The sequence below is a fragment of the Afipia sp. 1NLS2 genome (assembly GCF_000178995.1).
Lineage (GTDB): Bacteria > Pseudomonadota > Alphaproteobacteria > Rhizobiales > Xanthobacteraceae > Afipia.
Map to the genome: position 1 here is coordinate 1,475,690 of NZ_ADVZ01000001.1, position 55,460 is coordinate 1,531,149.

The 55,460-nt window shown below is 63.4% G+C and carries 53 protein-coding genes and 3 tRNA genes (2 of these 56 running past the window's edge); 37 read left to right on the forward strand and 19 right to left on the reverse strand.

Translation table 11 applies throughout. From position 1 onward, the window contains the following. Positions 1-133, reverse strand: partial view of a YggT family protein gene (locus AFIDRAFT_RS07290; protein WP_009338491.1) — the start only. It extends 158 nt beyond the left edge of the window; only the first 133 of its 291 coding nucleotides appear in the window; its start codon is at positions 131-133; the stop codon falls past the left edge of the window. 199 nt (positions 134-332) lie between these two features. On the opposite strand from AFIDRAFT_RS07290, the gene AFIDRAFT_RS07295 reads away from it, so the two are divergent. Both AFIDRAFT_RS07295 and AFIDRAFT_RS07300 read left to right on the forward strand, forming a co-directional pair. After that, positions 333-408 (forward strand) — tRNA-Ala (locus AFIDRAFT_RS07295). A 106-nt stretch (positions 409-514) separates the two neighbouring features. Next, on the forward strand, positions 515-1,732 hold the full coding sequence (locus AFIDRAFT_RS07300) for a bifunctional alpha/beta hydrolase/OsmC family protein (protein ID WP_040298128.1): 1,218 nt from the start codon (positions 515-517) through the stop codon (positions 1,730-1,732). 3 nt (positions 1,733-1,735) lie between these two features. On the opposite strand, the gene AFIDRAFT_RS07305 is transcribed toward AFIDRAFT_RS07300, so the two are convergent. Both AFIDRAFT_RS07305 and AFIDRAFT_RS07310 read right to left on the reverse strand, forming a co-directional pair. Further along, a complete protein-coding gene (locus tag AFIDRAFT_RS07305) occupies positions 1,736-2,515 on the reverse strand; it encodes an SDR family NAD(P)-dependent oxidoreductase (protein WP_009338493.1) in 780 nt (259 codons plus the stop codon). A 31-nt stretch (positions 2,516-2,546) separates the two neighbouring features. Beyond that, on the reverse strand, positions 2,547-3,026 hold the full coding sequence (locus tag AFIDRAFT_RS07310; RefSeq protein WP_009338494.1) for a tellurite resistance TerB family protein: 480 nt from the start codon (positions 3,024-3,026) through the stop codon (positions 2,547-2,549). Positions 3,027-3,218: 192 nt separating this feature from the next. Here AFIDRAFT_RS07310 and AFIDRAFT_RS07315 point away from each other — a divergent pair, with 192 nt between their 5' ends. The 5 genes from AFIDRAFT_RS07315 (at position 3,219) to AFIDRAFT_RS07335 (ending at position 7,980) form a co-directional block, all read left to right on the forward strand. Next, positions 3,219-5,300: an FUSC family protein gene (locus tag AFIDRAFT_RS07315; RefSeq protein ID WP_009338495.1), complete on the forward strand. Its 2,082-nt coding sequence runs from the start codon at positions 3,219-3,221 to the stop codon at positions 5,298-5,300. Further along, positions 5,297-5,494 (forward strand): DUF1656 domain-containing protein, encoded by a 198-nt coding sequence (locus tag AFIDRAFT_RS07320; RefSeq protein ID WP_009338496.1) that lies wholly within the window; start codon positions 5,297-5,299, stop codon positions 5,492-5,494. The genes AFIDRAFT_RS07315 and AFIDRAFT_RS07320 overlap by 4 nt, the downstream gene beginning before the upstream one ends. Before the next feature lie 30 nt (positions 5,495-5,524). Next, positions 5,525-6,415 carry an efflux RND transporter periplasmic adaptor subunit gene (locus AFIDRAFT_RS07325; RefSeq protein WP_009338497.1) on the forward strand — a complete coding sequence of 297 codons (891 nt, stop codon included), beginning with the start codon at positions 5,525-5,527 and terminating at the stop codon, positions 6,413-6,415. Between the two features lie 150 nt (positions 6,416-6,565). Further along, a complete protein-coding gene (locus AFIDRAFT_RS07330; protein WP_009338498.1) occupies positions 6,566-7,099 on the forward strand; it encodes a hypothetical protein in 534 nt (177 codons plus the stop codon). 74 nt (positions 7,100-7,173) lie between these two features. Further along, positions 7,174-7,980: a hypothetical protein gene (locus AFIDRAFT_RS07335; RefSeq protein ID WP_009338499.1), complete on the forward strand. Its 807-nt coding sequence runs from the start codon at positions 7,174-7,176 to the stop codon at positions 7,978-7,980. Positions 7,981-8,056: 76 nt separating this feature from the next. Here AFIDRAFT_RS07335 and AFIDRAFT_RS07340 read toward each other — a convergent pair. From AFIDRAFT_RS07340 to AFIDRAFT_RS07355, 4 genes are all read right to left on the reverse strand, one after another. Beyond that, positions 8,057-8,132: transfer RNA gene (locus tag AFIDRAFT_RS07340), tRNA-Thr, on the reverse strand. 85 nt (positions 8,133-8,217) lie between these two features. Continuing rightward, the gene (locus tag AFIDRAFT_RS07345; protein WP_009338500.1) at positions 8,218-9,855 is read right to left on the reverse strand and encodes a heme biosynthesis HemY N-terminal domain-containing protein; all 1,638 of its coding nucleotides are present in this window, start codon (positions 9,853-9,855) and stop codon (positions 8,218-8,220) included. A 24-nt stretch (positions 9,856-9,879) separates the two neighbouring features. After that, positions 9,880-11,091: a COG4223 family protein gene (locus AFIDRAFT_RS07350; RefSeq protein WP_009338501.1), complete on the reverse strand. Its 1,212-nt coding sequence runs from the start codon at positions 11,089-11,091 to the stop codon at positions 9,880-9,882. Between the two features lie 16 nt (positions 11,092-11,107). Beyond that, a complete protein-coding gene (locus AFIDRAFT_RS07355; protein ID WP_009338502.1) occupies positions 11,108-11,860 on the reverse strand; it encodes a uroporphyrinogen-III synthase in 753 nt (250 codons plus the stop codon). Between the two features lie 164 nt (positions 11,861-12,024). Here AFIDRAFT_RS07355 and tsaD point away from each other — a divergent pair, with 164 nt between their 5' ends. The 5 genes from tsaD (at position 12,025) to AFIDRAFT_RS07380 (ending at position 17,594) form a co-directional block, all read left to right on the forward strand. Further along, entirely contained in the window at positions 12,025-13,098 is a 1,074-nt protein-coding gene (gene tsaD, locus AFIDRAFT_RS07360) for a tRNA (adenosine(37)-N6)-threonylcarbamoyltransferase complex transferase subunit TsaD (RefSeq protein WP_009338503.1), read from the forward strand. Positions 13,099-13,154: 56 nt separating this feature from the next. Beyond that, positions 13,155-14,135: an NAD(P)H-dependent glycerol-3-phosphate dehydrogenase gene (locus tag AFIDRAFT_RS07365; RefSeq protein ID WP_009338504.1), complete on the forward strand. Its 981-nt coding sequence runs from the start codon at positions 13,155-13,157 to the stop codon at positions 14,133-14,135. Positions 14,136-14,190: 55 nt separating this feature from the next. Next, positions 14,191-14,604 carry an EVE domain-containing protein gene (locus AFIDRAFT_RS07370; protein ID WP_009338505.1) on the forward strand — a complete coding sequence of 138 codons (414 nt, stop codon included), beginning with the start codon at positions 14,191-14,193 and terminating at the stop codon, positions 14,602-14,604. Between the two features lie 203 nt (positions 14,605-14,807). Beyond that, positions 14,808-16,763, forward strand: coding sequence for an acetate--CoA ligase (gene acs / locus AFIDRAFT_RS07375; RefSeq protein ID WP_009338506.1), 1,956 nt, complete (start codon positions 14,808-14,810; stop codon positions 16,761-16,763). A 306-nt stretch (positions 16,764-17,069) separates the two neighbouring features. Further along, entirely contained in the window at positions 17,070-17,594 is a 525-nt protein-coding gene (locus AFIDRAFT_RS07380) for a L,D-transpeptidase (protein ID WP_009338507.1), read from the forward strand. Between the two features lie 43 nt (positions 17,595-17,637). On the opposite strand, the gene AFIDRAFT_RS07385 is transcribed toward AFIDRAFT_RS07380, so the two are convergent. Then, positions 17,638-18,204 carry a thermonuclease family protein gene (locus tag AFIDRAFT_RS07385; RefSeq protein ID WP_009338508.1) on the reverse strand — a complete coding sequence of 189 codons (567 nt, stop codon included), beginning with the start codon at positions 18,202-18,204 and terminating at the stop codon, positions 17,638-17,640. A gap of 78 nt (positions 18,205-18,282) precedes the next feature. Continuing rightward, positions 18,283-18,531 carry a DUF1674 domain-containing protein gene (locus tag AFIDRAFT_RS07390; protein WP_009338509.1) on the reverse strand — a complete coding sequence of 83 codons (249 nt, stop codon included), beginning with the start codon at positions 18,529-18,531 and terminating at the stop codon, positions 18,283-18,285. 172 nt (positions 18,532-18,703) lie between these two features. On the opposite strand from AFIDRAFT_RS07390, the gene AFIDRAFT_RS07395 reads away from it, so the two are divergent. From AFIDRAFT_RS07395 to purH, 3 genes are all read left to right on the forward strand, one after another. Then, entirely contained in the window at positions 18,704-20,044 is a 1,341-nt protein-coding gene (locus AFIDRAFT_RS07395) for an RsmB/NOP family class I SAM-dependent RNA methyltransferase (RefSeq protein ID WP_009338510.1), read from the forward strand. Positions 20,045-20,159: 115 nt separating this feature from the next. Continuing rightward, complete coding sequence (locus AFIDRAFT_RS07400; RefSeq protein ID WP_050789577.1) at positions 20,160-21,908, forward strand: heparinase II/III family protein; 1,749 nt, start codon at positions 20,160-20,162, stop codon at positions 21,906-21,908. A 175-nt stretch (positions 21,909-22,083) separates the two neighbouring features. Continuing rightward, positions 22,084-23,676: a bifunctional phosphoribosylaminoimidazolecarboxamide formyltransferase/IMP cyclohydrolase gene (gene purH / locus AFIDRAFT_RS07405; protein WP_009338512.1), complete on the forward strand. Its 1,593-nt coding sequence runs from the start codon at positions 22,084-22,086 to the stop codon at positions 23,674-23,676. On the opposite strand, the gene AFIDRAFT_RS07410 is transcribed toward purH, so the two are convergent. Next, positions 23,673-25,070 carry an MFS transporter gene (locus AFIDRAFT_RS07410; protein ID WP_040297893.1) on the reverse strand — a complete coding sequence of 466 codons (1,398 nt, stop codon included), beginning with the start codon at positions 25,068-25,070 and terminating at the stop codon, positions 23,673-23,675. The two genes, purH and AFIDRAFT_RS07410, sit on opposite strands and share 4 nt — an antisense overlap. Before the next feature lie 137 nt (positions 25,071-25,207). Here AFIDRAFT_RS07410 and ggt point away from each other — a divergent pair, with 137 nt between their 5' ends. From ggt to AFIDRAFT_RS07425, 3 genes are all read left to right on the forward strand, one after another. Further along, entirely contained in the window at positions 25,208-26,890 is a 1,683-nt protein-coding gene (ggt, locus tag AFIDRAFT_RS07415) for a gamma-glutamyltransferase (RefSeq protein ID WP_050789591.1), read from the forward strand. A 19-nt stretch (positions 26,891-26,909) separates the two neighbouring features. Continuing rightward, on the forward strand, positions 26,910-27,791 hold the full coding sequence (locus AFIDRAFT_RS07420) for an SDR family oxidoreductase (RefSeq protein WP_009338516.1): 882 nt from the start codon (positions 26,910-26,912) through the stop codon (positions 27,789-27,791). A gap of 72 nt (positions 27,792-27,863) precedes the next feature. After that, a complete protein-coding gene (locus AFIDRAFT_RS07425) occupies positions 27,864-28,448 on the forward strand; it encodes a DUF2239 family protein (protein WP_009338518.1) in 585 nt (194 codons plus the stop codon). Here the strand turns inward: AFIDRAFT_RS07425 and AFIDRAFT_RS07430 are convergent. The 4 genes from AFIDRAFT_RS07430 to AFIDRAFT_RS19745 all read right to left on the reverse strand — a co-directional run bounded on the left by AFIDRAFT_RS07430 (position 28,445) and on the right by AFIDRAFT_RS19745 (position 29,721). Continuing rightward, positions 28,445-28,915 (reverse strand): secondary thiamine-phosphate synthase enzyme YjbQ, encoded by a 471-nt coding sequence (locus tag AFIDRAFT_RS07430; protein WP_009338520.1) that lies wholly within the window; start codon positions 28,913-28,915, stop codon positions 28,445-28,447. The two genes, AFIDRAFT_RS07425 and AFIDRAFT_RS07430, sit on opposite strands and share 4 nt — an antisense overlap. Continuing rightward, positions 28,912-29,346: a DUF1810 domain-containing protein gene (locus tag AFIDRAFT_RS07435; RefSeq protein ID WP_009338522.1), complete on the reverse strand. Its 435-nt coding sequence runs from the start codon at positions 29,344-29,346 to the stop codon at positions 28,912-28,914. The genes AFIDRAFT_RS07430 and AFIDRAFT_RS07435 overlap by 4 nt, the downstream gene beginning before the upstream one ends. A gap of 121 nt (positions 29,347-29,467) precedes the next feature. Then, positions 29,468-29,542, reverse strand: a tRNA-Gly gene (locus AFIDRAFT_RS07440). 35 nt (positions 29,543-29,577) lie between these two features. Continuing rightward, positions 29,578-29,721, reverse strand: a complete 144-nt coding sequence (locus tag AFIDRAFT_RS19745) for a hypothetical protein (RefSeq protein WP_009338524.1) — start codon at positions 29,719-29,721, stop codon at positions 29,578-29,580. Positions 29,722-29,764: 43 nt separating this feature from the next. Here AFIDRAFT_RS19745 and trxA point away from each other — a divergent pair, with 43 nt between their 5' ends. The 3 genes from trxA to AFIDRAFT_RS07455 are packed head-to-tail and all read left to right on the forward strand — an operon-like array spanning position 29,765 to position 31,616. Further along, positions 29,765-30,673, forward strand: coding sequence for a thioredoxin (gene trxA, locus AFIDRAFT_RS07445; RefSeq protein ID WP_009338526.1), 909 nt, complete (start codon positions 29,765-29,767; stop codon positions 30,671-30,673). A 29-nt stretch (positions 30,674-30,702) separates the two neighbouring features. Beyond that, positions 30,703-31,377: an LON peptidase substrate-binding domain-containing protein gene (locus tag AFIDRAFT_RS07450; RefSeq protein WP_009338528.1), complete on the forward strand. Its 675-nt coding sequence runs from the start codon at positions 30,703-30,705 to the stop codon at positions 31,375-31,377. A 35-nt stretch (positions 31,378-31,412) separates the two neighbouring features. Continuing rightward, complete coding sequence (locus tag AFIDRAFT_RS07455; protein WP_009338530.1) at positions 31,413-31,616, forward strand: Trm112 family protein; 204 nt, start codon at positions 31,413-31,415, stop codon at positions 31,614-31,616. A 1-nt stretch (position 31,617) separates the two neighbouring features. On the opposite strand, the gene AFIDRAFT_RS07460 is transcribed toward AFIDRAFT_RS07455, so the two are convergent. Then, the gene (locus tag AFIDRAFT_RS07460; protein WP_009338533.1) at positions 31,618-32,850 is read right to left on the reverse strand and encodes a ubiquinone biosynthesis hydroxylase; all 1,233 of its coding nucleotides are present in this window, start codon (positions 32,848-32,850) and stop codon (positions 31,618-31,620) included. Between the two features lie 142 nt (positions 32,851-32,992). On the opposite strand from AFIDRAFT_RS07460, the gene tesB reads away from it, so the two are divergent. From tesB to AFIDRAFT_RS07500, 8 genes are all read left to right on the forward strand, one after another. Beyond that, complete coding sequence (gene tesB / locus AFIDRAFT_RS07465; protein WP_009338535.1) at positions 32,993-33,877, forward strand: acyl-CoA thioesterase II; 885 nt, start codon at positions 32,993-32,995, stop codon at positions 33,875-33,877. Between the two features lie 119 nt (positions 33,878-33,996). Then, positions 33,997-34,335 (forward strand): P-II family nitrogen regulator, encoded by a 339-nt coding sequence (locus AFIDRAFT_RS07470; RefSeq protein WP_009338536.1) that lies wholly within the window; start codon positions 33,997-33,999, stop codon positions 34,333-34,335. A gap of 44 nt (positions 34,336-34,379) precedes the next feature. Continuing rightward, positions 34,380-35,690 carry an ammonium transporter gene (locus tag AFIDRAFT_RS07475; RefSeq protein ID WP_009338539.1) on the forward strand — a complete coding sequence of 437 codons (1,311 nt, stop codon included), beginning with the start codon at positions 34,380-34,382 and terminating at the stop codon, positions 35,688-35,690. 342 nt (positions 35,691-36,032) lie between these two features. Next, positions 36,033-36,371 (forward strand): P-II family nitrogen regulator, encoded by a 339-nt coding sequence (locus tag AFIDRAFT_RS07480; RefSeq protein ID WP_009338541.1) that lies wholly within the window; start codon positions 36,033-36,035, stop codon positions 36,369-36,371. Positions 36,372-36,411: 40 nt separating this feature from the next. Further along, complete coding sequence (locus tag AFIDRAFT_RS07485) at positions 36,412-37,887, forward strand: ammonium transporter (protein WP_009338542.1); 1,476 nt, start codon at positions 36,412-36,414, stop codon at positions 37,885-37,887. Positions 37,888-38,140: 253 nt separating this feature from the next. Further along, positions 38,141-39,373: an aminotransferase class I/II-fold pyridoxal phosphate-dependent enzyme gene (locus AFIDRAFT_RS07490; RefSeq protein WP_009338544.1), complete on the forward strand. Its 1,233-nt coding sequence runs from the start codon at positions 38,141-38,143 to the stop codon at positions 39,371-39,373. A gap of 9 nt (positions 39,374-39,382) precedes the next feature. Beyond that, the gene (locus tag AFIDRAFT_RS07495) at positions 39,383-41,824 is read left to right on the forward strand and encodes a DNA translocase FtsK 4TM domain-containing protein (RefSeq protein WP_009338546.1); all 2,442 of its coding nucleotides are present in this window, start codon (positions 39,383-39,385) and stop codon (positions 41,822-41,824) included. Between the two features lie 112 nt (positions 41,825-41,936). Then, positions 41,937-42,767, forward strand: coding sequence for an outer membrane lipoprotein carrier protein LolA (locus tag AFIDRAFT_RS07500; protein WP_050789578.1), 831 nt, complete (start codon positions 41,937-41,939; stop codon positions 42,765-42,767). Here the strand turns inward: AFIDRAFT_RS07500 and AFIDRAFT_RS07505 are convergent. Further along, positions 42,764-43,675: an alpha/beta hydrolase family protein gene (locus tag AFIDRAFT_RS07505; RefSeq protein ID WP_009338550.1), complete on the reverse strand. Its 912-nt coding sequence runs from the start codon at positions 43,673-43,675 to the stop codon at positions 42,764-42,766. The genes AFIDRAFT_RS07500 and AFIDRAFT_RS07505 overlap by 4 nt on opposite strands. Before the next feature lie 80 nt (positions 43,676-43,755). Here AFIDRAFT_RS07505 and AFIDRAFT_RS07510 point away from each other — a divergent pair, with 80 nt between their 5' ends. Together AFIDRAFT_RS07510 and AFIDRAFT_RS07515 are read left to right on the forward strand one after the other, a co-directional pair. Beyond that, complete coding sequence (locus AFIDRAFT_RS07510; protein WP_009338552.1) at positions 43,756-44,382, forward strand: TetR/AcrR family transcriptional regulator; 627 nt, start codon at positions 43,756-43,758, stop codon at positions 44,380-44,382. 13 nt (positions 44,383-44,395) lie between these two features. After that, positions 44,396-45,211, forward strand: a complete 816-nt coding sequence (locus AFIDRAFT_RS07515) for an exodeoxyribonuclease III (protein WP_009338554.1) — start codon at positions 44,396-44,398, stop codon at positions 45,209-45,211. A gap of 108 nt (positions 45,212-45,319) precedes the next feature. On the opposite strand, the gene AFIDRAFT_RS07520 is transcribed toward AFIDRAFT_RS07515, so the two are convergent. Both AFIDRAFT_RS07520 and AFIDRAFT_RS07525 read right to left on the reverse strand, forming a co-directional pair. Then, the gene (locus AFIDRAFT_RS07520) at positions 45,320-45,760 is read right to left on the reverse strand and encodes a cyclic nucleotide-binding domain-containing protein (protein WP_009338556.1); all 441 of its coding nucleotides are present in this window, start codon (positions 45,758-45,760) and stop codon (positions 45,320-45,322) included. A gap of 65 nt (positions 45,761-45,825) precedes the next feature. Next, on the reverse strand, positions 45,826-46,512 hold the full coding sequence (locus AFIDRAFT_RS07525) for a response regulator transcription factor (RefSeq protein ID WP_002717819.1): 687 nt from the start codon (positions 46,510-46,512) through the stop codon (positions 45,826-45,828). A gap of 121 nt (positions 46,513-46,633) precedes the next feature. Here AFIDRAFT_RS07525 and AFIDRAFT_RS07530 point away from each other — a divergent pair, with 121 nt between their 5' ends. After that, positions 46,634-47,203 carry a L,D-transpeptidase family protein gene (locus tag AFIDRAFT_RS07530; protein ID WP_009338560.1) on the forward strand — a complete coding sequence of 190 codons (570 nt, stop codon included), beginning with the start codon at positions 46,634-46,636 and terminating at the stop codon, positions 47,201-47,203. 71 nt (positions 47,204-47,274) lie between these two features. Here AFIDRAFT_RS07530 and AFIDRAFT_RS07535 read toward each other — a convergent pair whose 3' ends face one another. After that, entirely contained in the window at positions 47,275-47,964 is a 690-nt protein-coding gene (locus tag AFIDRAFT_RS07535) for a YggS family pyridoxal phosphate-dependent enzyme (protein WP_009338562.1), read from the reverse strand. A gap of 111 nt (positions 47,965-48,075) precedes the next feature. Between AFIDRAFT_RS07535 and AFIDRAFT_RS07540 the strand changes: the two genes are divergently transcribed. The 5 genes from AFIDRAFT_RS07540 to AFIDRAFT_RS07560 form a co-directional block, all read left to right on the forward strand. Further along, entirely contained in the window at positions 48,076-49,767 is a 1,692-nt protein-coding gene (locus AFIDRAFT_RS07540) for a diguanylate cyclase domain-containing protein (RefSeq protein ID WP_009338564.1), read from the forward strand. Positions 49,768-49,872: 105 nt separating this feature from the next. Next, a complete protein-coding gene (gene leuS / locus AFIDRAFT_RS07545; RefSeq protein ID WP_009338566.1) occupies positions 49,873-52,494 on the forward strand; it encodes a leucine--tRNA ligase in 2,622 nt (873 codons plus the stop codon). After that, positions 52,481-53,035, forward strand: a complete 555-nt coding sequence (gene lptE, locus AFIDRAFT_RS07550) for an LPS assembly lipoprotein LptE (protein ID WP_009338569.1) — start codon at positions 52,481-52,483, stop codon at positions 53,033-53,035. Before leuS ends, lptE begins: the two co-directional genes overlap by 14 nt. 9 nt (positions 53,036-53,044) lie before the next feature. After that, on the forward strand, positions 53,045-54,073 hold the full coding sequence (gene holA, locus AFIDRAFT_RS07555; protein ID WP_009338571.1) for a DNA polymerase III subunit delta: 1,029 nt from the start codon (positions 53,045-53,047) through the stop codon (positions 54,071-54,073). A 123-nt stretch (positions 54,074-54,196) separates the two neighbouring features. After that, positions 54,197-55,460: the 5' portion of a glycosyltransferase family 39 protein gene (locus AFIDRAFT_RS07560; protein WP_009338573.1), read on the forward strand. The gene runs 440 nt beyond the window's last position; only the first 1,264 of its 1,704 coding nucleotides appear in the window; its start codon is at positions 54,197-54,199; its stop codon lies beyond the right edge, outside the window.

Here is a 55,460-nt window from a genome sequence, read left to right on the forward strand (position 1 = left end):
CGACCGAGGCGACGAACTGGTTTCGCGTATTCACGACGTTGAATGCGATCAGCCAGGAGAGGACGGCGGAGGCGATCAGCAGCCAGACGTAAAGGTCGAGAACGATAAGGACGATATCGAGAACGGCGCGCATGGCGAGTTTTCCAGTTGAAGGCTCCTCATATCGCCTCAGGGGGAACCAAACAAGAGAGCTGGAAGGCCCTGCGCCGGTCCGTGCCACGGCCTTAAATGTGGTCTTTTCAGCCAGATCGGAAGCCCGACCGGAGTTCTTGACTTGGGGTTGGCCCGGACTGTAAATGGCGCCCGTTGCCGGGTTCGACCCACCGGCCGACGGGGCCATAGCTCAGCTGGGAGAGCGCGTCGTTCGCAATGACGAGGTCGGCGGTTCGATCCCGCCTGGCTCCACCAATTCCCTTCCTCCTTCCAGATTGATCCGCGCCGGTATCGCCCTGCCTCGCGCCGATGCCGTTTGTCTGGCATCCTGCGCCGGACTTGCCGCACAATGGAGGTTGCCTTGCCGATCGAGCGTTTCCAGTTTCCGGGCGCGGAGGGGCAGCTTCTGTCCGCCGCGCTCGACAGGCCCGAAGGCACGCCCCGCGCCACCGCGCTGTTCGCTCACTGTTTTACCTGCAGCAAGGACAATCTTGCGGCGAGCCGCATTGCCGGCGAGCTGGTGCGGCGCGGCTTCGCGGTGCTGCGGTTCGACTTCACCGGCCTCGGCAACAGCGAGGGCGAATTCGCCAACACGCATTTCTCATCCAACGTCGCGGACCTGATCCGGGCGGCCGACCATCTGCGCGCGGAGCATCACGCGCCCGCTTTGCTGATCGGCCACAGTCTCGGCGGCGCGGCCGTACTGGCGGCGGCGGAACGGATCCCGGAAGCGAAGGCCGTCGTCACCATCGCAGCACCCTCCGATCCCGCTCATGTCGCCGGGCTGTTCAAGGACCACATCGAGGCCATCCGTGCCGAAGGCGAAGCGGAGGTGTCTCTCGCCGGACGTCCTTTCAAAATCCGGCGCAGCTTCCTTGACGATGTCGCAAGCCAAAACCTCGCCAATCACATCGCCAACCTCAAGCGCGCGCTGCTGATCTTCCATGCGCCGACCGACGACACGGTCGGCATCGAGAACGCCACGCAGATTTTCGTCGCGGCCAAGCATCCCAAGAGCTTCATCTCGCTCGCCGGGGCGGACCATCTGCTGACCAAGCGGGAAGATGCGCTCTACGTCGCCGACATGGTGGCGGCGTGGGCGGAACGCTACCTCGACGCCGCGCCGGTGATCACGGAATCGCTTGCGGACAAGGAAGGCGTCACCGTGCAGGAAACCGGCGAAGGCCGCTTCCAGCAGCTTGTCACGGCCGGCCGTCATACGCTCATCGCCGATGAACCGGTGGGCGTGGGCGGCCTCGACAGCGGCCCCGGCCCTTACGACCTGCTGCTTGCAGGGTTAGGCGCCTGCACCTCGATGACGATGCGGATGTATGCCGAGCGTAAGGCGCTGCCGCTCGATCGCGTCACCGTGAAACTCAAACATTCGCGCATCTACGCCAAGGACTGCGCGGACTGCGAAACCAGGGACGGCATGATCAGCCGGATCGAGCGTGTCATCACCATCGAGGGCGCGCTCGATGGCGAACAGCGCGGCAAACTGATGGAGATCGCCGATAAATGTCCGGTGCATCGCACGCTGACATCGGAGATCGATATCGTCACAACCGCAGCCGATTGAATCTTAGCGGTGGCGTTGCTGCACTTTCGCGACCGCCGCCAGCACCCATGCGCGCGGAACAAACCGCAGCAACAGCGGGATACTGCGAACAGCGAAGCCTGGCAGCACCACCCGCCGGTTCGCCATCAAACCCTCATATCCGGCACGGGCAACATCAACGGCCGACACCTTCAGCAGTTTCGAATCCATTCCCGGAACGAATCCGGCGCGCGACTGGAATTCGGTCGGCACCGGACCCGGACATAAAGCTGTGACGCGCACACCGCTCTTGTGCAGTTCGGCCCGCATCGCCTCGGTGAAAGAGAGTACGAACGCCTTGGTCGCGTAATACACCGCCATCCCCGGTCCCGGCAGGAAAGCCGCGATCGATGCGACATTCAGAATGCCGCCGCGATGACGGATGATGCTGTCGGCAAAGCGCAGCGTGAGATCGGTCAGCGCGCGGACGTTGAGGTCGATCATCTCAAGCTGCTGCGCGCGATCGAGCGTCAGCGCCGCTCCCGCCAGCCCGAAGCCCGCATTGTTGACGAGAATTTCCACTTCGAAACCGAGCGCCGCGACGTCTTCCACCAGCCGCGCGATGGCGCCTTCCGCCGCAAGATCGCAGGCGATGGCGATCGGCTTCTTGGCTCCGGTGGCCGCAACAATTTCCGCCAACTCCGAGAGCCGGTCTGCCCGGCGCGCGACCAGCACGCAGGTGTGCCCTTTCGCGGCAAAGATGCGCGTCAACTCAAGCCCAATGCCGGACGACGCCCCGGTAATCAATGTCACGCGCTCGGCCATCCGGACTTCCGCCTGTCAGGGGTAAACAGGGTCAGCTTACGGCGTCGGAATCCAGTGCGCCATCCTGCACCTGCTGGCGCAGATTGACCCGCTCGCGGGTGGACACGCCGAGGAGATCAGCGGCACGCCAGATCACGTTTTCCTCGAACTCGCTGACATGGCCGTCGGCATAGACCAGTTCCCACATCATCTCGACGATCCGCAGCCGCCCCTCTTCGCTCACCGAACGCATGATGACGCTGGTGAAATGATAGAGATCGACCGCCTCGCCCTCGACCCGCATGGCATCGCGAACCAGCACGTCAGCGGTTCCGGGATCGAGATTGAAGCGATATTCCAGCAGGGCATGCAGCTTGCGCTTCTCGGCGGCCGACGGCTCGCCATCGAGCGAAATGACATGAATCAGCAGCGCGGTCGCCGCCAGACGATAGTCATCGTCGGCAAAACCGGCTTGTCCCGCCCCCGTGGGAGACACGACATCGGTGATGAACTGGCGCAATCTATCTAGCATCCGGGGTGGTCCTCGAATGGGGAACGGCGTTCTTACCCTATTTCGCGCCGTCTTGTCATTTCATGGCGGGAACATGAAACTCCGGCAATGAAGCCATGTTCCAGGGCTTTCCCGCACCCGGACAGGCCTTCTGAATCTGCGATTCACCGATTAAGACGTATTCTGGCCTCTCCGGTTCGAGCCCCGCCCGCCATGCTGCAAGTCTTTCAAAACCTGACCTGGCGCGAAGTGGTGTTCTCGCTGAAGAGTTTCGCGGCGGCCGTCCTGGCACTCTATATTTCGCTGCGGCTCAATTTCTCCCAGCCGATATGGTCGGTCACGACCGTCTATATCGTCAGCCAGCCGCTCGCCGGCATGGTGCTGTCAAAATCAGTTTACCGGGTGCTCGGCACCGTGATCGGCGCCATCGCCTCTCTGGTGTTCGTGGCACTCTTCAACAACAGCCCTGAATTGTTCTGCCTTGCTCTGGCGCTCTGGATCGGGCTCGGCACCACGATCACGATCTATCTGCGCGATGCCCCGCAGGCCTATGTCGGCATGCTGTCGGGTTATTCGGCGGCGATCATCGGACTGCCCGCCGCGCTCGCGCCGGACACCGCCTTCGACTATGCGGTGTCGCGTTGTCTGGAAATCTCCATCGGCATCGGCTGCGCCACGTTGATGCATCATCTGATCTTTCCGCAGCGTGCCGGCGACGCGCTGCGCAGGGCGCTGAACGCGACCTTGCCGAGCATGGCGCGCTGGGCGCAGGACGCGCTGCAAGGCCAGCAGAACGAGATCACCGGTCTGCTCGACCGCCGCCGCATTCTCAACGCCGTGGTGTCGCTGGATTCGCTGCGGGTATTCGCGATCTTCGATACGCCCGAGATCAGGGTGGTCGACCCGGCGATCCGCCAGCTCGAAGGCAAGTTGCTGGCGCTGCTGGCGATGCTGATGTCGGTATACGATCGTTTCGCCGCGCTGGTGCAGGAGCGCCCCGCCACGGCCGACGCGCTGCGGCCGTTACTGGAGAAGGCGGCAGCACACATGGCGCAATCGGCGGGGGCGAAAACCACAGCCGACGCGCAGGCGGAACGCTTCGACGAGACAGAACTTCACCGCGAGATCGACGCCCATCTGCCGGATATCGCTACCCTGCGCGCCGACACCCGCTCTTTCCTCGTGCGCAGCATGCTGCTGCGGCTCGGCGACGTGCTCGATCTCTGGCGCGATGCGGTCTGGCTGCGCACCCATATCGTCAGCGGGCGCCGCCTTCCCGGCAATCAACCCGCGCCGTCCTTCCGTCCCTACCGCGACCTGTCCGCCGCGCTGCTCGGCGGCGCGATCGCAACATTCGCCGTCTTGTTCGCGAGCGCCTTCTGGATTTTCTCGGCCTGGCCGAACGGCCCGACCGCCGTCACCTTCGCCGCCATCATCTGTGCGATCATGGGTGGCCGCGACAACCCGGCCGCCGCCTCGGCGGTGTTTCTCTGGATGAGCTTCGCCGGCATCGCCATCGCCGCGTTCTATCTGTTCGCGGTGCTGCCGCCGCTGTCCGGATTCATCGCGCTGGCGGTTGCGCTGGCGCCGTTTTACCTTATCGCAGGCGCCTTTCTCGCGGTCCCCCAGGCGGTGCGCTTCACCCTGCCGCTGATCCTGACCGCAGGTGGCCTGATGCCGATCGTCAACACCATGACCTACGACTTCGCCACCTTTTTCAACAGCGCGCTCGGTTATGTCACTGGCATCGCCATCGGTGTCGCTTCGCTCGGGCTGCTCTGGCCGCTGCGGACCGACTGGGCGGTGCAGCGGCTCAAGCAGGGCATGTTTCGCGACCTCACCGCAATCAGCCGGAACGAGCATGCCGACCGCGCTGCGTTCGAGAGCCGGATGTTCGATCGCAACAATGCACTGTTCGCCCGGCTCAATCCGATGAAGGCGGACGAACGCGCAACGATCCAGGGCGGACTCGGCAGCCTTCGCCTCGGGCTGAACGTGATGGTTCTGCACTCGCTGCAGCATCATCTGCCGCCGTCCGCCGCGCGTGTCGTCACCGCGGCTTGCAGGGATATATCGGATTACTTCGCACGCGCAGCGCGCAACCGCGCGGGTAGAACGCCGTTACCTTCGCTCGGCGCGGCCAGCGCCGAGCTTCTGCATTGCGACGGCAGCGCGGTGACGCTGCGTGCCGCCGAGGCGCTCTACAACATCGACATGCTGATGAAACGGCATGCGGTGTTTTTCGGCCAGCCGCCCAGGGATGAATCTCCACGAATGGAGACGGTGACCGCATGATCAAGGAAATCAACTTCGCAGGCGTGTTGCTGCCGCCCCTGATGGGATATGGACTCGTGGCCGCATTGCTTTGGCTGGCCACGCGCTTTGCGCTGTCGCGCACCGGCCTTTATCGTTTCATCTGGCATCCACCTTTGTTCAATACCGCGCTCTACGTCATTTTGCTCAGCATCGTTGTCGTCGCAACGCTCTAACCGGAAACCGATTTAACTGGAAATGTTGGGATGTCCGAACGCCTGCCGATCCTGCGTCTTTCCGTGACCTTGCTTACCCTCGCCGCTGCGGCGGTCGCAGGCTGGTTCCTGTGGCGCACTTACGAAGACAGTCCATGGACGCGCGACGCACGGGTGCGCGCCAATGTGGTGCAGGTGACGCCGGATGTCTCCGGCGTCGTGATCGACGTCCGCGTCACGGACAACCAGAGCGTCAAGGTGGGCGACGTGTTGTTCGTCATCGATCAGGCACGTTTCCAGCTCGCGCTCTCGAACGCCGAAGCCGCCCTCGCCGGAGCCGAGAGCCTGCGTGACCAGCGGCAGCAGGAATACGAGCGGCGGCAAAGGCTTTCCTCCGCCTCGATCTCGGATGAAGCCCTTGCGCAGGCCCACAGCGCCGCCCTCTCCGCGCAGGCCGCTTACGATCAGGCGCAGGCTGCCCTCAACATCGCCAAGCTCAATCTTGCGCGCACCCAGGTGCGCGCGCCGGTCAACGGTCACGTCACCAACCTGTTGCTCGACAAGGGCGACTACGCCACGGCAGGAAAGGCGATGGTGGCCGTGGTCGACAGCGATTCCTATTACGTCGCCGGTTATTTCGAGGAGACGAAACTGCGCTCAATCCACATCGGCGACGACGTCTCGATCCGGCTTCTCGGGTTCAGCCCCGAATTGCGCGGCCATGTCGCAAGCGTTGCGCGCGCCATCACTGACCGTGACAATCTGCCGGGAAGCGAATTGATCGCCAACGTCAATCCGACATTCAACTGGGTGCGGCTGGCGCAGCGCATTCCGGTGCGCATCGCAATCGATTACGTGCCACCGGACATCACACTGAGCGCGGGTATGACGGCGACCGTGGTGGTGACGGGCCCGAGCAAGGTGAAGCATAAGGCTCTGTAAGCGATTTTAGACCGCACAGCCCCCCCTTGGCGCTGGCTTTACGGCGAAAAATTCATATACCCAGAGTGCCCCGACAGCTTGCCGAAGCTGAAAGAACTGGACAGACAATTTAGCTGCATCGGACGGAGATAGTTACGTAGGGGGAATATTATGCGTCTTTTCGTTGCAGGATTTTTATTGTTGGCGTTTTCGAGCTCTGCGCTCGCAGATGAAAGGATTTTAATTATCGACACATGGTGGACCGTCGACTACGCCCGCCAGGGATGTAACCAAGCAAAACAATTTGAGAAGAACTACAAAGAGACGCTGCGGACAATCTCTTGCGAAGAGCTAACCGCGTGCCCAGAAATGCAGCCACGCATTGCAGCATGCTTGACCGATAAAACAGGCGGCGCAAATTATTATCTTGATCGGTTGAAGGGGCGCCTTGCCGCTTCTCCTGAATGCGCTGGCATTACAGTTGCCAGCTTCGTTGGGCCGAGCAACGGCAGCCCGGCGGTTTCAAACCTTATGAAGAAGCCTCATAAGACGCTGATTATCGACTACGTGCCGGGCGAGTCTCGACAGTATTGGGGAGTAACTGATGAAACAAACACGATCCTTCAAGGGGAAGGCTCATTGTCCCAGCTTGTCGTGGACGTATGCAGGATCGTGAAAACGTCGGGAGCAAAAGTCGTTCATTAAGATAAGCCTCCGCTACCAAACCACCTCGCAGGACGATATAAAAGATGCACGTTTTCAATAGTATTTGAGAATTTATGCGGCGAATTGCAACGCTATTCAGCATTGTCGTTAGTGCCTTGTCGCTAACGACGCCTGGACGAAAACTACTCGACGCGATTTTTTGGGACTGGGTTCTTCAGTTTCTCGGGCCTGTGGCCGTATTTTTCGGCCCTTATGCACGAGAATACGGCCCAGCATTAGTATTCTTTTTCCTCGGGTTATTCTTTGCTGCAAGTGAGCAAGATCGCGCAAACCTCTATCGACGGATCAAAAACGTGAACATTTGGCTCGCAGGAATTTTGATTTCAGCGCTTGTATTGATCGGCCTTATCATTGGTTATTACGTAGATCAAAGTCGCGGAAAGATTTTATGGATCCAATCGCCCGGGGCGCCGATAGCTTTTGAAACGCGAGCCGACCATCCGTTGAGCGTTTCAGGATTTAACTTGATCGGCAGGAGCCGTGTCGATGAACCGTTGCGATTTAGAGAAGCTTGGATCAGATCACTTATCACAGACAGGCGCCTTGATCTCTTGGTGCAAGGCGTGCCGGGCATGCCCGTGCCCCCTGATCGAGTGACCTTGCAGCCGTTTGGCGAACTTCTGCTTCAACGAAACCTCGTAGACGCCATGACGCCAGATCAAGAACTGAGCCTTGATGCATTTCGTCGGCAATTTGGCTCATTCGAATTCACCTTGGTCTATGCCGACGGTACGACATTCAAGAAGACGTACTCGACGCATGATGTAAATTCGCTCATTGCCGACGCTGAAGCGTACAGGGCTAAGTGGATGGTCAATCAAGCCGCCCGGCCCGGAGTAATTCTTAATCCAGAAAAATGAACTGAGTGGGCCAAAACGCATGTCGCCATTGGCGGCGGACGTGGGATGCTAAAAATGCGAGAAATGCCTGAAAATATGGTGCCGCAAGAGGGACTCGAACCCCCGACCCCGTCATTACGAATGACGTGCTCTACCAACTGAGCTATTGCGGCGAACCCTGATCGCTGACCGGAATCCGGTGCGAACAGGCGCGTGTTTATCGGTCGCAGCCCGGTTTTGCAAGATTTCCGGGCCGGTTTAGCTGCCCAGCCGCGACACGAATCCGCGCCAGCCGCCGGGCTGACGGTCATGGGCGGCATCCGGATCTTCCGAAAAATCGTCCTCGGGAACACCCGGATCGTCGGGCGCGCGCACCAGCGGAATAATGGCGGACGGCGCGGGGCTGCGGGCCTCACCTGCCGGACGCGCCCGGAACACCGGCGGGGCCACATTGTCCGTCTTGACCGGCGCGGGGGCTGCTTCCACGGGTGCCTTTTCGACAGCGGGTTCTGGCTCGGCGGGGGCGACTTTCGATTCGATCGCGACGGAGGCCGGCTCAGGCAGCTTTTCCGGAAGATGGGACGCTTCCGCCGCGACGTCCACATGATCGGAGGTCAGGGCCGCCACCGGCGTGACCCACTGGAACGCATCAAGCCGTCCGGTGACCGGCGACACCGGCCGCCAGCGATCCGACACATAGCCGTCCGCCGTCCACGCCGGATCTGGCGCGGCGCGCACCGCACGCGCCGTCCATTCACGGGCGCGGCCTTCATCATGATTTCCGGCACGCTCAAGCTCCGCCATCAACAGCGCCACGCGTTGCGTCATGGTTGTGAGCAGCGGCGCGAGCGCTTCGCGCGCGCGGCCGAATTCGCTCGCCTCGATGGCGGCGCGCGCAATCGCAAGCCGGCTCTCGCGATGATCGGGCGCCTTCTGTGCAAGGAGTTCGACGCGGGCAAGGCGTTCGCGCGCGGAATCGCCGAGCCGGACATGCGCGTAGGCGTCGGCAAGATCGGGATGCGGGTTGGCATTCCACGCCACTTCGATGGTGCGCATGGCGCGGCGAACCTGATTGTCCTCGCTGTAGAACTTTGCGGCCAATACAGCAGCAGGCACGAGTTGCGGCGCGAACTTGATCGCCTCCATCGCGCTCTTGCGCGACAGATCGCGATCGCGTTCCTCCAGCTCGAGCGCACGCGCCGTCAGCAGCACGCCCCGCTGGCGGCGATACGGCGCGTTCTCGATCAGGCTTGCCGAATAATTGCTGTCGAGGAGAGCAAGCGCGCCGTCCCAATCGCTTTGCGCGCAGCGGAAGCCGAGCACCGCATGGGAGGCCCAGGGCGAACTCGGTGCGATCTTCAGGGCCTCTTCCGCCATCGCGACCGCCGTATGAAGATCGTCGTTGCGTTGCGCCTCGATGAAAAGCCCGCGCAGGCCGAGAAGGCGCATGTCCTGCCGCTCGGCCATGGCATGGAACGCGTGCTGTGCGCCGGGGCGATCGCCCTCCAGTTGCGCGGTCTGCGCCTGCAACAGCAACGTCAGCGGATCATGCTCCGCCAGCCGCTTCGCCGTTCCGGCATGACGATGCGCGAGCGATGAATCGCCGGTGCCGACGGCGATCAAGCCTTGCGTGATGGCGTGACGCGCCTTGGCCTCGCGCTTCTCGTGCCGGTAACGGCGCAACCGCGCAGGCGTCTTCCAGAACGCACGAACAATCGTCCATACCAGAATCGCCGCGATGACAAGGATGAGGGCGAGGAGCGCAAGAACCGGGAGCGAGGTCTCGGCCCGCCAGCCGTTCCACGACAGAACAACGCCGCCGCTCTGATCGGCGACCCATGTCGCGCCCAGCGCCGCCACCGTCAGCAGGATCAGGAAGGAGAAGATGCGAACCATGCGGATTCCGATCGCAACGCTACATCAATGGGACGATGACGGCAGCGCCGCCGTCGCGGCCTGATTGAAGGCACGCGAAGCCGCAAGCGCCGCCGCGCGCGCATGAACCTTGTCGATCCAGCTTTGCAGCGCGCCGCGATCCTGCTCCGGCAATTGCGCGACGATCTTTTGCGCCGCCTGCAAATCGCTGCGTTCCGCCGCCGTCTTCGCGCGCGACAGCAGCGCCGCGCGATCCGAGCCTGCGTCATCGATCCGCGTCACGCGCACGAGATGCGCAGCACTGTTGCGCAAGCGGTCGAGCCATCCGCTCGCCGCCGGCGCACTCTCGCGCCTGGCCTCGAGACGCGGCAGTTGCGCCAGCAATTCACGGCTCAGGGCGTCGGCACCCGGCACGCCGGTCGCGGCAAAGGCCTCAAGCGGCTTCAGCGTATCGGCTACACCGTCGCCAAACCGCGCGGCGGTGGCCAGCGCGGTCGCATAGGGAAGGCCCTGCTGCACGGCCTGATCGAGCGCGGAGGCCGCGAGCGCGCGGCGCAGCGCGGTATCGTCCGGCGGCTTCGGCGCAGCAGGCTTCGCTGCCGCCGCCGCTTCAGCACCAGCGGCGACAAGCTGCTGTTCGAGCTTCGAGAGACGGCCTTCGATGCCGGACATATCCGGTGCGGGTACAGCCTTTTCGGCAGGCGCAGCCGATGCAGCGGCCTTTTCCAGAGTTGCGATCTTGGTAGATGCATCCTGCACCTGCTGGCGCAGCGCCGTCACATCCTTGCGGATCGCGGTCAGTGACGTATCGAGCGCATCGAGACGCTTCGTCAGCGCGCTGACATCGACAGGCGCGGCCGGCTTGTCTTCGAGGTTGGTTACGCGCGTATTCAGATTTTCGATGGTTGACGTCTGCGCGGGAGGAATGTCCGGATCGGAATTGCCCGGCGAGATAACATTCCACAAGCCGCTCACCAGCAGCGCCACCACGGCGGCGCTGAACATTGCGGCCAGAATGATCCGCGACGGCACGACGGCCGCCGGGGCCGCGGCCTCTCCCGACTCAGATTTGTCTTTCGATGAACGCCCGCCGCCGAAGCGGGCGCGCCAGCCAGCCCGCGGCTTGTCTGCCTCGACTTTCTCTTCAGAGCCGGGCGTGGTGTCGGTCACCTCGGAGGGATCAAGATCAATGGTCGGCGCGGCACGCTTGCGGGCGGCGGCCTCGTCGGTCTCACGCTGATCGTCGTCTGTGGCCATGGTCCGCCCGGTTTTCCTATCCTTTACCAGATTTGGCCGCGCGCCGCTTCACCGGAATCGCCCGATAAAGCGTCTCGAAGATTGCATTTTCGTCAGGTGACGCCGCAGCCAGCACCCGCGACGCACCGGCTTCGCGCAACACCGCAGCCACCACATCCGAAATACAGCATTGCGGCAAGGCCAGCGCGGAAATCTCCAGCCCCGCAGCTTTCACCGCGCCGACAAACGATTGCGCGCTGCGCCGCGAGTAATGCAGCACGGCCTCGACATCGCCAGCGCCAAAGGCCGCCTCCACGGCCTCCGAAAAATGCACGAGCGGCGTCATCCGATAGGTTGTCAGCGTGGTGACGTTATACCCGCGCGTACCCAAATCAGTTCCCAGATCGCGGCTGAGGTCGGCGCCCGCGAGATAGCAAATCTGACCCGAGCCACGCAGCCGCGCCTCCACCAGTTCGCAAAGGGCCACAGCATCGCCGGACGCGCTTTCGACATCGCGAAAGCCGAAGGCACGGGCGGCCTCCGCGGTGGCATCGCCGACGGCAAACACCTTCGTGTCGCGCAACCGCTCCAGCAGCGGCTGCCCGACGATGCCGCGCAAGGCATTCGCGCTGGTGACGATGACCGCATTATAATGTGCATCCGGCTCGTCGCGGATGGCGATCGGCTCGAACCGCAGCGCGGGCGAGAGCAAAACGCCGTATCCGGCCTCACGCAGGGCCGCCGCGGTCGCCTCGTTGTCCGGAAAAGGCCGCATCACCAGTATCGCCATTCATACCTCAATCTGCGGAACCCACTTTTACCGGACGCCCGCTAATGCTACCCGAGAACCAAGCAGAACGCCGCTTTGGCGGTAAACGCAAGTGCTCCGGCCGATCCACCCGGCGACATGGCTTCCACTTGGCTTGAAGGCTGATTTTGGCGCAAGACTCCGCAATGCTGGTTTTGGGAATAGAGACGACCTGCGACGAAACCGCAGCCGCCGTGATCGAACGCCATGCGGACGGTTCGGGCCGGATTCTTTCCAATATCGTACGCTCCCAAATCGCCGAACATGCGCCGTTCGGCGGCGTGGTGCCGGAAATCGCGGCGCGCGCCCATGTCGAAATGCTCGACGTGCTGGTTGAAAAAGCCATGACCGAGGCAGGCGTTGAATTTTCGCAACTCGACGGCGTGGCCGCGGCGGCCGGTCCGGGGTTGATCGGTGGCGTCATCGTCGGCCTCACCACCGCCAAGGCTATCGCGCTTGTGCACGACACGCCATTGATCGCGGTCAATCATCTCGAAGCGCATGCGCTGACGCCGCGCCTCACGGTGCCGCTGGCGTTTCCCTACTGCCTGTTTCTCGCCTCCGGCGGGCACACCCAGATCGTCGCCGTACTGGGCGTCGGCGAATATGTCCGGCTCGGCACCACGGTCGACGATGCGATGGGCGAAGCCTTCGACAAGGTCGCGAAAATGCTCGACCTGCCCTATCCCGGTGGGCCGCAGGTAGAGCGCGCCGCGCGCGACGGCGACCCGGAGCGGTTTTCGTTTCCGCGCCCGATGCTCGGACGCAAGGATGCGAATTTCTCGCTGTCAGGCCTGAAGACCGCCGTGCGCAACGAGGCCTCGCGGCTTGAACCGCTGGAGCCGCAGGACATCGCCGATCTGTGCGCGGGTTTTCAGGCCGCCGTGCTCGAATCCACCGCCGACCGGATTCGCTCAGGCCTGAGATTGTTTCGCGAACAGTTCGGCGCGCCGCGCGCGCTGGTCGCGGCCGGCGGCGTCGCCGCCAATGTCGCGATCCGCAACGCGCTGCAGGAAATCGCTGCCAACGACCAGATCACCATGATCGTGCCACCGCCGCAGCTTTGCACCGACAACGGCGCGATGATCGCATGGGCGGGGGCGGAGCGGCTCGCGCTCGGCCTCACCGACGCCATGGCGGCGCCGCCGCGTGCGCGCTGGAAACTGGACGAAGCCACCGAGACACCGACAAAATTCATCAACACCCGCGCGCGGCATTGACGCGGCGCCGCGAAACTGTTCCTCAATCGCACTCCACACAACGCCAAAGCAGGCTCATGGCATCCTTCAACACCATCTCGGTCATCGGCGCAGGCGCATGGGGCACGGCGCTGGCCAACGCCTGCGCGCGCTCGGGCCGCGCGGTGACGCTGTTTGGCCGCGACGCGGCCGCGCTCGATGTGGTGAAACAGAGCCGAGAGAACCCGCGCCTGCCCGGCATCAAGCTCGATCAGGCCATTCAATTGACCGGCCATCTCGGAGACAGCGCGAAGGCCGATATTCTTCTGCTGGTCACACCGGCGCAAAGCCTGCGCGCAGCGATGACGGGGCTTGCGCCATACGTCACGCAAGGAACGCCCGTCGTGATCTGCGCCAAGGGCATCGAGCGCGGCACCCATAAATTCATGACCGAGATCGCAGCGGAAGTGTTGCCGCAAGCACGGCCCGCGATTCTGTCGGGCCCGAGTTTCGCCAGCGACGTCGCACGCGGCCTGCCGACGGCGGTGACGCTCGCCGCGGCGGAGGAATCGCTTGCCGTCGCATTGACGCATGCGCTCGGCTCGCCATCGTTGCGGCCCTATCACACCACCGACGTGCGCGGCGTCGAGATCGGCGGCGCGGTGAAGAATGTGCTGGCGATCGCGGCAGGCATCGCCGCCGGTAAACAGCTCGGCGCGTCGGCGCTTGCCGCGCTGACCACACGCAGCTTCGCTGAGCTGATGCGCTTCGGCCTCGCCTGCGGCGCGCGCAGCGAGACGATTTCGGGCTTGTCCGGTCTCGGCGATTTGATCCTGACATGCTCGAGCCCGCAGTCGCGCAACTTCGCCTTCGGCATGGCGCTCGGACGTGGCGAAACATTTTCTCCCGGCATCCTGAGCGAAGGGCAATTCACCGCGCCGGTGCTGATCGAGATCGCGCGTGACAAGAAAATCGAAATGCCGGTGGCGCAGGCGGTCGCGCATGTGCTTGGCGGCGCGATCACAATCAACGAGGCGATCGAGATGCTGCTGACCCGCCCCTTCAAGGCGGAAGGATAGATAATCTCGATTGCTGCCATCGCTTTTGTTCATCGGCGATTGTACAGGAAGTGCGATGAATTACTGGCTCGTCAAATCCGAACCCTCGACATGGTCGTGGGACCAGCAGGTCGCCAAAGGCAACAAAGGCGAGGCCTGGACCGGTGTGCGCAATCACTCCGCCAAGCTCAACATGATGAAGATGAAGAAGGGCGATCTGGCCTTCTTTTATCATTCCAACGAGGGCAAGGAGATCGTCGGCATCGTCGAGATCGTGCGCGAGCATTATCCCGATCCAACCGATGCATCCGGCAAATTCGTCTGCGTCGATATCGCCGCCAGGAAGCCATTGAAGACGCCGGTGACGCTGGTCGCGGTAAAAGCCGAGGCCAAGCTCGCCGACATGGAGTTGTTGCGGTTGTCACGCTTGTCAGTGCAGGCCGTGACTCCTCAACAATGGGCGATCGTATGCAAAATGGGCGGCGTCTGACGCCCGCAACCACGCCATTTTCTCCGAATGTTTCCTGGTCTGCGGCGTTTCGTCCGGCTTCGCCGCTCAAACGCTTGAAAGATTTCAATCGTGTCTCGACAAAAGTCCTAAATCTTCCAACTTGTCCCCCTCCCCTCGGGGGGCGCATAATCCCGGTCAATAAGATTAACCGCCCGCGTTCATGGGCGATCCGGGAGAAGACAATGTCCGAGACTATCCATCCAGTCACGCCAGAGTGGGCCAAACGCGCCTATGTCGATGAGGCAAAGTACAACGACATGTACGCGCGCTCGATCAAGGACCCGAACGGGTTCTGGAGCGAGGCGGCCAAGCGGGTGGACTGGATCAAGCCTTTCACCAAGGTGGAGAACACCTCGTTCGAACTCGGCAAGGTCTCGATCAAATGGTTCGAGGATGGCGTTCTCAACGCCGCCTACAACTGCATCGACCGGCATCTGGAGAAGCGCGGCGACCAGACCGCCATCATCTGGGAGGGCGACGATCCGTCTGAATCGCGCCACATCACCTATCGCGAGCTGCACGACGAAGTCTGCAAGATGGCCAACATCCTGCGGCTGCGCAACGTCAAGAAGGGCGACCGCGTCACCATCTATCTGCCGATGATCCCGGAGGCGGCGTATGCGATCCTCGCCTGCGCGCGCATCGGCGCGATCCATTCGGTGGTGTTCGGCGGCTTCTCGCCCGACTCCATCGCCGGCCGCCTGCGCGACTGCAAGTCGCGCGTCATCATCACCTCCGACGAGGGCCTGCGCGGCGGACGCACCATCGCGATGAAAGCCAACGTCGATGCCGCGATCGAGAAGGTCAACGGCGAGGTGGACTGGGTGGTCGTCGTCAAGCGCACCGGCGGCAAGGTCAACATGGATCCGAAGCGCGACGTCTGGTACCATGAGGCCGCCGCCGTGGTCGAAAGCGAATGCCCGTGCGAGCCAATGAACGCGGAAGATCCGCTGTTCATCCTCTACACTTCGGGTTCGACCGGACAGCCGAAAGGCGTGCTGCACACCACTGCCGGCTATCTGATCTTCGTGTCGATGACGCACCAATACGTCTTCGACTATCACGACGGCGACATCTACTGGTGCACCGCCGACGTCGGCTGGGTCACCGGCCACAGCTACATTCTGTACGGGCCGCTCGCCAACGGCGCGACCACGATGATGTTCGAGGGCGTGCCGAACTATCCGGACAATTCGCGGTTCTGGAACGTCATCGACAAGCACAAGGTCAACATCTTCTACACCGCGCCGACCGCGATCCGCGCGCTGATGCAGGCCGGTGACGAGCCGGTGAAGAAGACCTCGCGCAAATCGCTGCGGCTGCTCGGCTCGGTTGGCGAGCCGATCAACCCGGAAGCCTGGGAATGGTACTACCGCGTGGTCGGTGATTCCCGCTGCCCGGTGGTCGATACCTGGTGGCAGACCGAAACCGGCGGCATCATGATCTCGCCGCTGCCGGGCGCCATCGCACAGAAGCCGGGCTCGGCGACCAAGCCGTTCTTCGGCGTGGTGCCGCAGATCGTCGATGCCGACGGCAAGGTGCTGGACGGCGAATGCAGCGGCAACCTGTGCATCGCCAAATCGTGGCCGGGCCAGGTGCGCACCGTCTACGGCGACCACGAACGTTTCGAGAAGACCTACTTCTCCGCCTACAAGGGCAAGTACTTCTCCGGCGACGGCTGCCGCCGCGATGCCGACGGCTATTACTGGATCACCGGCCGCGTCGATGACGTCATCAACGTCTCCGGTCATCGCATGGGCACGGCGGAAGTCGAAAGCTCGCTGGTGGCGCATGAGAGCGTGTCGGAAGCCGCCGTCGTCGGCTATCCGCACGATATCAAGGGCCAGGGCATCTACGCTTACGTCACGCTGATGGCCGGCGTGGAGCCGAGCGAGGCGCTGCGCAAGGAACTGGTGGCTTGGGTGCGCAAGGACATCGGCCCGATCGCGCAGCCGGACCTGATCCAGTTCGCGCCGGGCCTGCCGAAGACCCGTTCAGGCAAGATCATGCGCCGCATCCTGCGCAAGATCGCGGAGGACGAACCGTCGAGCCTCGGCGACACCACGACGCTCGCCGATCCCGGCGTCGTCACCGACCTCGTCAACAACCGGCAGAACAAGAAGGCCGCTCACGCCTGATCCGGTCTCAAGCCGTTCGTATCCAGGCCTCTCCCTTCGGGGAGAGGCCTTTTTCTTGGGCGCGTGCGGCATCACGGCATTGTTAGGCAACCCCCGCCGCCACGCGGCGGTTTAACCGCAACTGTTGTTTTGCGGACATTTACACCGCCGCCGATTTTTCCTTTATGGCGCGCAGTCGCACGGCGAGCGGAAACGGTTCGCTCATTTGTGCGGCGTAGGCTAAGCGCGGGCCTTGAAAAACAAGCCTTGAGAAGCAGGTTTTGGGACGCCGCGCCGCCTGAATGGATTTTGCGGAGACTGATTGCCATGCGCCCGTTCGCCTCATTCGTTGCAGCCGCTGTTGCCGCCGGTTCGCTCATTCTCACCGCCGGCACCGCGCCGGCCTTCGCGCATCCCGACATGGTCCGCGCACCGGCGGGCTATTCGCCCGGCACCATCGTGGTGAAGACCAGCGAGCGCCGCCTCTATCTCATTCTCGATGAGCAGCACGCGATCCGCTACCCGGTCGGCGTCGGCAAACGCGGCAAGGAATGGGCGGGTGAGACGCGCATCAGCGGCAAATACCGCAATCCCGCATGGTCGCCGCCCGATGATGTGAAGCGCGATCATCCGAACATCCCCGATGTGATCGAAGGCGGTTCGCCACGCAACCCAATGGGCGTCGCGGCGATGACGCTCGCGGGCGGCCAGTACGCCATCCACGGCACCAACGTGCCGAAGTCGGTCGGCGGCTACGTCTCCTATGGCTGCGTGCGGATGTACAATCCCGACATCACCGACCTGTTCGAGCGCGTCTCGGTCGGCACGCCGGTCGTGGTCACATCGCGATAAGGCCTGCCGTTCCGGCGTTTTTCATATCATGAGCGATGGTGCGCTAACCGCACCATCCGGCACGATGGCCCCCGTTATAGGGACGGCCGTGCCCGGCGGCGATCAGCGCGGCCGAGACATTCGGCGTCGTGCGCGTCGCAACGTCCGCAACCACACGGCCGTTATATTTGTCGGGTCCGACGTTGTAGATCGTGACGCTGCCCTCCTTGAGGAATGTGGTGAGCGCCTCACGCGCCGCCTGCGCCATGCGTGATTCAGCGAGACACCGCGCCTTCAGTTCCGGCGCATCGACGCCGCGCAGCCGCACGCGCGTGGTGATGTCGAGCCCCTGCCACAGATGCACCCGCGCCTCGAAGGTATCGCCGTCGATCACATACATGACCTGCGCGGACTGTCGGACGCCTGCGTCGCCGCTGCGCGAGGCTTCCACCAGCCGGTCGCGGTCCGCCCGCTCGGTATCGCCCGCCGATGTGTTGAACCTGCTGTGCGGAAGCCATGCCCCTGCAATGAGCCCCACGCTGAACATCAGCGCGAGCAGCGTCCCCGCCCACAGGCGGTCGCGGCGCTGCGCGGAGCGGGTTGCCATGCGATTCGGCGTATCTAGGAACATATCCCTAGATACCTTCTGAATCCTTGGCTGACAAGCGGGTGCGGATTTTTACGTAAGGCGCAATCGCCGCCGCGCGCTTCAGAAATCCGAGGCTATCCCTTTGATTTCCCAATCGCCGTAACGAGTCGGCTCCGGCCCTTTCGGCCCATTGATCTCTTTCGGATCGTTGGGGTCAGATGCGGGATCATTTTCCTTATTTTTTTCCCTGGCCTTCACGGCTTCCGCCCTCCGGGCCTCGGCTTCGGCCAACGCGCGCTGGGCGGCTGGTGGCAAGGGGCGACGCGGCGGCATCGCATCCGCATTGTCTGTCTTCGGCTCGTCCGCCATATCCGCCTCCATATCACTCAGTGCGAAGCGGCGATGCACATGGCCGCTTCATAATCGTCCCGCGTCTTATTTAAGCCGTGTCACGATTCTTACATTTGGCATATTCGCATGTCATCCCTGCGTCTTCGTTGCGGCATGCCCGCTCTTCCCTGCTTTGGTTGTACAGTATTCCATGAAGCCTTCGCGATTCGTTCCGCCGACCGAGGTGCCCGGCCTCGCCGCGCGCCGCATAGCCGCCGATATCATCGACGGCGTTCTCCACAAACGGCGCACGCTGGACGATCAGCTTGAAGGTCCTGCCGCCCATCCCGTTCTCAAGACGCTGTCCGACCGCGACCGCGCGCTGATGCGCCGTCTCGTCGCGACCGTGCTGCGCCGTCTCGGCACGCTCGGCCATCTGCTGTCGCGGCTGCTCGATCGCGGGATTCCAAGCGATGCACCCCGCGCGCAGAGTGCGCTGCTGATCGGCGCCGCGCAGATTCTGTGGATGGACGTGCCCGACCACGCCGCCGTGGATCTGTCGGTCCGTCTCGTACAGGCCGACCGTCGCGCGGCAAAGTATGCGGGACTCGTCAACGCGGTGCTGCGCCGTTGCGCGCGCGAAGGGTTGCCTCTGGTCGAAGAGGTCAAGGATGGCATGATCGACCTGCCGCCGTGGCTGGTGGCGCGCTGGATCAAGGCCTACGGCGAAGACAATGCACGCGCGATGGCCCGCGCCATCGGCCACGAGCCGCCGCTCGATCTCACGGTAAAAACCGATTCCGAAAGCTGGGCGACGCGGCTCCACGGCGAAATGCTGCCGACCGGCACCGTGCGCACGCAACTGCATGGGCCGATCACGATGCTGCCCGGCTTTTCCGAGGGCGCATGGTGGGTACAGGACGCCGCCGCCGCCATCCCTGCGCGGCTGTTCGGTGACATCACCGGCAAATCCGTCGCCGATCTGTGCGCGGCGCCGGGCGGCAAGACCGCGCAGCTCGCGCAGGCGGGCGCCCATGTCACCGCGGTCGACCGCTCCGCCGGGCGGCTTGCGCGCCTGAAAGACAATTTTGCGCGGCTTTCGCTCGAAGCCAGTTGTGTGGCGACGGATGCGACCGAATGGGACGGCGGCCCGTTCGATGCGATCCTGCTCGATGCGCCCTGCATGGCGACCGGCACCATCCGCCGTCATCCCGACGTCGCCTGGCTGAAGAACGAAGCCGATATGGGCGCGCTCAACGCCCTGCAAAAACGCCTGTTGCAGAAAAGCGTGACGCTGCTGAAACCCGGCGGGATGCTGGTCTACTGCACCTGTTCGCTGGAACCCGAGGAAGGCGAACAGGCGATCGCATCGCTGCTCGCCTCCGAACCGCAGGTAAAGCGGATGCCCGTCACGCCCGGCGAACTCGCCGGGCTGTCGGAACTCATCACCGCCGATGGCGATGTCCGCACGCTGCCCTGCCACCTGCCCCATGCCGATCCGAAGCTGTCGGGGCTCGACGGCTTTTACGCCGCGCGCCTGGTCAAGGCCTGACCTGATTTCTCCTTTTCACACAGACGCCTCCCGCCTTTTGTCCCCATGCGGACGTGCCTTGTCTGGAATTCCAGACTAAAAAGGAGACACGGAGATTCCCTCCGGCACGGGGACGATGTCGGTTACCGGACAAAGGCGCATATCGGGACTTCTGCTCGGACGAGTCGGGCGGAAGGTGATGGCGCGCGCCAGCGGTACATCGGTAGCTCTCACGCGCCTCCTGCCCGGCCGCTCCGACCGTTTGCTGATCGCTCCGCACGATCTGCGCACCACCGACGCCACCCGCGCCGCCGAAATCTATTCGGGCCGCTTCGTGTTCGCGGGGAAAATCGTCACCTGCCACGGCCGCTCGGTGTTCGAACTCGATCCGCCATCCGAGGAATGGGAAGTCTCCCTGCTCGGCTTTGGCTGGCTGCGCCATCTGCGCGCGGCGGATTCGGCGATCACACGCGCCAACGCCCGCGCGCTGCTGGATGACTGGCTCGCGCATCCGCGCAAGAGTGCGGTGGCGAAGCGCGCCGATGTGGTGGGGCGCCGCATCATCTCGCTGCTGTCGCAGGCGCCATTGGTGCTGCACGATGCCGATGCGCGCTTCTATCGCCGCTTCCTGAAAAACCTCACGCGCGAAATCCGCTTCCTGCGCTACACCAAGGCCGACATCCCCGATGGCCTTGCGCGGCTGCAGGTTCTGATCGCGCTGTGCTACGCCTCGCTCTGCCTCGCCAATCAGGCCAAGCACATCAAAGGCGCCACGAAAAAGCTTTCCGACGAATTGCAGCGCCAGATCCTGCCGGACGGCGGCCACATCTCGCGCAACCCGGACGCACTGGTCGAACTGCTGCTCGATCTTCTGCCGCTGCGCCAGACCTTCGCGGCGCGCAACATCGCCCCGCCGCCCGCGCTGCTCAACGCCATCGACCGGATGATGCCGATGCTGCGCTTCTTCCGCCACGACGACGGCTCGTTCGCGCTGTTCAACGGCATGAACGCGGCGGCCCCCGGCGTGCTGGCCACGCTGCTCGCCTATGACGACACCCACGGCACGCCGATGCCGCACATGCCGCACACCGGCTTCCAGCGGCTCGACGCAGGCACGCTTACCATCATCGCCGACACCGGCCCGCCGCCACCGCCCTCGCTCAGCCGCGACGCGCATGCAGGATGCCTGTCGTTCGAGATGTCGAGCGGCGCCAACCGCATCGTCATCAATTGCGGCATGCCTTCGACCGGGCGCGACAACTGGCGCAGCTTCGCGCGCTCCACGGCCGCGCATTCGACGCTGACCTATGCCGAAACATCGTCCTGCCAGTTCGTCGAACGGTCGGCGATGAAACGGATGCTGCAAGGCTCGCCGATCGTCGCGGGCCCGGAGACCGTCGAATCCTATCGCGAGGTCACCTCGGAAGGCACCACGCTGACGATGTCGCATGACGGCTACCGCAAGCAGTTCGGCTTCATCCATCGCCGCGTCCTGACCGTCGCCGCAGACGGCAGCCGCATCGACGGCGAGGACGAATTGGCGAAAGAGCCCGGCTCGGCATTTCGCGGCAGCATGGACGACTACGCCATCCGCTTTCACCTGCATCCCTCCGTCAAGGTCAGCCGCCTGACCGACGGCCGCGGCGCCATGCTGATGCTGCCCAACCGCGACGTCTGGACCTTCGAGGCGCCTGACCAGAAAATCGACCTTGAGGACAGCGTGTTTCTGGCCGGATCGGACGGCCCGCGCCGGACCACCCAGATCGTGATCCGCCAGCATGCGCGGCAGGTGGCGACCGTGCACTGGAGTTTCGCCAAATCCGCCAGTTCGGCCGCGGCCAACGCCAAGCGCGACCCGCGCCGCGAGCCGGAATTGCCGCTGTAAGCTTGTTTTGACGCGTTTTCTTCAGGCGAACCGGTCCCCACTTCGCTTGAAAACGCTATGAGCGAGGTTTTGCCGGCGCGCAAACTATGTTAGCGCGTAGGCGCAGGCTCAAAGTGGGTTTTCCCTTGCGGAATACCGCTCACGGGCCATCATTTTCCTGCTCCTGGACCATCGCATGACCGACCATCCGCGCCGCATGACCCGCGCCCTGCTTTCCGTTTCCGACAAGACCGGGCTGATCGATTTCGCCAAAGCTCTCGCCGCCCATGGCGTCGATCTCGTCTCCACCGGCGGTACCGCCAAGGCGATCGCGGATGCGGGCCTGAAGGTGATGGACGTGTCCGACCTCACCGGCTTTCCGGAGATGATGGACGGCCGGGTGAAGACGCTGCATCCGAAGGTGCATGGCGGCCTGCTCGCGATCCGCGCCAATGCCGAGCACGCCAAATCGATGAAGGACCACGGCATCGCACCGATCGATCTCCTCGTCGTCAACCTCTACCCGTTCGAAGCGACGGTGGCGAAGGGTGCCAGCGAAGAAGACTGCATCGAGAACATCGACATCGGCGGCCCCGCGATGATCCGCGCCGCCGCGAAGAACCACGGCGATGTCGCCGTCGTCGTCGAGCCTTCGGATTATCAGGCCGTGCTCGATGAACTCGCCGCCCACAAGGGCGCGACGACACTTTCATTGCGCAAGCGGCTTGCCGCGAAAGCCTATGCGCGCACCGCCGCTTATGACGCAGCGATCTCGAACTGGTTCTCGGCCGAACTGAAAATCGACGCGCCGGATTTCCGCGCCATCGGCGGGCGGCTTGCCGAAGCGCTGCGCTATGGCGAGAACCCGCACCAGAGCGCTGCATTCTATGTCAGCGCCGAGCAGCGCCCCGGCGTTGCCACCGCGCGCCAGGTGCAGGGCAAGCAGCTCTCCTACAACAACATCAACGACACCGACGCGGCTTACGAATGCGTCGCGGAATTCGATCCGGCCAAGAGCGCGGCTTGCGTCATCGTCAAGCACGCCAACCCGTGTGGCGTGGCGGAAGCCGATGACATCGTCAGCGCCTACAAGAAGGCGCTGGCCTGCGATTCCACCTCCGCGTTCGGCGGCATCGTCGCGGTGAACCGCCCGCTCGATGCGGAGGCCGCGCGCGCGATCACCGGCATCTTCACCGAGGTCATCATCGCGCCCGACGCCAGCGAGGAAGCGATCAAGATCATCGCGGCGAAGAAGAATCTGCGGCTGCTGCTCGCCGGGAAACTGCCCGATCCGCGCGCAAAGGGTTTCATCGCCAAGACGGTCGCGGGCGGCCTACTCGTTCAGTCACGCGACAACGCCGTGGTCGACGACATGACGCTCACCACCGTGACCAAGCGCGCGCCGACCAATGCCGAGCTCGCGGACCTGCGCTTCGCCTTCCGCGTCGCCAAGCATGTGAAGTCGAACACGATTGTCTATGCGAAGGACCTCGCCACCGTCGGCGTCGGTGCGGGCCAGATGAGCCGGGTCGATTCCGCGCGCATCGCCGCGCGCAAGGCGCAAGACGCGGCGAAAGAACTCGGCCTCTCAGATCCGCTGACCAAAGGTTCGGTCGTGGCGTCCGATGCGTTCTTCCCGTTCGCCGATGGCTTGCTGGTCGCGATCGAAGCCGGTGCGACGGCGGTGATCCAGCCGGGCGGCTCGGTACGCGATGCGGAAGTGATCGCGGCAGCCGATGAACATGGCATCGCCATGGTGTTCACCGGCACGCGGCACTTCAAGCATTAAGGCCGCGCGGGCTCCTTCACCCGCGACAGCAGCGCAAGTCCCGCGACGAAGAACACGATCAGCACCGCCATGCCTGCCTTCTGGCTGGCGGTGACGGCGGTGATGATGCTGACCGCAAGCGGCGCGAAGAACGACGTGACTTTTCCCGACAGCGCGAACAGCCCGAAGAACTGCGTGATGCGCTCATGCGGCGCGAGGCGAATGAGCAGCGTGCGCGACGCCGCCTGCAACGGCCCCGCCGCAAAGCCGATGAACAACCCGAGCCCGAGATAGGCTTTCTCGGCCGGGGCTGCGAACAGCCCGCCGCCCGGCACGGGCGGGGTGACGTGCATGACGAAGAACAGCGTGTCGCGGTCGATCGACAGGATCGCGAGGATCGCCAGCAGCAGGATCACCATCGCGCCGGTGATGACGGTCTTCGGCCCCAGCAGGTCGTCGAGCTTGCCGCCGGCCCACGCGCCGAGCGTGCCGCTCACCGCAAGCAGAATGCCGAACGTGCCGATTTGGATGGTCTGCCAGCCGAACGTGCCCGCCGCATAGATGCCACCGAACGCAAACAGCGCGACCAGTGCGTCAGTGTAGACCATGTTGGCAATCAGGAATGTCGCCATGTTGGGTTGCGACGGCAGCGCGCGCAGCGTCTCGCGCAATTCGCGCAGACCTTCGCGTACCGCACCAAGCGCGGGTTTCTTCGAGGCGTGATCCGGCGTGAACAGGAACATCGGCAGCACAAAGATGACGAACCACACCGCCGTCAGCGGCCCCGAGATGCGGTCACCCTCATGCATCACCGGATCGAGCCCGAACAACGGCGTGAGACCAAACAATGTGCGGCCGGTCGTCTCGTTGGCGGCGAGAAAGCCCAGCACCAGAACGAGGCTGACGATCCCACCGATATAACCCGTGGCCCAGCCGGTGCCGGACAGGCGGCCGATTTTCTCCGGCGGCACCAGATACGGCATCATCGCGTTGTTGAACACGGTGGCGAATTCCGCACCGATGGTGGCGATGCCGAACGCGATCAGCACCGGCACGATCACGGAAGGATCTCCGGGCCTGCCGATCCACATCGCGGCGGAGCCGATCACCAGCAACGCGCCGAACGCCGCGATCCACGGCTTGCGCCGCCCGCCCGCATCGGCGATGGCGCCCAGCACCGGCGACAGAAACGCGATCATGAATCCGGCGATCGAGGTGGCGAAGCCCCACAACGACTGGCCGGTGGCGGGATCGGGCGCAACGCGGGTTGCAAAATAGGGCGCGAACACGAAGGTGGTAATCAGCGTGAAATAAGGCTGCGCCGCCCAGTCGAAGAAGATCCAGCCGATCACCGCCGAGCGCGGCGGATAGGTACGCTGCATGGCTGGCGCAAGGGACGTCATCTTCACCTTCATGTTCGTTGGCGTGAACGCGGCGGGCGGGTTAGCTTGTCGCCATCTTATAGATCAATTCGCGATGATTATCGCGCTCCACCATTCCTCCGAAACAGGAAAGCCTGCTTTTGAACCGTTTTGCTCTTGCCTTGCTGCTGATGCTGCTGCCTGCCGCCGGATTGGCACAGGATGCCCGCATCTCGTCGCTGCCGACTCACGCACAGCCGGTGTTCGCACGCCACGGCATGGTGGTGGCGCAGGAGAAGATCGCCGCGAGAATTGGCGCCGACGTGCTCAAGCGCGGCGGCAATGCCGTGGATGCGGCGGTCGCGACCGGGTTCGCGATGGCGGTGACCTATCCACGCGCGGGCAATCTCGGCGGCGGCGGCTTCATGGTGATCCATCTGGCGCGCAGGAACAAAGACATCGCGCTCGACTATCGCGAGACTGCACCTAAAGCCGCGACGCCGACGATGTTTCTGGGGCCGGACGGCAAGCCTGATCCTGAGAAATCGCGCGATGGTGCGCTCGGTATCGGTGTGCCAGGCACCGTGGCCGGACTGGCCGAAGCCCTGCATCGCTATGGCTCGGGAAAATTCTCTTTAAGGGATCTGCTCGCGCCTACGATCAAACTTGCGCGCGACGGATTCATCATCACCGACGATATCGCCGACACGCTGCCCGATGCGCGGCAGCGGTTTGCGCCATGGCCATCGAGTGCCAAGCTCCTCGCGCGCGCGGACGGCACGCCGCTGCGCGAAGGCGACAAACTCATTCAGCCCGATCTTGCGAACACGCTGCAGGCTATCGCCGATCACGGCGCAGATGGATTTTACGATGGCCCGGTCGCGGACAAACTCGCGAAAGGCATCCAGGCCGCCGGCGGCATCATCACCCGCGACGACCTGAAATCCTATCGCCCGGTCTGGCGCAAGCCGGTACGCGGCACCTATCGCGGCTACGACATCGTGTCGATGCCGCTGCCGTCCTCCGGCGGCACGGTACTGATCGAGACGCTGAACATCCTGGAAGGATTCGACCTGCACGGAATGGGTGCGCAGACGCCCGCCTCGCTGCACGTGCTGATCGAAGCGATGAAGCGCGCCTATGCCGACCGCGCGCGCTACCTCGGCGATCCAGCTTTCAGCAAAGCACCGCTGACACGATTATTGTCGAAGGATTACGCCACGAAACTGCGCGCGGACATCAGTCTCGACACATCGACGCCGGTGAAGGCGGCCGCCGCCGCGCAACCGCACGAAGGCACCAACACCACGCATTTCTCGGTGGTGGACGCACAAGGCAATGCGGTGAGCAACACCTACACGCTGAATTTCAGCTACGGCGTCGGCCTCATCGCGGAAGGCACCGGCGTGCTGCTCAACAACGAGCTGGACGACTTCACTGCCGCGCCGGGCGCATCCAACGCCTATGGGCTGGTCGGTTATGAAGCGAACCTGCCCGGCCCCGGCAAGCGGCCGCTGTCCTCCATGACACCGACGATTGTGCTGAAGGATGGCAAGCCCGTGCTCGTCACCGGCTCGCCCGGCGGCAGCCGTATCATCTCGACCACCCTTCAAGTCATCGTCAATGCGCTCGACTATCGCATGAACATCGCGCAGGCCGTCAGCATCCCGCGGCTGCATCATCAATGGATGCCGGATGAAGTGCGGATCGAGCATGGCTTTCCGCAGGCGACGCGCGACGCCTTGCGCGCCATGGGCCACACGCTCGTGACGCCGATGGGCCAGACCTCGGCGAATTCGATTGCCGCCACGAAGGGCGGCTGGCTGGGCGCAGCCGACCCGCGCACGCGCGGCGCGGAAACGGCGGGTTATTGATGCAAGCAAGGGAGGCCAGATGACGACTCTCAAAGGCAAGACGCTGTTCATCACCGGCGGCAGCCGCGGCATCGGCCTTGCGATCGCCAAGCGCGCCGCGCGCGACGGCGCCAACATCGCCATCGCCGCGAAAACCACGGCGCCGCAGCCGAAACTCGAAGGCACGATTTTTACCGCCGCGAAAGAGATCGAGGATGCGGGCGGACGCGCGCTGCCCATCGCCTGCGATATCCGTGACGAGGCGCAGGTGATCGCCGCCGTCGATCAGACGGTGAAGGAATTCGGCGGCATCGACATCTCAATCAACAATGCCAGCGCGATCAGCCTTTCGCCGGTGCAGGCGACCGAGATGAAGCGTTTCGACCTGATGATGGCGATCAATACGCGCGGCACGTTTCTCGTCTCCAAGACCTGCATCCCGTATCTAAAAAAAGCAGAGAATCCACACATCCTGATGCTGTCGCCGCCGCTCGACATGCAAACGAAATGGTTCGCGCCCTCGACCGCCTACACCATGGCGAAGTTCGGCATGAGCATGTGCGTGCTCGGTCTCGCCGGTGAACTGAAAGGCGACGGCATCGCGGTGAACGCGCTGTGGCCGCGCACGACGATCGCCACCGCCGCGGTCGGCAACCTGCTCGGCGGCGAGGCGATGATCCGCGCCAGCCGCAAGCCGGAGATCGTCGCGGACGCGGCGCACATCATTCTCACCAAGTCGTCGCGCGACTTCACCGGGCAGTTCTGCATCGACGACAAAATTCTCGCCGCCGAAGGCGTGACCGATTTCCAGCCCTATCGGGTCGATCCCTCGGTGCCGCTGATGCCGGATATTTTCGTGCCTGACGATGATGTGCCGCCGCCGGGCGTCAAGCTGGGCAAGCTGCCGGGCTTCTCCAAATAACATCCGGGTAATATTGACAGACTAATTTTACCCGGGTATATTACTGGCATCGTCACAACCCATTGGTTTGTCATGCCTTCCGCCCAGATTATCGCCTTCGACGGCGACCATTGCATCGCCTCCGGCGACATCGCGGACGTGGCGGTGCGGGTCAAACAGGTCCTCTCGCCCCAAAGTCAGATCCTGTTGTTCGAGCTTGAGACCAGCCGTCCGGTCGAAATCGACTTTCGCGGCTCGGTCGCGGATGTCACCACCCGCCTCAAAAACTCATTGTCTTCCGAACCGGCGCCACGCGGTCCCGGCCGGCCAAAGCTCGGCGTCGTCGCCCGCGAGGTGACCTTGCTGCCACGACACTGGGAATGGCTCGCTGCCCAACCCGGCGGCGCGTCGGTGACGCTGCGAAAGCTGATCGAGGACGCGCGGCGCAAAACCGCCGCCAAGGATGAAGCACGCGAGCGGCAGGAATCGGTGCATCGTTTTCTGTCGGCCATCGCGGGCAACAAGCCGCATTACGAGGATGTGCTCCGCGCGCTCTACGCCAATGACGGCGCGCGCTTTCATGCGCTGATTGCCGACTGGCCGACAGACGTGCGCCGCCATCTCGAGCGGCTGGCGTCGGATTTGTTCGACGGAGCTTGCGTCACCACAACGATCTAGGACGATACGCTGCCGATGAATTGCAGCACGATCTCGCGGCGGTGTGGCTGCGCACGGTGCTCGATGAGATAGATGCCCTGCCAAGTGCCGAGCATCATCTCGCCGCTCTCCACCGGCACCTGCAGGCTGCATGACGTCAGCATGGTCTTGATATGCGCGGGCATGTCGTCGGGGCCTTCGCTGCCGTGAATCCAGCCGCCGTTTTCCGGCGCAAGACGGTCGAGCGCATCGGTGAGGTCAGTCAGCACGTCGGGATCGGCATTTTCCTGAATCGTCAGCGATGCCGAGGTGTGCCGGACAAACAGCGTCAGCGCGCCGACCGCCGCCTGCGCCTCCTGCAGGAAATCCCGGGCTTCCGTGGTGATGTCGAAGAAGCCGCGCCGCGGCGTCGTCACCGTCAGCGTCGATGTCGCGATGAGTTCGGGCCTGGCACTGGGAATCCGCGAGCGGTGTCCGCTGATTTTCATGACCTTTCGATCCTTGCGAGAGTCGCATCATCGAAGCGTCCGCCGAAATATTTTTCAACCGCCTCCTTGAACAGGCTGTGCCCTTTCGCGACCTGCGCGAACAATGTCATCGAGGAGCCGAACTTCATGTCGTCAGGAGAACCGAAAATCTCGTACACGGATTTGTCCGCGATCGCGTTGACCAGCGCCGTGCATTCCTCCAGCCGCCCGCCGAGCAGGGGATGTCGGAGATAGGCCGCCGCTTCCTCGCGCGAGGCGATGGCATATTTCTGCGCCATCGCGCTGTGGCCCAAGCCCTCGATCTGCGGAAAGATGAACCACATCCAGTGTGTACGCTTTTGTCCGCCGCGCAGTTCACAGAGCACCCGGTCGTAAAGCGGCCTCTGCGCGTCGATGAAGCGCTGCAGATCTCCCGCATCTCGTCCCGTCATGCTGCCTCCTCAGTCCCGTGGAGGATAACGCCGAAGGGAACCAAAAGTTGAGGCCAGACACGACGAAGCCGCCTTTCGGCGGCTTGCGTGGTTGCCAATTTTCTTCGTTGTTTGAAGATTCTGGAGCGGGCGAAGGGATTCGAACCCTCGACCCCGACCTTGGCAAGGTCGTGCTCTACCCCTGAGCTACACCCGCATCAGAAATGGGCGGCTTGCGCCGCCGGGCGCAACCTATGCCAAACCCGGCGCGGCAATGCAACAGAGAAAGGCGGCCTTTTTCACCCCCGGATCGGCTTTAAGTTCATGTTCGGGAACGATTTCAAGCGCTTCCGCGATTGAAATCGTCACTTTCGCCGCCATTTTAGGGCCGGGCATGGTAAATGTCCGCAAATGCAGCAATCAGCCGGGATGAAACGACGTGACGATACTCGACAATGACGCCGCCGCGGGCAGCGTTGCGCCAGACCTCATCAAGGACACCACGACACAGACCTTCGTGAAGGACGTGATCGAGGAATCCAAGCACCAGCCGGTGCTGATCGATTTCTGGGCGCCCTGGTGCGGCCCGTGCAAGCAGCTCACCCCGATCATCGAGAAGGCGGTGCGAGCCGCCAAGGGCAAGGTCAAGCTCGTCAAGATGAACATCGACGAGCATCCGGCGATCCCCGGCCAGATGGGCATCCAGTCGATTCCGGCCGTGATCGCCTTCGTCAACGGCCAGCCGGCCGATGGCTTCATGGGCGCGCAGCCGGAAGCCCAGATCAACGCCTTCATCGACAAACTGACCAAGGGCATGCCGGGCGGCGATGCCGACCTGATAACGGAGGCCGAAGCTCATCTCGCCGAGGGCGATGCGGCCACCGCCGCCGAGATCTACGCCGAAGTGCTGGCGCAGGATGCCGCCAACGTTCCGGCGATGGCGGGTCTCGCGCGCTGCTACGTGGTCGCGGGCTCGCTCGAGCAGGCCAAGCAGACATTGGCGATGGTGCCGGAGGCCAAGCGCGGCGATGCCGCCGTCACTGCCGTGCAGTCGATGCTCGATCTCGCCGAGCAGGCACAGTCGGTCGGCCCGGTCGCGGAGCTTGAGCAAAAGATTGCCGCAAACCCGCTCGACCATCAGGCCCGCTACGACCTCGCCATCGCGCTGAACGCCAAGCACGCGCGCAGCGACGCCGCCAATCATTTGCTGGAGATCGTCAGGCGCGACCGCAAATGGAACGACGACGGCGCGCGCAAGCAGCTGCTGCAGTTCTTCGAGGCATGGGGCGGCGAGGATGAGGCCACCGTGGAGGCCCGCAAGCGCCTCTCCACCATTCTGTTCTCGTGATCGCTTAAAGCCATCGGGGATTACATCGAATGGCCATCAATTCCGAATATCGTGGGCCCGGCGATCTGCCCGAGACCATCCCGGTGTTTCCGCTGCCCGGCGCGCTCCTGCTGCCGCGCGGGCAGATGCCGCTGAATATTTTCGAGCCGCGTTATCTGGAAATGGTGGATGACGCGCTGCGCGACGGGCACCGCATGATCGGGATCATCCAGCCCGACGCCGCGCATTCGCAAAGCGAGGAGCACCCGAGGCTGTTTCGCATCGGCTGCGTCGGCCGGATCACGCAGTTCGGCGAGACCGGTGACGGGCGCTACATTCTCGAGCTCACGGGAATTGCGCGCTTTCAGGTGGTCGAGGAACTGACCGTGCTGACGCCCTATCGTCAGTGCAAGGTCGACTTCTTTCCCTTCGTCGACGATTTCGTCGCGCGCAAGGGCGAGGAAGACGTCGACCGCGACGCCGTGCTCGACACACTCACCAAATTCCTGAAGGCCAATTCGCTGAAGGTGGACTGGGACGGCATTCGCGCAGCACCCAACGAGGCGCTGGTCAACGCGCTGGCGATGATGTCGCCTTACGGCCCCGCCGAGAAGCAGGCGCTGCTGGAAGCCCCCGACCTCAAGACGCGCGCCGAAATCCTGATCGCGGTGACGCAAATGGACCTCGCCAAGAAACAGACCTCGGGCGATCCGCCGGTGCAGTAGAAAATCGAGGCTTTTCTTTTAACGATGGATTGAAGATGACGACCAACATTCCGCCCGCGCGCGATTCCGATCCCGTCGACTCCAAGCTTCTGGAAATCCTGGTGTGCCCGGTGACCAAAGGCGTGCTGGAATACGACGCTGTGAAACAGGAATTGATTTCGCGCGGTGCGAAGCTCGCTTATCCGATCCGCGACGGCATTCCGATCATGCTGCCGGAAGAGGCGCGCAAGATCGACTGACCTACAGCGCCTCGCCGCGCAGCAGCCGCGGCACTTCGCCGGTGAGGCCCGCCGCCTGACGGATAAATGCGCCTTTCAACGGCGGCATCCGGTCCACGAGACCGAGCCCGATATCGCGCACCGCGCGCAACGGCGCGAAATCGTTCGAGAACATTCCGTTCAGGACGTTGGTGGCAAGCCCCATCGCCATGGTGTCGAACCGCCGCCAGCGCTGATAGTGCTCAAGCACGTCGGCCGCGCCGAAATCCGTGCCGAGGCGTGCCGCGTCGACCACGACTTCCGCCAGCGCCGCAACATCCTTCAGACCCATGTTGAGGCCCTGCCCGGCGATGGGGTGGATGACGTGCGCCGCATCGCCGACCAACGCGAGCCGATCCGCGATGAAGGAGCGCGCGACGAAATAGCCGAGCGGGAACGTGCGTGGCTTGTCGAGCACCTCAAGCTCTCCGAGATGCAGGCCGAAGCGCGTCTCGAGTTCGGTTTTGAAATCCTCCGCGCCGAGCGCCACGATCCTCGCGGCCTCCCTGGGCTGCTCGGTCCAGACCAATGACGAGCGTTTGCCTGTGAGCGGCAAGATCGCGAACGGGCCCGCGGGCAGAAAATGTTCTTCCGCGCGCCCCTCATGATCGCGCTCATGCCCTACCGTGACGACAATCGCCGCCTGATCGTAATCCCAGCCATGGGTGGCGATGCCCGCGCGCTGGCGCAATTTCGAGCGCGCACCGTCGGCGGCGGCAAGCAGCCGCGCCGTGATGATGTCGCCGCTGCCGAACGCCACCTGCACGCCGTTGTCGTTCGCTTCATAGGTCGCCACGGTGTCGCTGCGCAATTCTACGCCGCTGGCCTCGGCATGATTGGTCAGTGCGTCGATCAGATGGCGGTTCTCCACCATATGCGCGAACGGCTCGCCGCCTGCGACCTCGCCCGCGAAAGTGAGGAACGCAGGCCTTGTCGCATCGTGCAATCTGGAATCCGTCACAACCATGTCGAGGATCGGCTGCGCATCCGGCGCGACCTCGCTCCACACGCCGAGCGTCTCGAACAGCCTGCGGCACGCCGCGACGATCGCGGAGGCGCGCTGGTCGCGGCTCGGGCGCACCGCGAAAGCAGGATCGGCGACGATCACCGGAATGTCCGGGCCCAACCCTTGACGCAATGCGAGCGCGAGCGACAACCCTGTCAGCCCGCCGCCGCCGATTACGATGCCTTGCACGATGCCCTGCGGTTTCGTCATCGCCACTCCAACAAATACCGTTACCTCAACGCACGAGACCGCTTGCGGAGCCCGGCTTTGAGCGTTTTATAACGTTTTGCCTCCCCTGCGGATACCTCCGCGGCCCCGTCACCCGCGCCGGACACGCGCAGAAGGTAAAGCAATGCCCGCCTCCCTCGCCGATCTGATCTCCATTCTCGATCTCGAGACGCTGGGGAGCGACAGATTCCGTGGCTTCAGTCCGCCAAGCGGCTGGCAGCGCGTGTTCGGCGGTCAGGTCGTCGGCCAGTCGCTGGTCGCGGCCTGCCGCACGGTGGAGGGCCGGCTGCCGCATTCGCTGCACGCCTATTTCATCCTGCCCGGCGACCCCGCCGTTCCGATCGAGTATGACGTGGCGCGGCTGCGCGACGGCGGCAGCTTCTCCACCCGCCGCGTCATCGCCTCGCAGAAGGGCGCCGAAATCTTTTCCATGATCGCCTCATTCCATGCGCATGAGGACAGCATCTTCGAACATCAGGCCGCGATGCCGCCGGTGCCATCGCCGGATGAGGTCAGGTCGCTCGATCTCCATCAGGTGCTCGACGAAAAGCAGCAAAGCGAGATGCCGAACTTCATCCGCCGTTTTTTTGAGGCCGAGATGCCGTTCGAACTGCGCCCGACCAATCTGAAACGATATGTCGGCGAAAAAATCGACGACGGCCATGTCACCATCTGGCTGAAAGCGGCAAAGCCGCTGCCGGACGATCCGGCCCTGCACATGTGCGCGCTGGCCTATGCCTCCGACTTCTCGCTGCTCGACGCCTCGCTGGCCTGCTATGGCCGGACCGTGTTCGAGAACGGCATCAGCGGCGCGAGCCTCGACCATGCGCTGTGGTTTCACCGCCCGTTCCGGGCCGACGAATGGCTGCTCTATTCTCAGGACAGCCCGAACGCCCATGATGGGCTCGGCTTCTCCCGCGGCGAGATCTTCCGGGCCGACGGCACGCTGGTCGCTTCCGTGGCGCAGGAAGGCTCGGTCCGGGTACGGCGGCCCAAGCCTGCCGGTTGAGCTGGACGACACCCTCCCCGACTGCTCTTTTTTCGCCCGGCCTGATGAAATCGATGGCAGAGTTGCCCGCGTTTTTATAAAGACGCGAAGCCGCTTGCAGCAGAAGGACCGGCGCGCCCATGAAGCTCGTTACCGCGATCATCAAGCCCTTCAAGCTCGACGAGGTCCGTCAGGCCCTCACCAATATCGGCATCCACGGCATGACCGTCACCGAGGTGAAGGGATACGGCCGCCAGAAAGGCCATACCGAGATTTATCGCGGCGCCGAATATGCCGTGAACTTTCTGCCGAAACTGCGGATCGAGGTCGCGGTCACCAGCGACCTCGCCGACAAGACGGTTGAGATCATCACGGGCAGCGCACGCACCGGACAGATCGGTGACGGCAAAGTGTTCGTGACGCCCATCGAAAACGCGGTACGCATCCGTACCGGCGAGACCGACGCCGACGCCCTCTAAGCCGCCCGCCCTGTTTTATTTCCAACGATTGCCGGAATTTTCCCATGACGACTTGGCTTCGTAACCGCAACGCCGCAACAGGCTTTGGCGCGCTGATCCTTTCCGCACTGGCGAGCCCCGCTTTCGCGCAAGATAGCGCGGCCGGGATCAACCCCACCGACACCGCCTGGATGATCGTCGCCACCGCTTTCGTGCTGATGATGACGGTCCCCGGCCTCGCATTGTTTTACGCGGGCATGGTGCGCAAGAAGAACGTGCTGGCGACGATGGCGCAAAGCCTCGGCGCTGTCGCCGCGATCTCGATCCTGTGGGTGGCTTACGGCTACAGCCTGACCTTCGTCGGAGGCGGTGCAAGCCTCGGCACGCTGCATCGTTTCATGCTCTCGGGCATGACGATGGACAGCATCAATCCCTTCGCCAAGACGATTCCTGAATCGCTGTTCGTGCTTTACCAGATGACGTTCGGCGTGATCGCGGTGGCGCTGATCGCGGGCTCGGTCGCCGACCGCATGCGTTTCTCATCGTACATGCTGTTTTGTGCAGGCTGGTTCACGCTCGCCTACATCCCGCTGGCGCACTGGATCTGGGGCGGCGGTTTTCTCGCGCAACTCGGCGTGCTGGATTTCGCCGGCGGTCTTGTCATTCATCTGAGCGCGGGCAGCGCCGGTCTTGTCGCCGCCGTGATGCTCGGCAGCCGGCGCGGTTACGGCTCGGAAAATCTCGCGCCGCATGACCTGTCGCTCGCGGTGATCGGCACCGGCCTGCTGTGGGTCGGCTGGTTCGGCTTCAACGGCGGCTCGGCGCTGCAGGCGAATTCGCGCGCGGTGATGGCGATCCTCTCGACGCATCTCGCCGCCTGCGCCGGCGCGCTGACCTGGAGCGCGATCGAATGGATCAAGCGCCGCAAGCCGTCCGTGCTCGGCATGATCTCCGGCGCGGTCGCGGGCCTCGGCACCATCACGCCCGCGTCGGGCTTCGTCACGCCGGGCCAGGGCATCCTGATCGGCGTGATCGCGGGCGGCATCTGCTATTGGGCCTGCACCAGCCTCAAGCATCGCTACAAATACGACGACACGCTCGACGTGTTCGGCATCCATGGCATCGGCGGCATGATCGGCACGCTGATGACCGGTATCTTCGCCACACAATCCATCGGCGGCGTTGCCGGACTGCTGGAAGGCAATCCCCATCTTTTGCTGGCGCAGATCGTGGGCATCGTCGTCACCATCGTGTGGTCGGGCGGCGCGACCTACGTGCTGCTGAAATTGATCGATGCCCGGGTCGGCGCCCGGGTCTCGCACGAGCACGAGGTCGAAGGCCTCGACATCACCCAGCACGGCGAGGCCTTGCAGTAATTCCCTGGGCTGCGACTTCCCCAGACCGTGCCTTGGCTGCGGATGGTTTTTTAAGGATGCCGTAACCTGCTGCCCGCCTCATGGGCAGCTTTGCGGCAAATTCCTGTCCTGCCTATTTTGCAGGCGGCGCTGTCGCCATTTTAAGCGGCGGTTTGTGCAGCGCATTCCGACCGCACCGGGCGGCGAAGGAATTACGTGTTTTATCAAATAGATAGGCCGTAGCTGCGCTCTGGCACAGCTTTTGATTCGTCATGTTCCGGCGGGTGCCCGCGAAGTGTCCTTCTTCGCGCGGTGAGTCCCGATCAAAAGCGCCCGGCACGCCGGGCCAAGCGGGGAACAGACATGAAGATCGTGATGGCTGTCATCAAGCCGTTCAAGCTGGAAGAGGTCCGCGATGCCCTGACCGCCATCGGCGTTCATGGCCTCACGGTCACGGAAGTGAAGGGGTACGGCCGCCAGAAGGGCCATACCGAAATCTATCGCGGTGCCGAATACGCCGTGAGTTTCCTGCCCAAAATCAAAATCGAGGTCGCGGTCGCCGATGCCCAGGTCGACCGCACCATCGAGGCCATCACCTCGGCCGCCAAGACCGGCCAGATCGGCGACGGCAAGATTTTCGTCACCAGCCTCGAGCACGCGGTGCGCATCCGCACCGGCGAAGCCGATGACGCAGCCCTCTGATTTCCACGCCTTCCATCCCATTCAATCAGGAGTCTTCACCATGAGTTTTCACCGTCCCGCACGTCTGGGATCGGCCGCACTGATCGCAGCAATTGCCGTGATCGGATGCACCGGCGCAGCCTTTGCCGCTGACGCACCCGTTCCCAACAAGGGCGACACCGCCTGGATGCTCGTCAGCTCACTGCTCGTGCTGATGATGTCGATCCCCGGTCTTGCCTTGTTCTATGGCGGCCTCGTGCGCGCCAAGAACATGCTGTCGATCCTCACGCAGGTGTTCGCCATCGTCGCGATGGTCGGCATCATCTGGACGCTTTACGGCTACTCACTCGCCTTCACCGACGGCGGCAGCCTGACCAACTATGTCGGCGGCCTCTCGAAGGCGTTCCTCGCAGGCGTCGATGCGAACTCCACCGTAGGCACCTTCTCCAACGGCGTCGTGATTCCCGAATACGCCTATATGGTGTTCCAGATGACGTTCGCGATGATCACGCCCGCGCTGATCGTCGGCGCGTTCGCCGAACGCATCAAGTTCTCGGCGGCGCTGCTGTTCGTATTCCTGTGGGTGAGCATCATCTACTTCCCGCTGGCGCACTGGGTCTGGTACGTCGCGGCGCCTGACGATATCGCTGCCGCCGCCAAGGCGCTTGCAGCGGCAAGCGGTGACGCGGCAAAGGCTGCGGCACAGGCGAAACTCGACAGCGTCACCGGTTCGGTCGGCTGGCTTGCAGGCGCTGGCGCACTCGACTTCGCGGGCGGCACCGTGGTGCACATCAACGCCGGCATCGCCGGTCTTGTCGGCGCCCTGATGGTCGGCAAGCGCGTCGGCTACGGCCGCGAGATCATGGCTCCGCATTCGCTGACCATGACCATGATCGGCGCCTCGCTGCTGTGGGTCGGCTGGTTTGGCTTCAACGCCGGCTCCAACCTCGAAGCCAACGGCGGCGCTGCGCTTGCCTTCGTCAACACCATGGTCGCGACCGCAGGCGCGGCGTTCTCCTGGCTGATGGTGGAATGGATGGCGAAGGGCAAGCCCTCGCTGCTCGGCATCTGTTCGGGCGCGGTCGCAGGTCTCGTCGCGGTCACGCCCGCGGCGGGCTTCTGCGGCCCGATGGGCGCACTGGTGCTCGGTCTTCTGGTCTCGCCGATCTGCCTGTTCTTCGTCTCCACCGTGAAGAACGCGCTCGGCTATGACGACGCGCTCGACGTGTTCGGCGTGCATTGCATCGGCGGCATCTTCGGCGCGCTGATGACCGGCATCTTGGTCAACCCCGCGCTCGGCGGCGTCGGCATCACCGACTACACCAACATCACCGGCAACAATGCCGGCACCTACGATCTCGTCACGCAGATGATCGCGCAGAGCAAGGCGGTGATCGCCACGCTGCTGTGGTCGGGTATCGGTTCGGCGATCCTCTACAAGGTCGTCGACCTGATCGTCGGTCTGCGGGTGCCGGTCGATGCCGAGCGCGAAGGCCTCGACATCACCGACCACGGCGAGCGCGCCTACAACATGTAAGCGCACGCCACGGATACGGTCGGGGCCTGTTTCCCGGCAACGCCCCGACTGCGGAGGGCTCCGGCTTAAAACCGGGGCCCTCTCTCTTTTGCCGCAGGCCGGACGTCTTCCGGCCGCCTTTCCTGTTTGGCCTAAAATCGCTGCGCCGCCCGATGGTTAATCGCGCCTTAACCTCACCGCCGCTATGGTGGGACGATCCATTTCCCTATCTGCCGGTGATGGCTGACTGATTGAAAGTGCTGGGCTTTTCGTAATGGTCTCGTCCGCTTCCTCCCGCCCGGAGACCGCCGCCGCGCCCGCGGCCGGCGAACGCTCTCCGTTTGCGCGGCTGACGGAGCTGCTTGCGCCCTATCAGCCCGGTCAAAAGCTCATCAACCTGTCGCTCGGCGAGCCACAGCATCCGATGCCACCGTTTCTCGGCGAGGTGCTGATGCAAAGCCTTGCCGATTTCGGTCACTATCCGGCGTCGAACGGCATTCCCGCTTTCCGCGCCGCCGCCGCCCGCTGGCTGTCGCGGCGCTACCGCCTGCCGCGCGCAATCGACCCCGACAGCGAGGTTCTGGTGCTGAACGGCAGCCGCGAGGGGCTGTTTCACGCCGCGATCGCGGCCGCTGCCTATGTCGGCAAACGCAACGGCGCGCCCGCGATCCTCATGCCGAACCCGTTCTATCCGGCTTACGCCGCAGGCGCGCGCGGCGCGGGCTGCGAACCGATATTCCTGCCGGCCGTGCGCGCGAACGGCTTTCTTCCCGACCTCGACGCGCTCGACGACAAATTGCTGTCGCGTACGGTCGCGTTCTATCTCGCTTCACCCGCGAACCCGCAAGGTTCGGTCGCAACGCCCGCCTACTTCGCGCGGTTGAGCGAACTCGCCAACCGCCACGGCTTCATGGTGCTGAGCGACGAATGCTATTCGGAGATCTACACCCGCACGCCGCCCGGCAGCATTCTTGAGAACGCGGGCGCCGATTTCAAAAACGTCGTCGCCTTCCAGTCGCTCTCGAAACGCTCGAACCTGCCGGGTCTGCGCGTTGGCTTCGTCGCGGGCGACAAAGCGTTCATCCGCCGCTTCCATGAATGGCGCAACGTCGCGGCCCCTCAGGTGCCGGTGCCGCTGCAGCATGTCGGCATCGCCGCCTATGGCGACGAAGCGCATGTCGACGAAAACCGCCGCCTCTATGGCCTGAAGTTCGATCACGCCGACGCCATCCTCGGCACGCGTTTCGGCTATCAGCGGCCGGCGGGCGGTTTCTGCGCCTGGCTCGATGTTTCCGCCCATGGCGGCGACGAGCAGGCCGCGATCCGGCTTTTCCGGGACGGCGGGGTGCGAGTGCTGCCGGGCAGCTATCTCGCCCGGCCCGGTGCCGACGGCTCGAATCCCGGCGCGGGCTATATCCGCCTTGCGCTGGTACAGGCCGCCGACGCCACCAAAGAGGCGCTCACGCGCATGGTGGCTGTGTTGAACGATCACGAACCGCGGGGTTGAGGGCGGGATATGGCAATCGAACGCGTCGCTCCTTTGGTCGGACAACTCTCCGACCCCATCCGCGAGATGCTGATGCGGCGTCTGCGCGAGCTGATCGGCCTTGCGGTGATTGTCTTCGCCGGTGTCGTCGCCGCTGCGCTGATGACATGGTCGGTGCAGGACCCGAGCCTCAGCCACGCGACCTCCGGCAAGATTCGCAACCTGATCGGCTGGCCCGGCGCGATCGGCTCCGATTTGTTGATGCAGATTCTCGGCCTCGGCACCATCATGTTCGTGCTACCGGTCGCGGTTTGGGGCTGGCGGCTCTTGACGCACCGGCCGTTCGACCGCGAGGCGGTGCGCATCGGCTGCTGGATTTTGTGCGCCGTGCTGGCGTCCGGCTTCGCAAGCTGCTGGCCGCACAGCATGTCATGGCCGCTGCCGACCGGCCTCGGCGGCGTGGTCGGCGACGCCATCGTGCGCGTGCCCGCCGTGATCTTCGGGCCGCCCGGCCTTCTGTACCGGATGTGTCTTGGGCTGCTGCTCGGCATCGGCGTCATCTTCACCTGCGCCATCGCGGGCGGCTACGGTGCGCGTGAAGCCGATCCGGAAGACGATGTTGCCATCGATGACGACGAGGAAGCATTCGAGGAAGACGCCGCGCCCGGCCTTTTCTCACTCGGCTTCTTCCTGCACGCCGCGATCAGCACCAAGGCGCGGATCGGCCGCTTTCTGAAGGCGCTGTTCTCGCTTGCGGTCGGCCGTAACGAATCCGCGCGGGGTCATTCCTTCGAGCGTACCGAGCCGAGCTTGCGCGGCCGCGCAAGCCCACCGCTGGTGCCGAAGGACGAGGAAGAAGACGACGAAGAATACGAGGACGAAGAGGAGGAGGAGGAAGAAGAGGAAGAGGAACCCGCGCCGCGCAAGCGCGTCGCTAAAACCTCCTCGCGCAGATCCTCCACCTTCGCATTGCCGCCGATCGGAGTGCTCACCGCGCCCAAGGCGTCCGACCGCTTCACGCTCAGCAAGGATGAGTTGGAGGAAAATTCCCGTTCGCTCGAGGGCGTGCTGCAGGACTTCGGCGTACGTGGCGAAATCGTGAAAGCAAGCCCCGGACCGGTGGTGACGCTGTACGAACTCGAGCCCGCGCCAGGCATCAAGTCGTCACGCGTGATCGGCCTGTCCGACGACATCGCGCGCTCAATGAGCGCGGTTTCCGCGCGCGTCGCCGTCGTCTCCGGCCGCAACGCCATCGGCATCGAGCTGCCAAACGCCAAGCGCGAGACGGTTTATCTGCGCGAGCTTCTGACATCCAAGGAGGCAACCGGGAGCACCGCCAAGCTACCACTGTGCCTTGGCAAGACCATCGGCGGCGAGCCGGTCATCGTCGATCTGGCGCGCATGCCGCATCTGCTGATCGCCGGCACCACCGGCTCAGGCAAGTCGGTCGGCATTAACACCATGATCCTGTCGCTGCTCTACCGGCTGAGGCCCGACCAGTGTCGCCTCATCATGGTTGACCCGAAGATGCTCGAACTCTCCGTCTATGACGGCATCCCACATCTGCTGACACCCGTCGTGACAGACCCGAAGAAGGCGGTCGTCGCGCTGAAATGGGCGGTGCGCGAGATGGAGCAACGCTACAAGAACATGGCGAAGCTCGGCGTGCGCAACATCGACGGCTACAACACACGCGTCGCCGAAGCTAAGGCAAAAGGCGAGGAGTTGACCCGCACGGTGCAGACCGGCTTCGACAAGGAAACCGGCAAGGCGATCTACGAGGAGGAACGGCTCGACCTCGAACCGCTGCCCTATATCGTCATCATCGTCGACGAGATGGCTGACCTGATGATGGTCGCGGGCAAGGACATCGAAGGCGCGGTGCAGCGCCTCGCGCAGATGGCGCGCGCCGCGGGCCTGCATGTCATTCTCGCCACGCAGCGTCCCTCGGTCGACGTCATCACCGGTACCATCAAGGCTAACTTCCCGACCCGCATCTCCTTCCAGGTCACCTCGAAGATCGACAGTCGCGTGCTTCTCGGCGAAATGGGCGCCGAACAACTCCTTGGCCAGGGCGACATGCTCTACATGGCGGGCGGCGGACGCATCAGCCGCGTCCACGGCCCATTCGTGTCGGACGAAGAGGTGGAGAAGATCGTCCGTCACCTCAAGACGCAAGGCGTCCCGGAATATCTCGAAGCCGTCACGGCCGAGGAAGAAACCGACGAGGACGGCAACGCGGTGTTCGACAACACCAGCATGGGCGGCGGCGAGAGCGATCTGTTCCAGCAGGCCGTCGCCATCGTCAAACGCGACCGCAAGGCCTCCACGAGCTACATCCAGCGCAGGTTGCAGATCGGCTACAACAAGGCTGCAACGCTGATGGAGCGGATGGAGGAAGCCGGTATCGTGGGGCAGGCCAATCACGCCGGAAAACGTGAGATTCTGGTGCCCGAGGAGGAAGGTTTTTGAGCGTAGCGGGACAATGGGCCGTGAAAACGCCATTACTCGCTGCTAGATGAATGTGACCAATATCCACCGTCCAGCAGGACCTTCCTTGAAACACCAGAACGGCCTCCTTTTCATGCCCGGCATTCCTGCTTTTGCGAACTGGCAGCGCGTTACCCTTGCAGCCGTTTTTGTGGCCGCGTCCATCGCGCAGGCGCAGGCCGTGCCGCTGCCACGCCCCGCTCCGAAAGCGCGCGATATGCAGGTCGCAGCATCCGAACCGGCGGCGCCCGCTCCGCCGGCCTCAACCAGCAACGCGTCACGGCAGCCGGCATCCGAACCGATGCCGAATCCGATCATGCCGACGCTGAAAAAGCTGTTCGGCGGAGACAGTCCGGCGCCCAAGCTGCAGGCGTTCGACGCCAACCAGCGTGCGCTTGCGGACAAGGTCAGCGCCTATCTGTCGTCGCTGCAAAACCTGTCGGGGAATTTCGTGCAGGTCGGCCCCGACGGCAGCCGCACCACCGGCAATTTCTATCTGCAGAAGCCCGGCAAGATCCGTTTCGAGTATGACGATCCCTCACCGATCGCGCTCGTTGCTGACGGCACCAGCGTGATCGTGCGCGACCGCCGTCTCGCGACGCAGGATGTCTATCCGCTGTCGCAGACACCGCTGCGCTACCTGCTTGCCTCGAAGCTCGACCTGCTCCGGGACACCAACGTCACCAGCATCAGCGCCGACGATCTCTACATCAGCATCACCATCGAGGAGAAGCAGGCGGTGACCGGCACCAGCCGCCTGACGCTGATGGTCGGCGCCAAGGACGGCAAGCTCAAACAGTGGACCGTGACCGATCCGCAGGGCTACGACACCACCGTCGCGGTCTACAATCTCGACACCACCAAGAAGCTCGATCCGGCGCTGTTTAAGATCGACTACACCAACTACCAGGGCGGGAGTAACTAAACGCCTGCATCGCACCTAAATCGCCGGTCGGGCCAGGGATTGATGCCATCTCGCAGCCACAACAGCGTGTCGAGCCAAAAATCGCCGCTGTGACGCGCATGGAAAAGGCCGAAATGGCCGATCCGATCGCAACCGTAATCCGCCGGCGTCAGGGCAGCCTCCATCACCTTCGCGTTCTTGTAATAAGCAAGCGAGCGGCGGATCGCGGCTGGTGTTCCCAGTTCATCATCCTCGACGCAAATCGCAACGATCCGCGCGTTCACGGCCGCGAACCGGCGCTGCACCTCCATTCTTTGTCTGCGCGGGTGACCCATCTCCATACGTGCGCGCCGGAAGCTCCATTCATTGGCGACGCCGGCCGGCAAATCCTCGAGCCAACCCAGTCTGCGTCCCGGAAAATAGCCGCATAAAGCCGTCATCGCCGGCATCACCACATGCCATTTCAGAAAAAGCGCCGCGCGACGGCGAGCCGCATAGTCGCGCCAATACGCATATTGCGCGCCAACGGTCAGCATTCTGTCGATGAGCGCCGCATGCCCGGCAAGTCCCGGCAGATAGCCGCCGAAACTATGACCGACGACATGCAGCGGGAGGTTCGGCGCCTGCTGATGCAGAAACTGCAATGCCGCGTCGAAATCCTTCTCGCCCCAATCGCGCCAGCGATAACCGCAACCGCGCAGCCGTTCTGGCCGGGACATGCCGATCCCCCGGTAATCATAGGTGAGGACGACGAACCCGCGATCCGCAAGAAATCTGGCGTAGTAGTGATAATAACTGGCGAGAACGCCGGTCGCGCAATTGATGGCAACCGCGCCGCAAACCGGCGTCGCGCCACGCCACACGTGACCACCAAGCACCACATCGTCGTCACAGACGATCCGGACGATATTTCCACTCTCGACGGTCACGCCAGTCCTTCTTCCCTGGAGAAAGACGGCGTAACATCGGGCGCCAGCCCGGTATATTCACTGTTCGGTATACATAAGTCATGACGCAATCAGCGACACGGGAACGTATTCTTTCAGCCGCGGCAAAGCTCTTCTACAGCGAGGGCATTCGTGCCGTGAGTGTCGACGCGGTTGCCAGGAAAGCTGGTGTCACCAAGCGGACGCTGTATTATCATTTCAGAAGCAAGGACGATCTGATCGCGGCTTATCTCGAGGCCCGCGATCAACCGAACCTCACTCTGTTTCAGGACTGGTTCGCGCAAGCGGATGGCGACACCGCAGACAAAATCCGCGCTATCTTTTCACGCCTGACGGAAAGTCTGCGCCATCCGAAGTGGAGGGGTTGCGGCTTTCTGCGCACTTCGGCGGAACTCATCAACATGCCCGGGCACCCCGCCCTGCTCGCCAGCCGCGTTCACAAGAAACGAGTCGAGACGTGGCTTGCCGATGTTTTGGCGCAAGACGGGCTGGCGCGACGCTCTGCCGAATTGGCGCGCCAGATCGTGCTGCTGCTCGACGGCGCATTCGCGGACGGACTTCTGCATCGCGATGCCTCTTACATGGAGGCCGCAGGCAACGCAGCTCATACACTCATCCGGCAGGCCGCCGTCATCTCTGGCAAGCCAAAAGGACGGCAGGCGCTTGCCCGGCCCCGCGCAATCCGATAGATCGCACGCACTCATGCCCTTCACGCTCACCACCTGGAATATCAATTCCGTTCGCCTGCGTATCGATCTGGTCGCCAAGTTTTTGAAAAGCCGGCGGCCCGATGTGCTGTGCCTGCAGGAAACCAAGTGCATCGACGATGCCTTTCCGCTGAAGCGTTTTCAGCGGCTCGGCTATGAGCACATCGCGCTGAACGGACAGAAGGGTTATCACGGCGTCGCCATCGTCTCGAAGCGACCGTTCGTCTCCAAGGACGTGCGCACATTCTGCGGCAAGATCGACTCGCGCCATATCTCCGTCGCATTCGGCGAAAGCGCGGGCCTCTCGGCACCGCTGGTGTTGCATAATTTCTATGTCCCCGCGGGCGGCGACATTCCCGACCCCGCCGCCAATCCGAAATTCGAGCACAAGCTCTCCTTTCTTGATGAGATGCGCGACTGCGCGCCGCTGCATCCGCAGGGCGATGCGCGGCATATCCTGGTCGGCGATCTCAACGTCGCGCCGCACGAGCATGACGTGTGGTCGCACAAGCAATTGCTCAACGTCGTCTCGCACACGCCGGTGGAGTGCGAGAAGTTGCTCGCCGTGCAGTCACAGGGCAACTGGGTAGATATCGCGCGCCAGCGCATTCCGATGGATGAGAAGGTCTATACGTGGTGGAGTTATCGCGCCGCCGACTGGACCGTCGGCAATCGCGGCCGCAGGCTCGACCACATCTGGGTCTCGCCCGCGCTCGGCGACAAGGTCAGCGACTTCAGGATCACGCGTGACGCACGAAGCTGGGAACGGCCCTCGGACCATGTACCAGTGACGGCGGTGCTGGATATTTAGGGCTACCATCTCATGTTCGTCATGCGCGGACTTGATCCGCGCATCCATCTTTTTAAAAGAAGATGGATTGCCGGGTCGAGCCCAGCAATGACACTTCAAGCATTTCAATCACACCAGTTTCGATGTCAGCCGCGCGATCGCAGTCGCCGCCGCGTTGGTGCGCGCGGCAAGATCGTCGCGAATGCGCCGCGCCGCTTCAGGATGGCTTTCCAGCACACGCTGATACAGCGTGCGCGACACGCGCACCACCGTCGAGTGTTCCAGCGCGGTCGCAGTCGCGGGACGGCGCATGTCGACGATCAGCGCAAGCTCGCCGATCAATTCGCCAGCGCCCACCACCACCTCGGGACCATCTTCCGCAGCCACGCGGAACGAACCGCGCCGCACGACATAGCCGGCATCGGCAATATCGTTCTGGTGAAACAACACATCGCCATAGCCATAGTCGCGCTGCTCCGCGCCGATCGCCAGCACCTGCAATGCGGCCATGCCGAGCAGGTTCAGCGCCGGCACGCGGGCAAGCAGAGCTATATCGTCTTCAATCGACATGAGGTCCCGGACACTGGCGGCCTGCGGGGCCGCGATGCGAACCCCGCATCATGCTATGCCACAAATCAGGGGACAAGTTTGTAGCCGCCGGACTCTGTCACCAGAATTTCGGGATTGGCGGCATCCTTCTCGATCTTCTGGCGCAGCCGGTAGATGTGGGTTTCCAGCGTGTGCGTGGTGACGCCGGAGTTGTAGCCCCACACTTCCTGCAACAGCGTCTCGCGCGTCACCGGCTGCTGGCCGGCACGATAGAGGAAGCGCAGGATCGCGGTCTCCTTTTCCGTCAGCCGCACCTTCTTGGCGTTGGCGCCGGTGAGCATCTTCGAGCCGGGGCGGAAGCTGTAAGGCCCGACCGTGAACACCGCATCCTCGCTCGCCTCGTGCTGGCGCAGTTGCGCGCGGATTCGCGCCAGCAGCACGGCAAAGCGGAAGGGCTTCGCGACATAGTCGTTCGCCCCCGATTCCAGCCCGAGAATGGTGTCGGATTCGCCGTCGTGCCCGGTCAGCATGATGATCGGCGCCTTGAAGCCACTCTTGCGCAGGCCGCGAACCACTTCGCGGCCGTCGGTGTCGGGCAGGCCGACATCCATCAGCACGAGGTCGGGCGCTTCGGTCTTTGCTGCATGCGCGCCCTTCGCCCCGGTCTCGGCGGCGGTCGGCTCGAATTCCTCATGCAGCGCGAGCTGCTCCATCAGCGCCTCGCGCAGATCGTTGTCATCGTCCACGATCAGGATCTTGCGAGCGGTGGGCATACATTCAATCCTTTGAGACTAATGAAAATTAGAAGCTCGACCAAAGACGCTGAACCGGGGCAAAACAATGTCCGGGATAGCATTTGGCGCTCACGACGCAAGATAGGAGTTCGGCGTATTCATGAGAAGCCGAGCCAATACATACACTTATCAGACAATCCCGCGTGATTGTCCGGTGCGGGAAATTACCATCCGGACGGCGGCCGGGAATCGGCAGCGCGGCTGGCTCCAGCTTGATGGCCGGGCCATTCCGGTGGCGCTCGGGCGCGGCGGCATCCTGACCGACAAGCGCGAGGGGGACGGCGGGACACCGCGCGGGGTGTTTCATCCGGTGCGGCTATGGTGGCGGGCTGACCGGCATGCGCGGCCGCGTACGGCTTTGCCGGTCCGCCGCATCACCACCGTGGACGCCTGGTCGGAAGATCCCGCCGACCGGCACTACAACCAGCCGATCCAGATCAAGGATGGCGAAACGGGCGATCGCTTGAAGCGCGAAGATCATCTCTACGACTTCATTATCGAGATCGACCACAACACCCGGCCACGGATTCCCGGGCGCGGCAGCGCCGTGTTCCTGCATCTGGCGCGCGACAATTTCGCGGCCACCGCCGGATGCGTCGGCATGACGAAACGCGCGATGCTACGACTGCTGACGCGTCTCGGGCCGGAAACGCGAATCGTGATCGATTAAAACCCGTGTCATCCCGCACGATTGAAAAAGATTCCGGGTTCGCTCGCTTTGCTCTCACCTCGGAATGACTTTCACCGGTGTCCGAAAATCGCCGAGCCGACGCGAATGTGGGTCGCACCGAATTGTATCGCCACCGCGAAGTCGGCGCTCATACCCATCGACAACAGTTTCAGGCCATTGCGCTTCGCGATTTTCGCGGTGAGCGCGAAATGCGGCGCAGGCGCTTCATCCACCGGCGGAATGCACATCAGACCGGAAATGGTCAGCCCGTAGCGATCGCGGCAAGCGGCGAGAAAGCTATCCGCCTCCTGCGGGATGACGCCGGCCTTCTGCGACTCCTCGCCAGTATTGATCTGCGCGAACAATAGGGGATTTCGTTCCCGCGATTTGATTTCTTTGCTTAACGCTTCGCAAATGCTCGGGCGGTCCACTGAATGGATCGCATCGAACAGCATCACCGCTTCGCGCGCCTTGTTGGATTGCAAGGGGCCAATCAAGTGCAGCCTGAGACCGGGCGTCGCCGCCATAAGCTCCGGCCATTTCGCTTTCGCTTCCTGCACGCGGTTCTCACCGAACACGCGCTGCCCCGCTGAAATGACGGGAGAAATCGCGGCCGCATCGAATGTCTTGGAGACGGCAATCAATTCCACCGAAGCGCGGTCGCGCCGTGCATCGGCGCAAGCACGCAAAATCTCCTGCTCGACGGACGCAAGGCCCTCTGGTGAATCCGGCGTTACCGAAGATGCTTTATGGTTGGTCATCAGTCCTCGCAAATCCGACGACAAGCAAGAGTTAGCTCAAATTTTATCGGATCGGGGAAACTCTTCTTGAGGCCTTTGCCCCTAGAGTCTTTATCTGGGGCAGGGAAGGTCATGTCGATTACCAGTTTCACCGGCGGCACGTCAAAAATAAAGGCGCTCGTCGGCATTCGTGCGCGCCTGATTTTGTTCGCGCTCATCCTCATCGTACCGATGATGTTCGACCGCGTCCGGCTGCTTGAGGAAAGCCGCCAGCAACAGGTCAAAATCGCCAGCAACGAACTCGCGGAGCTTGCGCGCCACACTGCAGACGCGCAACGCGAAATCATTCTCACCGTACAGGCCGTCCTGAAATCGTCAGCCTTCATCTACGGCTCGGCCCGCTCGCCAGATCGCGCCTGCACCATCCTGCGTGCCAGCATGCGTTCGGACCTGCCCTGGATCAGAAGCATTTCAGTGGTCGGCGATTCGGGGACCGTCTCCTGCTCGACCTCCGATCATATCGTCGGCCTCGATCTGGCTGATCGCAATTATATTATCCGCGCGCGGAGTGCGAACAGCTTCGTAGTCAGCGACTACATCTTCAGTCGCGCCGCCAATCTTCCCACCATCATGGCCGCGCTTCCGGCGGCCAATTCGATAACCGGCGAGCATTCGGTGATGATCGCCGCGATCGATCTGAAATGGATCTCCGAATTGATGAGGCGCCGCACCGAGCGTGCCGGCCTCTCCGCCCTGCTTGTCGGCAATGACGGCGTCGTTCTGGCTGCGTCGCGCCCGCAGGATGCATCCCTGATCGGAAAGCCGCTTCAGGAAAAGAAACTGCTGACGGCGGTGACAAATCACGAGATCGACACCGCAAAGGATTCCGGTTCACTTCTCTTTCAGTCCGAGCACGGAAAGCAGGAAATTACATTCGCCCGCGTCGACGGCACGCAGGCGCGCATGATCGTCTCGATCAACGAAACCGAACTGCTCGGCGATATCGACCGCAGTATCCGCACCGCCTACATGCAGCTTGGGCTTCTGGTGCTGTTCGCCCTCCTCGGCGGCTGGCTCGCGGGCGAACGGCTGATTATCCGTCCGATCAGCATCATCACCAGCCTCGCCGACCGGTTCGGGCAGGGCGACCTGTCCTCGCCGGAATCCGACATGCGGCTGCCGCCTGAATTCCAGCCCCTCGCGCGGTCCTTCGGCCGTATGGCGATGCAGTTGCGCGAGCGCGAACGCGAGCTCGTTGCCACCAATGACCGTCTTCAGGTGATGGCCTCAGTGGATATGATCTCCGGCCTCGCCAACCGTCGCGGATTGCAGAACCGGCTCGAATTCGAATGGAGGAAAGCCGAACAGACCGGTGGTCCGGTGTCGCTCATCATGATCGACGTCGATCATTTCAAGCTGTTCAACGACACCTACGGCCATCTCGAAGGCGACAAGTGCCTGCGCCAGATCGGCGAGGCGCTGGCGGCGATCGCGGGCGAGGTCACGGGCTTCGCCGCGCGCTACGGCGGCGAGGAATTCTGTCTGCTGCTGCCCAAGACCAACGGCATCGCCGCGATGGAAATCGGCGAGCGGGTCCGTGCTGTGGTCGAAGCCCTGAACATTCCGCATAGCATGAGTGCGTTCCAGCAGGTCACCGTCAGTGCGGGCATGGCGGCCGTGGCCCCGGGACAGGCGGCCTCGGTGCAGGACCTGATCGAAGCGGCGGACGCCGCCCTTTATGTCGCCAAGCATCGCGGCCGCAACAATGTGGTCGCCCATGCCCTGATCCGGTCGGACGAAAAGCCGCTGTCGCTGGCAAGCTAGCCCTCCGAACAGTTCCGCGACCCGGTTTGAGGCGGTTTCCTCAACCGCCGAAACCCTTTATGAGATGGTCAGCTTTTCTCCTCCGATCCAGGCCGTCTTATCCTTATGAGCACTGAACGCTACAACGCCCGCGAGGCCGAATCTCGCTGGCAACAGATTTGGGACGAAAAAGGGGTTTTCGCCTCCCGAAACGACGATCTCCGGCCCAAATACTATGTGCTTGAGATGTTTCCCTACCCCTCGGGGCGCATCCACATGGGCCACGTCCGCAACTACACCATGGGCGACGTGGTCGCGCGCTACCGCCGCGCCAAGGGCCACAACGTGCTGCACCCGATGGGCTGGGACGCGTTCGGCATGCCGGCGGAAAACGCCGCGATGCAGAACAAGACCCATCCGGCGAAGTGGACTTACGCCAACATCGCCACGATGAAGAAGCAGCTCAAGTCGATGGGGCTGTCGCTCGACTGGGCGCGCGAAATCGCGACCTGCGATCCGAAATACTACAAGCACCAGCAACGGATGTTTCTCGACTTCCTGAAGGCGGGACTGGTCGAGCGCAAGCAGTCGAAGGTGAACTGGGACCCGGTCGACCAGACCGTGCTCGCCAACGAGCAGGTGATCGACGGCCGCGGGTGGCGTTCTGGCGCGCTCGTCGAACAGCGCGAGCTGACGCAATGGTTCTTCAAGATCAGCGACTATTCCGAGGAATTGCTGAGCGCGCTCGATACGCTCGACCGCTGGCCGGACAAGGTGCGCCTGATGCAGCGCAACTGGATCGGCCGCAGCGAAGGCCTGCTGGTGCGCTTCGCGCTCGATTCCAAAACTGCGCCGAACGGCGAGAGCGAGGTTGAGGTTTTCACCACGCGCCCCGACACGTTGTTCGGTGCGAAGTTTGTGGCGCTGTCGCCGGATCATCCGCTCGCGGCGGAAGCGGCGAAAACCAATCCCGCGCTCGCGGCCTTCATCGAGGAATGCCGCCGCCACGGCACCGCGCAGGCGGAAATCGACACCGCCGAGAAGATGGGCTTCGACACCGGCATTCGCGCGCAGCATCCGTTCGATGCGAACTGGCAGCTGCCGGTCTATGTCGCGAACTTTGTGCTGATGGATTACGGCACCGGCGCGATCTTCGGCTGCCCCGCGCACGATCAGCGCGACCTCGACTTCGTCAACAAATACGGGCTCGGCAATACGCCCGTGGTCTGCCCCGACGGGCAGGACCCGAAGACCTTCGTCATCACCGACACCGCCTATGATGGCGATGGCCGCATGATTAACTCGCGCTTTCTCGACGGCATGACCATCGCGGAAGCGAAGGAGGAAGTGGCGAAGCGGCTGGAGACGGCGACGCTCGGCAATGGTGCCGTCGCCAAGCGCCAGGTGAACTATCGCCTGCGCGATTGGGGCATCTCGCGTCAGCGTTACTGGGGCTGTCCAATCCCGATTATCCATTGCGAGACCTGCGGCGTCTTGCCGGTGCCGATCAAGGATCTGCCGGTAAAGCTGCCTGACGATGTCGAATTCGACCGCCCCGGCAATCCGCTCGACCGCCATCCGACATGGAAGCATGTCGCCTGCCCGCAGTGCGGTGGCAAGGCGCGCCGCGAAACCGACACCATGGACACCTTCGTCGATTCGTCGTGGTACTTCGCGCGCTTCACCGATCCGTGGAACGAGACCGCGCCAACCACGCGCGCGGTCGCCGACAAGATGATGCCGGTCGATCAATATATCGGCGGCATCGAGCACGCGATTTTGCACCTGCTGTATTCCCGCTTCTTTACCCGCGCGATGAAGGCGACCGGCCATGTCGGTATCGACGAGCCGTTCGCCGGCCTGTTCACGCAGGGCATGGTGGTGCACGAGACCTACAAGAAAGCGGATGGTAGCTGGGCTGCGCCGAGCGAAATTGCGATCGAAGGCATGGGCGCTGACCGCCGCGCCACGCTGCTCGACGGCGGCGCGCCGGTCGAGATCGGCTCGATCGAGAAGATGTCGAAGTCGAAGCGCAACACCATCGATCCCGACGACATCATCGGCACCTACGGCGCCGATACCGCGCGCTGGTTCATGCTGTCGGATTCGCCGCCCGACCGCGACGTGATCTGGAGCGAGGAAGGCGTGCAGGGCGCCAACCGCTTCGTGCAGCGGGTATGGCGTCTGGTCAATCTCGCCGCGCCGCATCTGCCGAAAGCATCGGCCGTCCCCAGCGGGAATGGCGACGTCAAACCGTTGCGCGCGAGCGCCCACCGCACGCTAGCCGATGTCTCGCAGGCCATCGAGCGGCTGCGCTTCAATACCGCCATCGCCAAGCTTTATACCTTCGTGGGCACGCTGGCGGAGGCGATCGACGATGCCCGGCTGAAGACCGACCCGGCCTTCGCCGCCGCCGTCCGCGAGGCACTCGACATCCTGATCCGAATGATCTCCCCGATGATGCCGCACCTCGCCGAGCAATGCTGGGAAGCGTTGGGCGGGCACGGGCTCGTCTCCGAGGCTGCCTGGCCGGAAGCCGATCCGGCGCTGCTCGTCGAGGACACCATGACGCTGCCGGTCCAGATCAACGGCAAGAAGCGCGCCGATGTCACGGTCGGCCGAAATGCGCCGAATCCGGAAATTGAGGCTGCCGTTTTGGCCCTCGATGCGGTAAAAACCGCCCTTGCCGGGGCCACCCCCCGCAAGATCATCGTGGTTCCGCAAAGGATCGTGAATGTCGTGGTTTAACGCCCGCATCGCCGCGCGGCTCGCGGCTGTTGCCCTGCTCGGGGCGCTGACCGCCGGTTGTTTCCAACCGATGTATGCGGAACATACCGCCAATGGCGGACCCGGCCTGCGCGAGAAGCTGCAGGAAGTCGAGTTCGTGCCGCTCAACGTCAGCAACGGCTCGCGCGAGGCGCGCATCGGCGTCGCGATCCGCAACGCCATGATGTTCAATGCCTATGGCGCCGCCACCGGCCTGCCGCCGCGCTACAAGCTGACGCTCCGCCTCTCCACGCAGCGGCTGTCGATCATCATCAATCCGAACACAGCGCGGCCCGATGTCGAAAACTACGGCATCGACGCTTATTACGAACTGCGCGATATCGAGACCAACAAACCGCTGGTGAACGGCAACACGACGGCACGCGTCTCCTACGATATTCCCGGCCAGGAGCAGCGGTTCGCCCAACAACGCGCCCAGCGTGACGCCGAGGATCGTGCAGCCAAGGAAATCGCGGACAATATTTCCACGCGCCTTGCCTCGTACTTCTTCTCGAACATGTAACTCGCAGCCGTGACGGCGCTGCGCGGCAAAGAGATCGATTCCTTCCTCGCCCGGCCAGACCCCGCGCGACCCGTGATCCTGCTTTATGGGCCTGACGCGGGCCTCGTGCGCGAGCGCGCCGATGCGCTGCTCGCCTCCGCCGTGGACGATCCCAACGATCCGTTCTCGATGGTGAAGATGGACGGCGACGAGCTCGCCGCCGATCCTTCGCGCCTTGTCGATGAAGCGATGACGGTGCCGCTGTTCGGCGGCCGCCGTGCAATTCGCATTCGCGCGGGCTCTCGCAATTTCGCAAGCGGCATCGACACGCTCGCCGATATGTCGCCGAAGGATTGCCGCATCGTCATCGAGGCAGGCGAATTGCGCCCCGACGCGCCTTTGCGCAAGGCCTGCGAACGCTCCCGCACCGCTGTTGCGATCGCCTGCTATGCCGACACCGAGCGCGACCTCGCCCGCCTGATCGACGAAGAACTGCGGCCGATCGGCGCGACCATCTCGTCCGACGCTCGTGCCGCCCTCGTCGGCCTGCTCGGCGGCGACCGGCAGGCCTCGCGCAACGAAATCCGCAAGCTCGCGCTTTACGCCCATGGCGCCAAGGAAGTGACGCTGGCCGATGTCGCGGCCGTGGTCACTGACGCTTCCGCGCTGGCGCTCGATCCGATCATCGACGGCGCCTTCGCGGGGAAGGCCGCGGTGATGGAAGCGGCCTACACCAAGGCGATCGCGGCAGGCACCTATCCCGGCCAGATCATCGCTTCCGCCCAGCGCCATGCCGCGCAACTGCACAAGGCGCGCCTCGCCCTCGAAGACGGCCGCAGCGAGAGCGATGCGCTCGATGGCGGCTTTCCCAGGTTGCATTTTTCGCGCCGCACACCCGTCGAGGCCGCATTGCGAAATCTTTCCTCCGAGCGGCTGCTGCGGATCATCACGCTTCTGGCTGATGCCGCCCTCGAGATGCGCCGGCAGGCCGACCTCGCGGCCACCATCGGCCAGCGTGCCCTGATGGCGATCGCGGTGAACGCACGCCAGCGGCATTAACCTTTCGTCTGTCACCCTGAAACGAACACATCAAAGGAATTGTCAGGGTTCCCGCGCTGTGATTGGCTGCGCGCGCCTGATTGCAGATCTGCCGGGGATCCCCTTGTCTGCCTGTGTGCATTGATGACCGTTCTCGAAAGGGACCGGCAAGAGAGTGATGGTGCGTTGCTGCGGCGAGCCGATAAATCGCCGAACGCCAAGCCGTCTCTGCCTCGCGTCAACCTGTCCCGCTTCGATCTCGCCACGCTGGCGCTGCTCGCAACACTGTTCGTCCTCGTGGTGATGACCTTCCGCGTCTACGCCGTCACCAACGACGAGTGGGTGCAGCATCATTACGGTGAGCTGATCCTCAATTATTACAAAAGCGGCTTCACCGACCGCGCCCTGTTTCAGTTCGACAATCTCTATCTGTATGGCGGCCTGTTCGACGTCGTCGCGGTGGCGCTGAGCCATGTCGTGCCGCTGGAGGTCTATGACCTGCGCCATCTGATGACGGGATTGTGCGGCATCGGCGGCATTGCTGCGGCGGCCGCCCTTGCGCGGCAAATCGCCGGGCCGCGCGCAGGCTTCCTCGCCGCCTTGCTGCTCGCGACCTGCGGAGCATGGTACGGTACCATGTTCAACCACACCAAGGACATTCCGCTCGCTGCGATGATGACCACGGCGAGCTGGTTCCTGATCCGCACCGCGCGCGATCTGCCGAAGCCCCGCTGGCGCGACGTGATCGGGCTCGGTCTTTTTACCGGGCTCGCGCTCGGCATCAAGGTGCTGGGCCTGTTGCTGATCGGCTATGCCGGCGTGCTGATCCTGACGAGCATCCCGCGCCCGACGACCACCCGCGAGGCCTTCCGCTTCGTCGGCGGCTGTGTGTTACGCTTCCTGCCCGCGCTGCTGATCGCTTATTCCATCATGCTCGCGGCATGGCCCTGGGCCGCCCTGTCGCCGCTCAATCCGGTGCGCGGCCTGTTTCAGTTCGCCGAATTCCACTACCACATCGAGACGTGGCTCGATGGCCAGCGCTACGAGATGGCGACCGCGCCGCGCCTCTACGTGCCGATCTATCTCGCGATCCGCCTTCCGCTGCTGGTGCTCGGCGCCGCCGCACTCTCGCTCGCCTTCGTGATGCTGCCGCAGGCCGTGGCGCGTCTGCTGCCGCAACAGCGGCGGCGCGAAACCGCCATGGTAATCTTCATGGTGCTGTTTCCGCTCGCCTGCCAGGTGATCGGGCACGGCCCGGCCTTCACCGGCATGCGGCATTTCCTGTTCGTGGTGCCCCTGCTCGCGGCGCTGGCCGCCATCGCGCTTGACGCGGTGATCGCTTCGCTGGGACGTAAACATCTCGCTTTGGCCGCAGCCGCCTTTACGCTGGTGGTGGCGAATGCCGGCT

Excerpts from the sequence above, each read along its gene's own strand:
- AFIDRAFT_RS07305 (WP_009338493.1), bottom strand. The coding sequence starts at position 2,515 with ATGGCCGAGCGCGTGACATTGATTACCGGGGCGTCGTCCGGCATTGGG.
- AFIDRAFT_RS07310 (WP_009338494.1), bottom strand. The coding sequence starts at position 3,026 with ATGCTAGATAGATTGCGCCAGTTCATCACCGATGTCGTGTCTCCCACG.
- AFIDRAFT_RS07315 (WP_009338495.1), top strand. The coding sequence starts at position 3,219 with ATGCTGCAAGTCTTTCAAAACCTGACCTGGCGCGAAGTGGTGTTCTCG.
- AFIDRAFT_RS07320 (WP_009338496.1), top strand. The coding sequence starts at position 5,297 with ATGATCAAGGAAATCAACTTCGCAGGCGTGTTGCTGCCGCCCCTGATG.
- AFIDRAFT_RS07325 (WP_009338497.1), top strand. The coding sequence starts at position 5,525 with ATGTCCGAACGCCTGCCGATCCTGCGTCTTTCCGTGACCTTGCTTACC.
- AFIDRAFT_RS07330 (WP_009338498.1), top strand. The coding sequence starts at position 6,566 with ATGCGTCTTTTCGTTGCAGGATTTTTATTGTTGGCGTTTTCGAGCTCT.
- AFIDRAFT_RS07335 (WP_009338499.1), top strand. The coding sequence starts at position 7,174 with ATGCGGCGAATTGCAACGCTATTCAGCATTGTCGTTAGTGCCTTGTCG.
- AFIDRAFT_RS07345 (WP_009338500.1), bottom strand. The coding sequence starts at position 9,855 with ATGGTTCGCATCTTCTCCTTCCTGATCCTGCTGACGGTGGCGGCGCTG.
- AFIDRAFT_RS07350 (WP_009338501.1), bottom strand. The coding sequence starts at position 11,091 with ATGGCCACAGACGACGATCAGCGTGAGACCGACGAGGCCGCCGCCCGC.
- AFIDRAFT_RS07355 (WP_009338502.1), bottom strand. The coding sequence starts at position 11,860 with ATGGCGATACTGGTGATGCGGCCTTTTCCGGACAACGAGGCGACCGCG.
- tsaD (WP_009338503.1), top strand. The coding sequence starts at position 12,025 with ATGCTGGTTTTGGGAATAGAGACGACCTGCGACGAAACCGCAGCCGCC.
- AFIDRAFT_RS07365 (WP_009338504.1), top strand. The coding sequence starts at position 13,155 with ATGGCATCCTTCAACACCATCTCGGTCATCGGCGCAGGCGCATGGGGC.
- AFIDRAFT_RS07370 (WP_009338505.1), top strand. The coding sequence starts at position 14,191 with ATGAATTACTGGCTCGTCAAATCCGAACCCTCGACATGGTCGTGGGAC.
- acs (WP_009338506.1), top strand. The coding sequence starts at position 14,808 with ATGTCCGAGACTATCCATCCAGTCACGCCAGAGTGGGCCAAACGCGCC.
- AFIDRAFT_RS07380 (WP_009338507.1), top strand. The coding sequence starts at position 17,070 with ATGCGCCCGTTCGCCTCATTCGTTGCAGCCGCTGTTGCCGCCGGTTCG.
- AFIDRAFT_RS07385 (WP_009338508.1), bottom strand. The coding sequence starts at position 18,204 with ATGTTCCTAGATACGCCGAATCGCATGGCAACCCGCTCCGCGCAGCGC.
- AFIDRAFT_RS07390 (WP_009338509.1), bottom strand. The coding sequence starts at position 18,531 with ATGGCGGACGAGCCGAAGACAGACAATGCGGATGCGATGCCGCCGCGT.
- AFIDRAFT_RS07395 (WP_009338510.1), top strand. The coding sequence starts at position 18,704 with ATGAAGCCTTCGCGATTCGTTCCGCCGACCGAGGTGCCCGGCCTCGCC.
- AFIDRAFT_RS07400 (WP_050789577.1), top strand. The coding sequence starts at position 20,160 with ATGTCGGTTACCGGACAAAGGCGCATATCGGGACTTCTGCTCGGACGA.
- purH (WP_009338512.1), top strand. The coding sequence starts at position 22,084 with ATGACCGACCATCCGCGCCGCATGACCCGCGCCCTGCTTTCCGTTTCC.
- AFIDRAFT_RS07410 (WP_040297893.1), bottom strand. The coding sequence starts at position 25,070 with ATGAAGGTGAAGATGACGTCCCTTGCGCCAGCCATGCAGCGTACCTAT.
- ggt (WP_050789591.1), top strand. The coding sequence starts at position 25,208 with ATGCTGCTGCCTGCCGCCGGATTGGCACAGGATGCCCGCATCTCGTCG.
- AFIDRAFT_RS07420 (WP_009338516.1), top strand. The coding sequence starts at position 26,910 with ATGACGACTCTCAAAGGCAAGACGCTGTTCATCACCGGCGGCAGCCGC.
- AFIDRAFT_RS07425 (WP_009338518.1), top strand. The coding sequence starts at position 27,864 with ATGCCTTCCGCCCAGATTATCGCCTTCGACGGCGACCATTGCATCGCC.
- AFIDRAFT_RS07430 (WP_009338520.1), bottom strand. The coding sequence starts at position 28,915 with ATGAAAATCAGCGGACACCGCTCGCGGATTCCCAGTGCCAGGCCCGAA.
- AFIDRAFT_RS07435 (WP_009338522.1), bottom strand. The coding sequence starts at position 29,346 with ATGACGGGACGAGATGCGGGAGATCTGCAGCGCTTCATCGACGCGCAG.
- AFIDRAFT_RS19745 (WP_009338524.1), bottom strand. The coding sequence starts at position 29,721 with ATGCCCGGCCCTAAAATGGCGGCGAAAGTGACGATTTCAATCGCGGAA.
- AFIDRAFT_RS07450 (WP_009338528.1), top strand. The coding sequence starts at position 30,703 with ATGGCCATCAATTCCGAATATCGTGGGCCCGGCGATCTGCCCGAGACC.
- AFIDRAFT_RS07455 (WP_009338530.1), top strand. The coding sequence starts at position 31,413 with ATGACGACCAACATTCCGCCCGCGCGCGATTCCGATCCCGTCGACTCC.
- AFIDRAFT_RS07460 (WP_009338533.1), bottom strand. The coding sequence starts at position 32,850 with ATGACGAAACCGCAGGGCATCGTGCAAGGCATCGTAATCGGCGGCGGC.
- tesB (WP_009338535.1), top strand. The coding sequence starts at position 32,993 with ATGCCCGCCTCCCTCGCCGATCTGATCTCCATTCTCGATCTCGAGACG.
- AFIDRAFT_RS07470 (WP_009338536.1), top strand. The coding sequence starts at position 33,997 with ATGAAGCTCGTTACCGCGATCATCAAGCCCTTCAAGCTCGACGAGGTC.
- AFIDRAFT_RS07475 (WP_009338539.1), top strand. The coding sequence starts at position 34,380 with ATGACGACTTGGCTTCGTAACCGCAACGCCGCAACAGGCTTTGGCGCG.
- AFIDRAFT_RS07480 (WP_009338541.1), top strand. The coding sequence starts at position 36,033 with ATGAAGATCGTGATGGCTGTCATCAAGCCGTTCAAGCTGGAAGAGGTC.
- AFIDRAFT_RS07485 (WP_009338542.1), top strand. The coding sequence starts at position 36,412 with ATGAGTTTTCACCGTCCCGCACGTCTGGGATCGGCCGCACTGATCGCA.
- AFIDRAFT_RS07490 (WP_009338544.1), top strand. The coding sequence starts at position 38,141 with ATGGTCTCGTCCGCTTCCTCCCGCCCGGAGACCGCCGCCGCGCCCGCG.
- AFIDRAFT_RS07495 (WP_009338546.1), top strand. The coding sequence starts at position 39,383 with ATGGCAATCGAACGCGTCGCTCCTTTGGTCGGACAACTCTCCGACCCC.
- AFIDRAFT_RS07500 (WP_050789578.1), top strand. The coding sequence starts at position 41,937 with ATGCCCGGCATTCCTGCTTTTGCGAACTGGCAGCGCGTTACCCTTGCA.
- AFIDRAFT_RS07510 (WP_009338552.1), top strand. The coding sequence starts at position 43,756 with ATGACGCAATCAGCGACACGGGAACGTATTCTTTCAGCCGCGGCAAAG.
- AFIDRAFT_RS07515 (WP_009338554.1), top strand. The coding sequence starts at position 44,396 with ATGCCCTTCACGCTCACCACCTGGAATATCAATTCCGTTCGCCTGCGT.
- AFIDRAFT_RS07520 (WP_009338556.1), bottom strand. The coding sequence starts at position 45,760 with ATGTCGATTGAAGACGATATAGCTCTGCTTGCCCGCGTGCCGGCGCTG.
- AFIDRAFT_RS07525 (WP_002717819.1), bottom strand. The coding sequence starts at position 46,512 with ATGCCCACCGCTCGCAAGATCCTGATCGTGGACGATGACAACGATCTG.
- AFIDRAFT_RS07530 (WP_009338560.1), top strand. The coding sequence starts at position 46,634 with ATGAGAAGCCGAGCCAATACATACACTTATCAGACAATCCCGCGTGAT.
- AFIDRAFT_RS07535 (WP_009338562.1), bottom strand. The coding sequence starts at position 47,964 with ATGACCAACCATAAAGCATCTTCGGTAACGCCGGATTCACCAGAGGGC.
- AFIDRAFT_RS07540 (WP_009338564.1), top strand. The coding sequence starts at position 48,076 with ATGTCGATTACCAGTTTCACCGGCGGCACGTCAAAAATAAAGGCGCTC.
- leuS (WP_009338566.1), top strand. The coding sequence starts at position 49,873 with ATGAGCACTGAACGCTACAACGCCCGCGAGGCCGAATCTCGCTGGCAA.
- lptE (WP_009338569.1), top strand. The coding sequence starts at position 52,481 with ATGTCGTGGTTTAACGCCCGCATCGCCGCGCGGCTCGCGGCTGTTGCC.